Here is a 57166-nt window from a genome sequence, read left to right as displayed (position 1 = left end):
TCCGCCGCTCGACAGCGACCACGATGCAGACGACCTGGTCCTCAGGCTGCGCGGCCACCTCTTAGAGCTGGGCCATACGGCTCCCGACTCGCCCTGTCCGGCGGTCGAGAAGGCGCTCGCTGCGGCTCGGCACGTCGCGGACGTCGATGGGCCGGCGGACTACGTGGGGGCCCGTGTACATCTGCGGCGACTGGCCGAAGCGGTGGCCGTGGTGATCAGTGAACTGGCCGGTGCCGGCCTGGTGTGCGGCCACCGTCCCGAGTGCCCCTCCTCCGACGCCGGCGACTACGAAGCCGCCCGCGTTCGGGTGCGCCGTCCCGAGATCGGGTGCAGCGAGCTGTGCAACGGCGTACTCGTCTTCGACGACACGGGATGCCTCCTGCCGTCCGGTGTCGTCGTCGCCCCACGGCGGGTTCTGCCTCGGAACGGAACCGATTCGAAGGCGGTGGCCTCGTGATCTCCCCCTGCCCGAGTCCCGTCGGTCCGGCCCTGGGAGTCCGGATCCTCGCTCCGGAGGAGGCGTGCGACTACGAGTACGTGGCCGCACGGCTCGTCCGGATCGAGCTGATGCTCGGCGCGGTGGCGGTGGCGCTGCATCGGCTGGCCTTCCTCGCGGTCCCAGCCGGCCCGGGGCGGCGCGGCGGCCGGATGGACATGCTCGATCCGGTCTTCGCGGAACTCACCGCGGGGGCACTTCGCGGTCGTCCCGGCTTCCACGGTGTCACCACCAGCGGAACGCACGTGGTCTGGGGCGACCCGGTACCGGCAGACATGGATGCCGACGCTCGGTGCCAGTTCTTCGGCCTGCGCGGGTTGACCGGAGATCGGCGGCTGCACGCGTACCACCGGGAGGTGCTGTATGCCTAAGCCGCTCTCAGCGAAGCCGTCCTGGAGCCGGCGCCCGAGCGTCGGCGTGGTCCGCGTCGTGGTCTTCGTCCTCGCGATGGCCACCGTGATCTACGCCGGTTCCGGACCGAGACCGTGGTGACCCCCACCGGCCTGGTCATCACCGTACTGATGGTGACCGCGATGGGCCTGCTCGTCCTGTTCGGGGCGCGCCCGCGCCGACTGGGGCCGTCTCATCGCTCGACGGACTCGGGCGACGGCGGCCACGCCGCTGCCCTCTGCCGTGCGCACTCGACTCCCCTGTGTGAGGACTTCCCATGCTCGATCCACACGTGACCGTGACCGCCCTGCTCGGCGCGGGATTCGTCGCCGCCTTGGCAGGTCTCATAGCGCAGACCCGCGGGAAGCGGGCCATGGCTGCACAGGCCGCGTCGGCGGAAATGGAGCGCGATGCCGCCTCCGCGCACGCCGGCGCGTTGGAGAGAGAGGTGTGGCACTTCGCGGAGGTGACGATGCCGGCCCTGGTGGACGTCCTCGCCCGGGGGCACCGCGGTGTGCAGGTCCCCGGTCTCAGCCAGGAGCAGCTCGCCGGCACCACCGTCGACCATGCGAACCAGACCGTGCGGCGACTGCTGCAGGAGGCTCTGACCGTCACGCGCGAGCAGATCGGGCGCACGGCCCGGTCCTCGGTGCGCGACGTCATCGACGAGGCGCAGACGCGTCTGCACCGGTGTCAGATGACCGTCGTCGAGGAGATGGAGCGCTACCTCGACGGCACCGCCTACCACCAGAGCCTGATGAATCTCGATCACCTGGTCACCCAGGCTCTGCACACCCTCCAGCGCACGCGCATCCTGACCGGGTCGTGGCCCGGTCTGCAGCGCGCGGACTGCACCGTTCGGGAGGTTGTGGAATCGGCCCGGGGACGGATCAGCGACTTCCTGCGCGTGACCTACACCTACGAGCCGGGCACCGGGGAGACCTGGCTGGAGGGACGCATCGTGGAGCCCGTCACCGTCGCGCTCACGGAACTGCTGTCCAACGCGGCCGCGTACTGCGACGGCAAGGTCTTCGTCGAGGTGCAGGCGGTCCAGAGCGGGTACTGCATCATCGTCGACGACGGCGGCCTGGGCATGAACCGCTTCCAGCGCGAGGAGGCCGCTCGGCAGCTGGCGCAGCACGAGGTGCTGGACGTCACCACCCTCCGGGACGCCGGCCGGCTCGGGTTCGCGGTCATCGGGCGTCTCGCCGGCGAGTACGGCTTCGACGCCGACGTCAGCAGCACCTCGCCGTACGGCGGTGTGCGGGCTGTGCTGCGCGTCCCGCGGGAGCTGTTCGGGCACGGCCCGACCGCCGACGAAGTGGAGGCCGCACGGCAAGCGGCCATGGCTCTGACGACCGAGGCTGCCTTCACCGGCGGCTCTCCCGCACACGACGGGGACGGGCACACCCCGCCCGCCGCGCGGACAGGCACCGGAGGACTGCCGCAGCGCCGTCGGCGAACGCCCCGCCCAGCGGCGCGCGTCCGTGACAGCGCGCCGGTGCCGGCGGACGACCCCGATGCATTCGCCGCCGGCCTTGCCCGCCTGGGGCAGGCCATCCACGACACCGAGACGCACTCCACCGAAAGAGACCAGCCCCGTGCTTGAGCAGCAGCCGACCGCCGACACCCACGACATGACCTGGGTCCTCAACCGCCTCACCAAGGAAAAGGGTGTCCTGCACGCCGTCCTGTTCACCACCGACGGCCTCGTGCTGGCCCGTTCCGAGGGCCTGCCCCGTGACGTGGCCGACCGCACCGCCGCCAGTTCCTCGGGCCTGTTCTCGCTGGGCCGCGGGCTCGCCGAGTTCGCCCAGGTGTCCCAGGGCGAGACCCCCCGCAAGATCATCATCGACCTGCCCGACGCGTGCACCCTCGTCTTCGGCGCCGGGCACAACGCCGTACTCGCCGTCTCGGTCAGCGCGGAGATGACCGAACCCGAGGTGGCGGTCGCGTCCGCGGAAACCATCAAGGCCATCAAGGGCCTTGAACCCGTACTGTCCGCGCGCGCGAGGGCCAGGACCTCGTGACACCCCGCGGACGTCGGCGTGCCGGGATGGTGCGGCCCTACACCCCCACCGGGGGCAGGGCCGCACCCACCCGCCGCACCCTGGACCTGGCCACGCTCCTGATCGCCGACCCGGACAAGCCCCTGGCCGGGTTGGATGCCCACTCGCACCGGCTGATGCAGCACTGCCTGCCCGGCGTGCTGTCACTGGCCGAAGTCAGTGCCGATCTGCAGCTTCCGGCCGCCGTGACCAAGGTCCTGGTCGCCTCCCTCGTCGACAGTGGCCACATCCTCAGCCGCAGCCCCGTCCCCGTCGCTCAGCAGCACGACAGACATCTGCTGGAGAGGATGCTCGATGCGCTCCACAAACTTTGAGGGCCACTACCTGGCGCCTGGGGTCGACCAGTCCGTGAAGGTCGTCATTCTCGGACCGTTCGCCGTCGGCAAGACCACGCTCGTCGGTGCCGTGTCCGAGATCAGGCCGGCCTCGACCGAGGAGCGCATGACGAAGGCCGGCGAGGCGGTCGACACCCTGCGGGGCCTCTCGGACAAGACCACCACCACGGTCGCCCTCGACTTCGGCCGCCTCACCCTGACCGACGACATCGTGCTCTACCTGTTCGGCGGCCCCGGCCAGCCCCGGTTCAGCTACGTGATCGAGCAGCTGATGCAGGGCGCACTGGGTGGCGTGGTCCTGGTCGACACCGCACGGGTCACCGAGTCCTGGGATGCCATGGGGCGCATGGAGGAAGCCGGCCTGCCCTACGTGGTCGCTGTCAACACTTTCGCGGACTCCCCCGGTTACACCGAAGCCGAACTGCGCCAGGCCCTGGACCTCCACCCGTCCACACCCCTGGTCGAGTGCGATGTCCGGCTCAAGGAGTCGGCCAAGAGACCGCTGATCGCGCTCGTCTCCCACCTGCTGTCGTGCCCCCGCCTGGAGCCCGCCTCATGACCACGCCGCCCCCGCTCTCCGCCCGCGGCTGCCCCATGCTGCACGGCGCCGCGTTCGCCGCCCGCCCGACCGCCGTCTACGAGCAACTGCGCGCCCAGGGCCCCGTCGGCTGGGCTGAGATCGCCCCTCACGTGCATGCCTTGGTCGTCACGCAGCACCGGGCCGCCGTCACCGTCCTCAACGACACGGACACCTTCTCCAAGGACTCGCGCCTGTGGGCCGCCTTGGCAGGCGGCCAGGTTCCTCAGGACAGCCCGGTGCTCGGCATGATGGCCTGGCGCCCTTCCGTCCTCTACACCGACGGCGAGGAGCACGCCCGCCTGCGGTGGGCTATGGACGACTGCATCGCCCGGATCGACGCTCACCAGCTCCGGGAGATCACTCGGCGCAGCGCGCTGACGCTCGTCGCACGCGTCATTGGCCACGGCCAGGCCGACCTGATGAGCGACTTCGCCGACGTCGTGCCCATGCTCGTCTTCGCCGAACTCCTAGGCTGCCCTCCCGACATGACCAGCCGGATGGTGCGCGCCTGCCAGGACCTCATCAGCGCCGGCCCCCAAGCTGCCCAAGGCGCCGCGGACTTCGCGGGGCTGCTGTTCGAACTCATCCAGCTGCGCCGCGAACGGCCCGGCCAGGACCTGACCTCCTGGATGATCAACCATGCGGCGGCGCTGAGCGACGAGGAGGCACTCAACCAGCTCTTCTGCGCCGTCGGCGCCGGTGTCATCCCCGCCGCAGCTTGCATCGCCTGGACCTTGCACCTGCTCCTGCGTGACGACGAGTACGCCGGCAGCCTCGCCGCCGGCACCCTCACCGTTCGGCGGGCCATGGAGAAGGCGCTGTGGGAGCGGCCTCCGATGGCGAACTTCTCCGTCCACTTCGCCCGCTACGACACCTACCTCCACGGCGTCCTTGTACCGGCCCGTGTCCCGATTCTGATTTCCCACGCGGCCGCGAACACTGACCCGTTGCTTCCGCGTGGCCTCGGCTACGACAGCCGGGCCCACCTCGCCTGGTCGGCCGGCCCGCACCGCTGCCCCGCGATCTCCCAGGCCACCACGATCGTGCAGACGGCTGTCGAGACGATCCTCGACCAGCTCTGGGACATGACGCTGACCGACGAAAGCCCCGAACCCCTCCTGCGGCACGGCCCCTTCCACCAGTGCCCGCAGACGATGCCCGTCACCTTCCACCCCAAGTCCCACGACCGTCTTCCCGCCACAGCCCTCGCAGGAGGTACCTCGTGATCAGCAGCTCCACCTCCACCCCGGCCGTCACCCTCGACAGCAACGGCGGCCGCCGCCTGTTCGCCCAGGCTGACGAACTCCGCGCAACCGGCCCGGCCGTCAAGGTCCGCATGCCGGAGGACGTCATCGCCTGGGCCGTCACCCGCGGAGACGTCGCCAGGCGGCTCCTCATCGACCCGCACGTCTCCAAGGACGCCCGCACGTCGTGGCCGTCCCACACTCCCGGCTCCATACCGTGGCTGTTCCCGTGGGTGGACGTCGTGAGCATGTTCACCTCCGACGGCGAGGACCACCAGCGCCTACGCCGCTTGGTCGACCGCGCCTTCACCCCCGGTCGCGTCGAAGCGATGCGCCCCGCCATCCAGGCCATCGTCACCGACCTCCTCGACGGCCTGGAAGCGCAGGAACCCACGGTCCCGGTCGACCTGCGCGCGCACTTCTCCTACCCCATCCCCACCCGGGTGATCTGCGACCTCTTCGGTGTCCCCGTCGACCAGCGCCCCCAGATGCTGCGCGTCATCGACTCCGTCCTCACCACCGACGTCACCGCCTCCGAAGCCGAGAACATCCGTACCGCCCTCGCCGCGGCCATGCAGGCGCTGATCGACACCAAGCGCAGCAACCCGGGCGAGGACATGACCAGCCTGCTGCTGGCCGCCCACGAGGAGGACGGGGACCGGCTCAGCCACACCGAGCTCATCTCCACACTCATCCTCATGATCGGTGCCGGCAGCGAGACCGCCGTCGCCCTCATCAACGCCGCCGTCCGTGAACTCCTCACCCACCCCGACCAGCTGGCCACCGTGCTGGCCGACCCGGAGCGCTGGAGCGACGTCATCGAGGAAACCCTCCGCCTCCGCCCACCGATCATGTACCTGCCCCTGCGCTACGCCACGGCGGACATCGACCTGGGCGACGGCGTCGTCATCCGGGAAGGCGAAGCGATCATCATCGGCTTCGGCGCCCATGGCCGCGACCCCGGCGTCCACCAGGACCCCGACGTCTTCCGCATCGACCGGGACGACAAGCAGCACCTGGCCTTCGGCTACGGCATCCACTACTGCCTGGGCGCCCGACTGGCCAAGCTCGAAGCCGAGGTCGCGCTCCCGCCCCTGTTCCAGCGCTTCCCGCGGATCGCCCTGGCCTGCGGCATCGAGGACCTCGAGCCGCAGCGCTCCTTCATAGGCACCGACGTCACCACGCTGCCTGTCGTGCTGCAGGCCACGCCGTAGGAGCGCAGACGCTCACGCACCAACCCCGCTGAGGACTGCAGCCGCTCGGACCCCGCAGCAACTATCCACCGGGCCCTGCACGTCCGGCTCCGGCCTACCGGCGCCTGACCGACAACCGACCAGGACTCCTTGATGACCATCACCGAAACCACGCCCGTGAACTCGCTCCTCACCGATGCCCAGAAACGTGCTGTCGCTCCCCTCGTCTACGGCGCGACCAACCAGGCCATCGGTGCCCAGATACACCTTTCCCCGGACGGAGTGGCCAGCCATCTCAGGACGGCTCGCAGCAAGCTGGGCCGCCGGGGATGCTCCCGCCCTGTCCTGGTTCACGCCCTGCTTACCGCCCGCGAGGTGCCTCCGCCGGCGTGCCAGCGGCCCTGCCCGGACTTCACCGCGATGGAACGTCGCCTCCTTCAGGCGCTCGCCGAGCACGACTTGAACGAGGACATCGGGCGGGCCGTCGGTGTGCCGGCCTGGGACGTACGGACCGGAGTCGATGACCTTGTGACCAAGGCGTGCGCGGACAACGCCACGCACCTGGTGGGGCTCGCCCACGCCTGGGGCGTGCTCACCGTCGTTCCCGGCGTCGAGTCGTCGGCGGCAACCATGGAGCCGGCCCGATGAACACCATCAGCCGTACCTTTCCGCTCGATCCAGGCAAGAGCGCACGCCCCGTGTACGAGATGCGCCCGGTCGTGACGGGAGCTGACCACGCCGAGGCAGTCGCGCTTGCTGAGGACCGTGGCCGTTGGGCCGCGGCCCGCGGAATCGTGCTGGCCTCCCACTACGCCGACAGTCTCCGGGACCAGGAATCCGAGACCGTCGGCATGTACGAGGACGGGCTTCTGATTGGCTGCCTCGTCCTGGACTGGCGGCCGGACCTGCAGCACTGGGGCACGGACGGACGCGAACCCGGCCTGTTCGTCGACGCCACGCACTCGGCGCCTGGCCGGAATGACCAGGTGGGCATGCTGATCACGCTGTGGCTCGCCGACTACGCCGCCCGCTCCGGCGTGCCCCACGTGAGCTGCGAGATTCCGTGGTGGCCGGCCTGCGAGGAAGGGAGCCTCGCGCTGCTGTGCCACCTTCGCGACCTCGGCTGGCTGATCCTCGGCTCGGGAAGTGGCAAGGGCGGTACCCCCGTGTCTCGTCTGCGGCTCGGTGCCGAAGCCAGGGCCGGAATCACAGCGTTGATCGCCTGCCGCGTTCCTCTGGGCAGCCCGACCACCGCGGGGGTGATGAGCGGATGAGGCTCGTGACACACGCCCTCCCGATCCAGTCATGCCCCACTAGCAGAGCCCTCCTGTCCCGGCCTTGCGACCGCCACCCGGAACCGGCCGCATCCGTCCACCGTGGCCAGGCAGCGCAGGTTCTCGCCCCTCGGCGGGACGCCGTCAAACGGGCCGCCCCGCAAGACAACGGCGGCCTGTGGTGCTGTACGCCCTCAGCCTTCCCGGCCGGGAACCGCACCACGAACTCGCTGCCGGCCAGGGATACGCCGCGCAGCGCCTCGGCCCCCTCGACGGCTGGCTACCGCGCCCACCTAGGCCACCCCAGCGGGGCCTGGCAAGGAGAAACGACGGCATGACTGACAGCAGGCACATCGAACCCGGCTCTACGGCCCGGCCGGACAGCTCGGGCATCCAGATCGACCTCCTCACCGGCCTGCATGCCGGCGTGTGCGATGAGCTCGCCGCCCTCGCACAGCGATGCATCGCTGGGTACAGCGACGACCGCCCGGTCAGTGCCTCCCTGGTGCGCTCCAGGCTGACGAACGCGCTGACCGGCGAGCCTCCCGTGCTCGCGGTGGCCCGGGACGGGCGGGAGGTGACCGGCTGGTGCGCCGTGCGCCGCCCAGAGCGCGGTGAGGCGAGGGCGCGGCTGTGGGGGCCGGTCGTGGATCCGTCGGCTCGCCGGGCGGGGCTGGGGAGGATGCTGCTGCGGACGGTGGTGGACGCGGTCGAGTGGCCGCTGGTGACCACCGATGTGCCGGCCGACCGGGTCGGCGCCAGCGCCTTCTTCAGCGGATCTGGTTGGGAGGTGCTGGACACCGTCACGGTGCTACACGGCAGCCCGGCCGCCGACGCGTTCGCTGCCGTCACCGCCGTCGGGGTCCCGGGGCTGGAGGAGTACGTCGCCGCGGCCGCGCGACGGTTCGTCGGCTTGGATGCGTCGTTCGCCGAGTCGACGTTGCCGCGGTGGCGGGACGACGCGCGGTTTCGCCCGGAGAACCTGCTGCTCGATCCCCCAACGGGGTCGCTGCTGCTGGCCTTGGCCCAGCGAAACGACACGAGCAGCGAACTGCTGCTCGCGGAGGTGTGGGCCGCCGAGGCGGATGTCCGCAGGCGGCTGATCAGCCAGGCGCACATCCTGGCCGCCGACCGGCAGTTGGCGACCGTGCGCGCGGTGACCCGGCAGGATCCCGCCGACTTCGTCGCCTGCGGCATGCGTGTCACCGGCCGCTGCCACACCTTCACCCTTCCCGGCGAGCGCTGAGCCCCGGGCCTCCTAGATCCACCACCCCTGACAGGAGGGCGTCCATGCCCGCAACCGTGAAACCGCCGCTCGTCCACGCGGTCGACGTCGTCGCCAGCGAGGACGAGGCCCGCCGCCTGGCCGGTGAACTGGCCGACCGCCTCGCCGTCAGCCCCGACGTGCGGAGCATGGACTGGGAGGAGGCGACGGGGTCCTGGCTGTGCACACTCGCCGATGGTGGCCGCGGACGGCTGACTCTGGCCGCCCCGGCGGACCCGGCCGCGGCCGCCGAGCACACCCACCGGCTCGTCGCGACGTTCGAACGGGGCACGCCGGCCGAGGCTGAAGCCTTCATCGCGGCCGCACAGCACTTACCGTTCTCCGCCACCGAGATCGCCGCGGCGGTGTCCGAGCTGCCGCTGACGAGCCGGCTGGCCGACCGGTGGCCGGACAAGCCGCTGGCCGGAGTCGGCGTGCTGCTGACGATCCACCACATGCGGGACTTCCTCGTACTGGTCGACAGCCTGCTCGCCCTGGGGGTGGACCCGGCGCACATGACCGTGATCGACAAGGAGTACCCCTACGCGCACACCCGCCGCGTGGACGCTCACCTGGTGCAGCGGCACGGCATCGCGGTGTGGCGCTACCGGGACCTGCGCGAGGGGATCGAGGATCACATCGGGCGCGTCGCCGCGGCGGACAAGCGCAGCGTGGTCATGGACGACGGCGGCTACGTCCTGCCCGTGGTCCTGCGCGAGTTTCCCGAGCAGGCCGGGCACTTCATGGGGCTGGTGGAGCAGACCACCTCCGGCATCCGCAAGGTCGCCGGGCTCGAACTGCCGCTGCCGCTGTTCAGCGTGGCGGAGAGCGACATGAAGGCGATGATCGAGTCGTACGGCATCGCCGACGCCGCCGTCCGCAACACGCTGCGGCTGCTGCCGGACGAGAAGCTCGAGGGCCAGCCGGCCCTCGTACTCGGCTTCGGCCGGATCGGCCACGAGGTCGCCCGCGTCCTGGACAGCAGGCGCATGCGGGTCGCGGTGTTCGACTCCGACATCACCCGCCTGGTCGCCGCCCACGAGGAAGGGTTCCTCACCGGGCGGTCGCTGGAGGAGCTGGTGCGCACGCACCAGCCGCGACTGGTCATCGGCTGCGTCGGCAGCCGCAGCTTCGGCCTGCAGGAGGCCCGGCTCCTGCCGCCGCGATCGTTCATGGTCAGCACCACCAGCAGGAACTTCGAGTTCGCGCTGGACGAGCTGCGCGAGGGCAGCACCGTAGTGACGGATCGGGGCGTGCTCGGCACCAGCTACCAGCTGGCCGACGGCCCGGACATCCTCGTCCTTGGGCACGGCATGCCGATCAACTTCCACTACGCCGAGTCCCTGTCCAACCGCTACGTCGACCTGGTCCTGGCCGGGCTCGCGGTCGGCGCGGTGGCCCTGGCCGGCGCCGACGAGCGGCTGCGGCCGGGCCACAACGTGGCCGCGACCAACGCGATCCTTGCCGAAGCGGGCATCGTCGACGACTACTACCGCCTCTACGGCCCGACGGGAGTCGGACGTGGGTGAGCGGATCTTCACTCTCGACGACCTCACGGGCGTCCGGTCGGTGTGCGGATGCCTGACCTGCAAGCTCGGCGCCGTGTTCGCCCACCATCTCACCGCCCTGCGCACCGGCTACCCCGGTGCCGTCACCACGCTCGGCCACCGAGGCGCCGCGCCCGGGGCGACCGCCGTGCCGCACTTCCTCGCCGTGCGCCTGGGCGAGGCGCTCGTCGATGTCGTGGTGTGGGAGGAGATGCGCCCGGAGCAGCTGACGGCCTGGCTCCCGCCCGCTGACGCCCGCGCCCGGGTGCCGCAGCTGGCCGGCCGGATCCCGCGCCTGGTCCGCATCCGCCAGGCCATCCGCGCGGGCACTTTCACCCCCTCGGGAGCAGCGGGCACCGCTTTGTCCACCGGCGGCCGTTACCCCTCGTTCCGATTCCTCGTCGTGCACTGGCCCACCCTTGAGAAGGAGTTCACCCCGTGAGCACTGCATCCTCCGACTTCGCCGCCGTCGGCACCGGCTACGCCGCCTACTCCAGCGGCGGCCGCGGCCGGCTGCGGCACGACATCACCGCGCGCCGCGTCCTGGCCGAGCTCGGCGACCGGCCGGCCCGGATCCTGGACGTCGGCTGCGGCGACGGGGAGATGGTGCTGCGCCTGGCGGCCGCCGGACACGAGGTGACCGGCGTGGAGAAGTCCCCCGGCATGCTCAGCTCCGCGGCCGACCGGGTCGCCGCCGTCCCCGAGATCGCCGAGCGGGTAACACTGGCCGAGGGCGACATCTACAACCTGCCGTTCGACGACGCCTCGTTCGATGCGGTGGTCTGCCACGGCGTCGTGATGTACCTGCCCGACTCCGTCGCCCCCGTCGCCCACCTTGCCCGGCTCGTCGCCGGCGGAGGCATCCTCAGCGTCCTGACGAAGAATCAGCTCGCCGTCGGCGTGCGCGAGGCCCTGTCCGGCCAGTACGAGTCAGCCCGGGCGCAGATCGAGAGCGGGCAGGCCGCCAGCGTCGGCAACCTCGGCATCACCACCCGCGGCGACACCCCCGACCACCTGGACGACCTCGCCCGCGCCAACGGGCTCACGCCGCTGCCGTGGCAGGGCGTGCGGATCTTCCACGACCACCGCAACGACTGGATGCCCTCCGAAGAGGAGTACCAGGCGGCGCTCGAGACTGAGTGGGCAGCCTCCACCCGCAGCCCGTACCGCGAGTTGGGCCGCCTGGTGCACGCCGTGGCCCGCCGCGAGGCCACCGCATGAACACGATCACGGCCATCAGAGCGCTCACCATCGGCCACCTCGCCCGGGACCTCGCGGCCCGGGCGGGGCAGCCGATGACGGCCCTGCGCTGCTACGAGTCGCTGGCCGCCCTGTGGATCCGGTGCTGCGACACCGGCCTGTCGGGAGCGCGGGCCCTGCAAGACATGACCTGCCGAGCGGCCCGGCGGCTCGCCGCCGGCGAGGACACCCTCATCGCGCCCGAGTACGACCGCATCCCCAACCGGCTGACGAGGGACGAGTCGTTCGTACGTCTGCCGGCGTCCCTGGCCGTCCAGGGGGTGGAGTGGCAGGACGCGATTGCCCTGGCACAGACGTGGCTGGACACCCGGGACTGGTCCGGCCCGGTCCTCGTGGCGGGTATACGCACGGGCGGTGCGTATCTGGCGCCCCTGGTCGCCGCCCATCTGGAGGCCGCGGGCATGGATGTGCGGGTGACGAGCCTCCGTCCCGGCGACAAGCCCGAGGTCGGGGAACGGCGGGTGCTGCTGGTCGACGACCCGCCGCTGACCGGCCGGACGCTGCTGTCGCTCGCTCGTCAGGCGCCCGGGCCGGCCGGGGCGGAGGTGCTGGTGCCGGTGTACGACGTCGACGACGTGCGCGGACTGCAGGAGGCGGGGATCGCGGTCACCGTACTGCCGCGTGAGCAGTGGCAGTCCACCCGCCGCCTGCAGCCCGGTGCCCTGTCCGCCTGCCTGACGACCGGCGCCCACTGGCTGGGCGCGGGCCGGCCGCCGGTCCTGGACGGTCTCGTGCCCGGGCGGGAGAACTCCGCCCTGACCGCGTGGCCGGGAGTGCGGCGCCGCTCCCCGGCCAAGGCCGCCGTACGGCTGCGCACGCCCGGAGGCATCCGGCACGCGGTCGCGGGGTGGGTGCCTCCGGGAATCTTCGGCGACGCCGCCCGCGCCGCGGCCACCGCACTGCGCAGTCCTCTTCTCCCAGCCACGCTCGCCGTGGCACCCGCACTCGTGATCAGCGAGGACCTCGCCCCCACGGCTCCGCTCGGACCGGAGCCGGCACCGCACCGGCTGGAGGCGGCGGTGGACTACGTCCTCGCCCGCGCCCGGCAGCTCCCGGTGGAGCCCGCCGGACGCGGGGGGCCGATGCCCGCGGTCCTTCGCACGGTGGCCCAGGCCCTGACCGGCGCGGACGATCCGGCGGCCGCCGCGCGGATGCACCATCTGCTGTCCGCCCTCCCCCCGGCGCTGCCCGACAACCGGTGCGAGGCGGAGAAGTGGTTCCTCGACGGCGCCGGACATCTACGCAAGACCGGGCACCTCGCCCACGCCTACCGCCGCGACAACGAGCTGCTCACCCCGCTGCTCGACCTGGCCGCGCTCGCCGTCGCGTTCGGCAGCGGTCTGGAAGCCGTCGCCGAGAGCCTCGCCCGGCGTCTGCCGGGCAGACAGTCCTGGCACGCGGCGCTCGCCGTCGCCCTGCTGTGCTACGGAACAGCCCGCGGCGGTCAGCTCCCGCGCACCTACAACTCCCAGCGTGCGGCCTCCACGGCCGTGGAGGCGTACCGGCTCCAGCGCGGCATGACCGAGGCGGCCCGGCTGGTCCAGCACGTCCTGAACGACAGTGTGGCCGACCAGGAGTTGGCCGGACCTCGTGTCGTGCGCCGGTGGACGCAGCCGCCTGGAGCGCTCGTGCAGCCCCGGCTGCCGTTCGGCGGCTCCCCCGCTCCCCCCACCGGGCCCGGCACGTCGGGTGAGGAGACAGAGATGACGCTGAAGGCCGTCGCGCAGTGGGCTGAGGGCCGATTCCACCCGGTGCGGGAGGAGCACATGCTGCTGCTCGCGCCGCTGGGCGCACCGTCGACGTGGCCGCAGGACCGGGACGCGCTTCAGGAGCTTGCCCTGCTGCTGCCGCGCCCCGGGCTGCTTGCCTGGTGCGGGGTGCCCGTCGTGTCCCTGAGCAAGGCGGGCTGATGCAGATGCTGGTCTTCGACTTCGACGGTGTCCTGCACGACTCCCGCGACCGGGCCTGGCGCTGCTACCAGGACGCCCGCAGGGAGATGGAGCTGTGGGCTCTGCCCGACCTGGCCGGCCCATGCGACCTGCCCGTCGTCTATCAGGGCGTGCTCAGCGCCTCGCTGACCAGGTGGATCGACTTCGAGACCGCCGAGCGGTTCTGGAAGCGGCACGCCGAACTGACAGCCCAGGCCGCCGCCGGCGAGCCGCACGGCGTCGTCCCGGAGCTGGTCGGCCCTCTGGCCGGACTGGCTGCCGGGCCGGGATATGCGGTAGTCACCGGAAGCCACAGCACCACCGTCCACGGCCTGCTCGCCCGTGACCTCCTCCCGGAGGCAATGCCCCGCGTACTGCTCTCCCGTGACGAGACAGGCAGCAAGACCGACAAGCTCCGCAGCCTGCGCACCCGGTACGGGGCGACCGCGTACGTCGGCGATACCGGCAGCGATGTCCACCACGCCCACGGTGCCGGCCTGACCGCGATCGCCGTCGCCTACGGCTACGCGAGCCGCGAGGACCTCACCGCCGCCCGGCCGGATCACCTGCTGGCCACCCCTGCCGACCTTGCCGCCTGGTGCCGGGTCCCGTCCGCCGGCGTCGCCCCCACCACCGAACCGGTGCCTTCCCGCACCACCTGACCGCTCCACGACCACGGCCAGCCCGCCCTCGGGGACTCCTGCACACCCCGGGGGACGGTCGGCCCTGCCCGGAAGGACTTCCGCATGGACGACACAAGCACCGCGGTGCTGGGCCGACTGGCCCGCGCCGTCACCACCGCACACCCCGGCGCCCGTCCGCTGGCCGAAACCGACCGGGCCGCCCTCGCGCCCCTGCTCATCACCCCCAACGACCTGCGGGCCCGGCTCGAGGCCCACTTGGACGGTGAGGCGGGGCGGGTGAGCGACACCGGCACCCCACGCGAAGCCGGTCTGTCCGACAACGCGGTCATGACGCTTCGGCTGCGCCTGCCAGCCCCGGAGGTGCGGTGATCCGCGGGTTGCGGATCGTGGTTGACGCCGAGCCACGTCAGGGGCCGCAGACCCGGGCACGCCCCGAACCCTACGCGTCCGATGACCGCTGGACGAACAGCCGCTCGAAGGTCGGCGTTTCGGCCAACTCCGCTTCAGCGATGCGCTCTTGCGCACCAAGGGTCGGTGCACCGCACACCTTCGCCGAACCGCTCAACCTCGGGGTCTGCGGCCCGCCCGCGACCCGTCCGAAAGACAGGTGTTCGAAATTCCGGCTGTGTCGTTGGACCCGACGACACAGCGACGACTTCCAGGAAGGGGCCACGTTGACATCGGCCGGACCACGAAGCGCTGAGACCCGGAACGTGAAGAAGACAGAGGCCACAGACGCGATCTCCCGCGCGGAGCGCGAGCTGTACGGCGGACGGCTCCGCTACGACCAGTCCTACGTCCGTCACGAAGGCCCGCTGACCCGGCTCGGCTTCGGACGGATGGCGGCCGCGCTGCCGCGCATGGTGGGCATGGTCCTGCGTACCGGATGGAAGGCGGACCGGCGGGCGCTGGTCGGGGTTGTGGCGGCCCAACTCGGGCAGGGCGTGACGGCCGGGTGGGGGCTGGTGGCGGTCAACAGCGTCCTCACGCAGTTGTTCGACGACGGCCCGACCGCAGACAAGCTCCGCGACGCGTTGCCGTCCCTGGCGGTGCTTGCGGTCGCGGCGGTGGCGACGGCCGTGCTGTCGGCGTGGTCGACGGCCATGGCCGGCCGTCTGGAGCCGCAGGTGGAGCGTGCGGTTGCCGCCCGGTACTACACGGCCGTCACCCACGTCGAGGTGGAGGCGACCGAACGGCCGGAAGTCCAGCGGGTCCTGGAGGCGGGAAGGTTCGGCACGGACTCCGCCCGCAACATGCTCCGGCTGTCGGTGGGCGTGGGCAATGTGGTGATCGGCATGGCGGCGGCCGCCATCGTACTGGCGTCGCTGCACTGGGCACTGCTGCCGATGCTGCTCGCGATCGCCCTGCCCAAGGGATGGGGAGCGGTCCGCTCGGCTCGCCGCGACTACCTCTCCCGCATGAACTGGGTCGACCATCGGCGGGCGATCGCGTCCCTGCTGGCCTACCTGACTCGCCCGCACGCCGCTGGAGAGATCCGCGTACATGCGGCCGGGACGAAGCTGTTGTCCAGCTACGAGGAGATGTCGAGGCAGTCGGAGGCGGAGCAGCGGCGCCTCGCCCGCGCGCAGGCCACCACGGACCTGGTCGCGGGCGGGTTCGCCGGTCTGGCGTCGCTGGCGTGCTACGGGGTGCTGTGGTGGCTGCTGGCCGGCGGCGGACTGCCGCTCGCCGTCGGCGGGACCGCGGTGATCGCCATCCGCACCTCGACCGCCCGGCTCACCTCCCTAGTCCAGCAGGTCAACCGGTTGTACGAGGAGTTGCTGTTCCTCACCGACACCGAGGACGCCATCGAGATCGCCGGCGAGAACGCCATCCCGCGCACTGGCACGCCGCTGCCCACGCCGACGCGGGAGGTACGGACGGAGGAGGTGTCGTTCACCTACCCCGGAGCCGACTTCCCTTCCCTGAAGGGGGTGAGCGTGCGGGTCCCCAGGGGGAAGGTGACGGCCTTGGTCGGTGCGAACGGCTCGGGGAAGACCACCTTGACCAAGGTGCTGGCCGGACTGCTTCTGCCCACCGAAGGGAACGTGTGGTGGGAGGGCGACTCGGGCGAGCGGGTCGACCTCCGCGAGGCGAACCGCACCCATGTGTTCGCCTCGGTCGGGGTGCTCGCTCAGGACTTCCCGCGCTGGGAGATGACCGCCGCCGCGAACGTCGCCATCGGCGCCGGCGACCACCCCAGGGACATGGATCGTGTCCGCAACGCGGCCCAGGACGCTGACGTGCTCGACTTGATCGAGGGCCTGCCGCACGGCTGGGACTCGATCGTCTTCAAGGGCTACGAGCGCGGCGTCCAGCTCTCGGGCGGACAGTGGCAGAAGCTCGGCACCGCTCGAACTCGGTACAGGCAGGCACCGTTCCTGCTAGTCGACGAGCCGACCTCGGCGCTCGATCCGCATGCGGAGATCGCCGCATTCGAGGGGCTCTGGTCCCTGGCCCAGGACGGGCACGCGGTCGTGCTCGTCACCCACCGGTTGGCCGCGACCATGAACGCCGACCACATCTACGTCCTCGATCAGGGGTGCGTCGTCGAAGACGGCACACACGAGGACCTGATGGCCCGCGAGGACGGCCTGTACCAGGGCATGTTCACCGCCCAGGCCGCCCAGTACGGGAGCGCGCCCGCAGCCGCCCCGGTTCCCCGCCCCCGCGGCACCCAGCCGTCCGGCCACGAGACGGCGAGCTGACGCACAAGCGCGACGTCCACAAGCCCGGCCCGCAGCACCGCCCCCCTTACTACGTCGAAGGCGAGACGACACCCATGCCACCCAGCTCCACCGCGATCCGCAGGACCATCGAGGCGTACCTCGGCCGACACCCTGACGAGCGTGGCGCCCTGGCCGGACTTCTCGCCGCCCTGGAGCGGCCCGTCGACGCGACCGACCGGACGACGCTGCCCGGGCACGTTACTTGCAGCGCCGTGGTGATCGACCGGCAAAGCCGGGTCCTGCACATCCGGCATCGGGCGACCGGTGGCCTCATGCTCACCCCCGGCGGCCACGTCGAGCCCGGGGACGGCACGCTGCTCGCCGCGGCGCTGCGCGAGGTGTCGGAGGAGGCCGGGATCGCGCCGGGCGCCCTGTGCCTGACTCGGCAGGTGCTCGGCTCTCCGATCGACATCGACGTCCACGACATCGACGCCAGCCCGTCCAAGGGCGAACCAGCCCACCGCCACTACGACTTCCGCTACGTCTTCTACCTCTCCAGCGAGGAGCCGCCGACGATCGCGCTGCAGAACGAGGAGGTCTCCGGCGCCCAATGGCTCCCGCAGCCGGAAGTCACCTCGCCAACACTGCGCGCGAAACTCCTCGCGGCGCGTCTGGACGGCAGGCCGGAGCCGGTGAACGCTTCCGCGCTGATCCACGACGGGACCGGCAGGTACCTGCTCCATCTTCGCGATCACAAGCCCGGCGCCATCTGGCAGTCGGGGGCGTTCGCCCTTCTCGGCGGCGGCCGCACACACGACGACCAGAGCCTTGAGGGCACCCTGCTGCGGGAGCTGTCCGAGGAGGTGCCCGACCTCCGCCTCGAGGACTTGAAGCCCTACGCCGTGGAGGCTGTCACCAGCATCGACGGCCTCAGCGTCCCGGTCCGGGTCTTCGCCGGCCGGTGGCGCGGCAACCCCGACCGCCTCGCGCTGCACGAGGGAGTGCTGCTGCGCTGGTTCGCGCCCGACGAACTGGACCGGCTGCGCCTGAGCCCCGCCACCCGGGACCTGATTCACCGGCACGCGGCAGAGAACCCCCCGGACAAGGAGCCAGCCGCGGCTCCCCCCGTGTGGGATGGGGGCAGCCGGACCGTACTGAACGGCATCGGAGTCCACCTCCACCTCGAAGACGCCGAAGGCCGGGTCCTACTCGGCCTGCGTCACCCCGACTCGAAGTACGCGGGCGACACCTGGCACTACCTCGCCGGACGGTGCGAGCAGGAGTCCGCCCTCTCCTGCCTGGTCCGCGAGGCGCGGGAGGAAGCAGGGCTGGTCATCGACCCCGCCGACGTGGAGCTCGCGCACGTCGTCCACGTCGTCGACACCCCGGGCGGCCTGCCCCTGATGCAGCTCGTCTTCCGGGCTCGCCGGTGGGAGGGCACCCCCGAGGTTCGCGAGCCCGACAAGTGTCTGACCTGGCAGTGGTGGCCGCGGCACGAGCTCCCGGACCGGATCGTCTCCTACACCCGCACGGCCATCACCGCAATCTCCGAAGGCCGCCCCTATTCCCAGCTGGGCTGGTGAGCAGGGTGAGCGCACCCACCGGTAGCGGACCCGGCCGGCGGGCCCGGGCCGAGCCCACATACGTGCTGCGGGAGCGCCTGGCGGGGCCGAGGGAGGTACTCCGTGCCGCCCTGCGCTGAGACCCCCTCCGCCGCCGGAACCTCGCTATGGCGGCACCGGGACTTCCGCCGGTACCTGACCGGCCAGACCGCGAGCGTGGCCGGCAGCTCGATCACGCAGATGGCGCTGCCGGTGCTGGCCGTGCTCCACTTGGACGCGACAACCGCCCAGGTCGCCTGGCTGGCGTTCCTCGGACAGCTTCCTCCCGCGCTGCTCGCCCTTCATGCCGGCGCGCTCGCCGACCGGCACTCCAAGCGCCGGCAGATGATCACCGGCGACCTGGTCAGCGCGACGGTGCTCGCCACCGTGCCGGTGGCAGCCGCGCTGGGCACCCTGACCCTGACGCAGCTCATGGTCGTCGCCGTGGTGCAAGGGGCGGCGAGCGTGCTCCACGACGCGGCGGCCATCAGCCTGCTACCCAGCCTCGTCGAGCGGTCCTTGATCCAGCGGAGCAACAGCCGCGTCGGCGCGCTGTTCGCGGTCGCCGCGACCGCCGGAAGCCACCTCGGCGCCGCGCTGACCGCGCTGCTCGGCCCCGCCCGGGCGCTGCTCGGCGACGTCGCCTCCTATCTGATCAGCGCCGTGTGCACCGCCCGCATCCAGACCGCCGAACCCGCCCGCTCACGCCCGGAAACTGGCCGACTGCGCGGTGAGATCAGCGAGGGCCTGCGGTACGTGCGCGGCGATGACCGGCTGTGGACCCTGACCCTGGTCAACGCCACGACCTCATTCGCCCTGGGGCTGCTCAACACCCTGTGGGCCCTGTACCTACTGCGGTCCCTGGCGATGAGCGCGACCGCGTTCGGTGTGGTGCTGGGCCTCGGCGCGCTGGGCGCGGCCGCCGGAGCGCTCACCGCCCCGGCGTTGGCCCGCCGGTACGGGCCGGGGCCGATGATGCTGGCCGCGCTCGCGATCACCCCGCTGACCCAGCTCCCGCTGTTGCTCGCCTCCCCCGGCCTTGCCTGGCAGATCACGATCGGGGCGGCGCTGTTCCTACAGCTCGCCTGCGCCGGTGCCGCGGGCACCACCCAACGATCCATCCGTCAGATCATCACCACGGCTGGGATGCAGGCGCGGATGCAGGCGGTCAGCACCTGGCTGACGTCCGGCGCCCGCCCCGTGGCCGCGCTCCTCGCCGGCGGCCTGGGCACGTGGATCGGTGTCCGGCCCGCCCTGACCGCCGGAACCCTCCTGCTGCTGATCCCGCTCGTCGTCCTCGCCCGCTCCCCGATCCGCGCCCTATGGCAGATGCCAGACCCGCCCGCCGCCGCCCTGCCGTCGCCTCCCGCACTCCGGACGTCCCCTCCGTCCTTGCCCACTCCAGCGCGCACGGACGACGCGCGGCACGATCGCTCACTCGGAGGCGATGCCTCGTGAACCAGGTGCCGAACTCGGCGGCGACTCCCGTTGCCGCACCACCCGATCCCTTGGAGTGCACCGTGCTGACCGACGACACCGTGCCCGCCGCGCCCCTCCTTCCGGCGCAGTCCGCCGTCGACACCTCCGGGGCTGTGGCGGCCCGGGCGGCGATGGTCGCCCGGCTTGAGAAGAGCGGAGAGCTAGGCCCCGGACCCGTGCGTGAGGCCCTGCTCGCGCTGCCGCGTGAGGCGTTGATGCCCCAGGCGTACGTGCGTCGCAGCGCCCCGGACGAGACCCCGCCGTACTGGGATCTGCTCGACTTCTGCCGGCTCGACGACCGGGAGGAGCTGCTGGAGCGGCTGCACAGCGGGGACAGCGTCGCGATCCAGCACGGCGGCGAGCCGATCCTCGGCCGCGTTCCCGGGCCGCGCCGCGGAGGCGAGATGACCGCGATGTCGAGCACGATGGGCCTGACCGCCAGCCTGCTCCAGCAGCTGGACCTGCGGCCCGGTCAGCGGGTGCTGGACGTCGGGACCGGCGCGGGGGTGACCGCGGCGGTGGTGTGCTTCGTGTGCGGCGACGAGAGCGTGGTCACCCTCGACATCGACCCGCACGTCACCGCAGCCGCTCGCGAGCGGCTGTCCACCCTCGGCTACCGGCCGGCGGCGGTGACGGGGGACGGCACTGCCGGGTGGGCCGACGCGGGTCCGTACGACCGGATGTTCGTCTCCTTCGCCGTCCGCCGCGTACCGAACGCGCTGGTGGAACAGCTGGCGCCGGGTGGCCGCGCGCTCATGACGTTGGGGACGTCTTCGCCGTCGTGGCCGGGCCTGGCGGTGATCGAAAGAAGGCAGGACGGGGCCGTGGAGGCGGAGTTGCGCGCGGTCGAGTTCGGGCACCGCGCCGGCGCTGGCTTCGACCGGCTGTTCCTGTCCGCCACGTTCCGCGCAACGATCACCCCAGACGGAGGGCGCACGCAGCGCAGCCGACTCGCGCCGCCGCAGGACGCGGCCCGCGGCATGTGGCTGGCCCTGGACCACCTCCACCCGGGGCTGGTTCGCCACTTCGGCGCTGAGGATCTCACGGTCGGCGCACCCGAGTGCGGATCGTGGATGCGCGTGAAAGCGGCCGGCTACCGCCGGTGGGACGTGACGACGTGCGGCCCCCGTGACATCTGGGCGGAAATCCAGGAGGTCGCCGACCGATGGCGGGCGGCCGGTGAACCGGACGTCTACCGGCTCCACTTCGACGCCGACGGCATCCAGCGGGCCACGAGCCCGAACGGCACCCTGACCTGGCAGCTTTCCCCTACTGGAGATGCACGATGACCAGCCCCAATCAACCGGCCTCTACGGCAGTTTCGGACGAAGCCCTGTTCGGGCCCGAGGCCGCCGACTACGCCCGCTACCGTCCCGGCCTTCGGGACGCCGCAGTCCACCTCCTGGCCGCCACCCAGCACGGCGTACCCGACCCCGTCCTCCTGGACCTGGGAACCGGCACCGGCCAGGTGCCCCGCGCGCTACTGCCCGTCCTGCACCGCATGGCGCACATCGACCTGGTCGACGTGAACCAGGCCATGCTGGAGGCGGCCCGCGCCGCACTCGAACCGGTCCGCGGAACGTGCACGGTCGACCTATTCACCGGCGCCGCCCACACCTTCGCCCCCACCGCGCCCGACCGGGCCCCCACCCTGATCACCTGCTCCCGGTCCTTCCACTGGATGGCCCGCCCGGAGGTCCTGTCCATGGCCGACCGGGTGGCCGCACCGCACGCCGTCGTGGCGATCATGGGCGACGGCAGCCTCTGGACCCACCAGGCCGACTGGACAGCCGCCCTTCGCGGGCTGATCCAGAGCTACCTCGGCGAAGACCGGCGCGCGGGCACCCGCGGCACGTACGCCGGGCCGGGCCGCTCCTACGAGAACGACCTGGCCGACTCCGCGTTCAGCGAGGTGACCGAGCACAGCTTCTCCGCCTCCCGCGTCTGGGCGCCCGAGGACGTGATCGGCTACCTGCGCACCACCAGCTTCGCCCGCCCCGCTCTGTTCTCCGGCCGCCACCACGAGTTCGAGGGCGCCGCTCTCCGGCTGCTCCAGGACCATGCCCGCGGCGGCGTCCTGAAGGAGGACGCGGTGTTCAACGTGCTGCTCGCGCGCCGCCCCGGCGGTGACGCGTGAGCGGCACCCAGCGGCACACCGAGCCGCTCGACGTCCACCTGATCGCCGTGCGCGACGGCAAGGAGGGGCCCGAGGTACTGCTGTCCCGGCGAGCCGGTGACGTGTACGCGCCGGGCTGCTGGCATCTCGTGTCCGGACACTTGGACGGCCCGTGGGAGGACATGGTCACCGCCCTGGTGCGCGAGACCCGGGAGGAGTCCGGCGTCGTGGTCGACCCGGCCGATGTCCGCGCGGCCGTCACCGTGCACCACCGCTCCCCCGCCGGCGGCGCCCGCATCGGGGTGTTTTTCGAGGTGAAGCGGTGGGAGGGCACCCCGGAAGTCATGGAGCACCATGTCTGCGACGCCATGGGGTGGTTCTCCTTCGATGCCTTGCCGGGGCCGATGGTGGCGTACTGCCGGGCCGGGCTGGACGCCTACCGGGCCGGCGCGCGGATGGCCGTGCACTTCCAGGAGCCCGGCGACCCGCTCGCCTACGACCAGTCCGTCGACCGGCTGGTCCTGGTCCCCGAACCCGCCGCGCGGGACGCGGTCCCGGAGCAGGCGGTGCACGCGTTCGCCGAGCAGGCGGTCGGCCAGATCGCCGCGTGGACGGACGTGTCCTGGGCGCGCGAGGAGAGCCGTGTGTGGCGGGCGGACGGCGTCGAGGAGGGCGAGTGGTACGTCAAGATCCACCAGAACGCCCGCTTCCACCGGCGTGAAGTGGCCGCGCTCCGCGGCTGGGTCCCCGCCCTTGGCGCGGCCGCGCCCCGGCTAGTGGCCGCCGACGCGGAGCTGCGGGCCGTGGTGCTCACCGCGGTGGGCGGCAGGTCTCTGCACGGTGCCGTCTACTCACCCGAGCAGCAGCGCCGGATCTTCCACCGCATCGGGCAACTCGCGGCGGCCATCCACCACAGCGCCCCGTCCCGGCCCGCCGCAGGCATCCTGCCGCTGGGGAAGTTGGAGCGACACCTGGCTGGAGCCCTGCCCCATCTCGCGCCTGGCGACGAGAAGTTCATCCGCGCCACCGCCGAGGGGGCCGTCAGCCTTGCCCCCTTGGAGACGGTGCCCACGCACGGTGATTTCCAGCTCCGCAATCTGCGGTGGGACGAGGCCGCCGACGCCCTCTACGTGATCGACTTCGAACGGTCGGAGGAAGGCCCGGCCGTGCGGGACTTCGTACGGCTCTCCGACGCATGGCACGGCCGGCCCGATCTCTTCAAAGCCGTGATGGACGGTTACGGCCGCCCCTTCACCCCGGAGGAACAGGCCCAACTCACGGTCCTGTCCGTCCTCGACGCCGTCTCAGGCATCTCCTACGGCGCCGCCCACGGCGATCCCGAGCTGGTGGAACGGGGCCGCCGCACCCTGGCGCGGCTCCGTGCCGGGCAACGCCCTTGACCGCCAACGCACCTACGCACGAGGAGCAGCACGTTGACGTACACCGCCCGTGACCAATGGGACAAGCACTACAGCGACGGCAAGAACTTCCGGCAGGTCGGTGAGCGCGAGCGGGAACTGCTCGCCGAGCACGCCCCCGGCGACGGTGGCCGGGCTCTCGACGTGGGCTGCGGAACTGGGGAGATGAGCGTCTACCTCGCCTCCCTCGGCTACACCGTGGACGCCGTCGACTTCGCCGACAGCGCGATCGACCGGGCCCGCAAGAAGCACGCCGACGTCGAGGGCGTGCGCTGGCTGCATCTGGACATCGAGCGCGACGACCCGGCCCCGCTGGACGAGGAGGGGTACGACCTGGTCGTCATGCGGCTGATGTATCCGTTCCTGAAGGACCGCGGTCGCGTCCTGCATGGGCTGGGTGAGCGGCTGCGCGACGGCGGCGCTCTCGTCGTCATCACACCGGTGGTGGAGACCACGCCTGAGGAGCGGTACGGAATCGCCCTGGACGAGGACGAGATCGCCCTGCTGACCGCCGACTGGGAGACGGTGGAGCGGCTGGACGCGGACGGCCTGGCCTTCCTGGTCCTGCGCGGCCCCTGCCACACCGGCAGCAGGGCCGTCGAGAAGAGGCCGACCACCGGCCATGCCCTGACCGGCGCTCTCGCCGTCGTCACCGACGATGCCGGCCGGGTGCTACTCGGCCGTTCCCGGCGCGGCATGCTCGAGCTGCCCGGCGGCAAGACCACCGGCCCGGAGGACTTCGCCGCCGCGGCGGTGCGCGAACTCGCAGAGGAGACGGGCCTGGTCGCCGAGCCGGGTGACGCGTACGTGGTGACGATGCTCGTCGACGACAGTCACGGCCTGCCCCGGCTCACGGCGGTCGTCCGCATCGCCGCCTGGACGGGAGTCCTGGCCAACCGTGAGCCGAAGCTGTTCGACCGATGGGAGTGGCATGATCTGCACGCCCTCGCCTGCGTCGGCGACATCTTCACTCCTGCCGCGCAGGCGCTGGACGCCGTCTGGCCCGGGGTCATTCCCGACCTACCGCAGGCGGCCTCCTATCCCATCGCCGTCGACCAGCCGGCCGTACCGGGTGAGCCGACCGAAGCCGTCCGGCTGCGCCACGCGATGGCTGGGACGGTCATCGACGGCGGCTGGGCCCGCTCCGAGCTGGTCCAGGACGCGCTGCGGACCGTGCCTCGCCACCGCTTCGCGCCGGAAGCGAACCTGACGGCCGCGTACGACGGTGGCGACCGGGCCGTCATCACCAGGCGCGACGAGGCCGGAGCGGCGATCAGCTCGGTGTCTGCGGCCTGGCTCCAGGCCGACATGATCGAAAACCTGTGCCTGACGCCGGGCGCGATCGTGTTCGAGGCGGGATCCGGCGGCTTCAACGCCGAACTCATCGCCCACGTCACCGGAACCGAGGGCCGCGTGGTCACTGTCGATATCGACCCCTGGGTCGTACGCCGCACCCGCCGCTTCACCACAGAAGCCGGCAGCGGACGCGTCACCACGGTCGAGGCCGACGCCGCCCTCGGCGCACCCGTACACCTCGTGCCCCGCGGCGGCTTCGACGGCAGCGTGATCACCTACAACTGCTGGGACGTCGCCCCGGCCTGGCGGAACCAGCTGGCCGAGGGCGGACGCCTGGTCCTGCCGCTGGAGATCGGTGGCTACACCCGGGCAATCGCCTTCGAGCGGCGCGGCGAGGTGCTGCACGCCCGCCACTTCACCTACTGCGGCTTCGTCCGGGACCAAGGACAGCAGGCCCGCACCATTCCCGTCACCGGTCTACTCGACGGTGAGCTGACGCTCCGCTTCGAGCACGGCACAGCCGCCGAGACGGCGGAACTGGAGGAGGCGCTGCGCGGGCCGCGGCACGAGATCGCCACCGGCGTGACCATGGGGGCGGGCGCCTACTTCGGCTCCCTGCAGCTCTACGCGGCCACCACCCTGCCCGCCTTCTGCCGCCTGCACGCCCACCAGGACACGGGCGTCACTGCCATCCCGAAGGACCGGGACGCACCAGCCATCATCGGCGACGCCTCGCTCGCCTACCTGAAGCACGTCCAAACCCGGCACGGCGAGCTCACCGAGGACAAGGAGTGGGAGTGGGTCGTCCACGCCTTCGGCGAGCAGGGCCCGCAGCTCGCCGAGCAGTTGGCGGCCACGGTGCGGGCCTGGGACCTCCACGTGCGCGCCGACGACAACAGCAACCACGCTGATCCCGTACTGACCGTCCACCCGGCCTGCACACCCGACGATCTGCTGCCCGCCGGGCACGTTCTGGACAAGGAGCACTGCCGCCTGGTGTTCCAGTGGCCGGGCCGTGACGGGCACTTGCCAGGTCCGGCTCGGCACCACCGGGCCCCCGCACCTGCACCGGTGCTGGAAGGCAGGTGACCAAGCCGCGCGACACCACCTGATCGACAGCGCTTCCCGACCGCAGCTAACGCCGCACCTCAGCGCGCACGCCTGACCAAACGGAGACCAGCACCCGTCATGACCGCCAACTCCTCCACCCGCTCCCTCCGGCTCGGCACCCGCCCGAGCCCGATGGCCATGGAGCAGACCGACCGGTTCGCCCACGCCTTCCGCACCCGGTACCCGCACATCCCCCTCGGCATCGTCACCATCACCTCCGAAGGGGACCAGCACCGCGGCCCGCTCGCCCAGATCGGCGGCAAGGGCGCCTTCACCCGGCGCGCCGACGAACACCTCCTCAACGGCAACTTCGAGGCCACCCTCGCCTGCGCGAAGGACCTGCCAGGCCCCCACGACCGCAAGCCGGGAATCTCGACCGGCGCGGTCCTGCCCCGGGAAGACGTCCGCGATGCCCTGGTGCTGCCCGCCGGGCACCCTCCGACCACGCTCGCCGCACTACCGCCCGGCACCCGCGTCGGCACCAGCGCTCCCCGCCGCGCCGCCCTCCTCAAAGCCCTCCACCCCAAGCTGGTCGCGGTGCCGATCCGAGGGAACGCCGACAGCCGCCTCCGCGACCTGGACTCCGGCACACTGGGCGCCGACGTGATGATCGCCGCCCTCGCAGGTCTGCGCCGCCTCAACCTCGCCGACCGCGCCGCCGAGATCCTCGACCCCACCGTGTGGCTACCCGCCTCCGGCGCCGGGATCGTCGTCATCGAGCACCGCACCGACGACCTCGCCACCGCCAACGTCCTCGCCCCGCTCACCCACGCCCCCACCCGGATCCTCCTCGACGCCGAACGCGCCACACTCGCCGCCCTCCACGGCAACTGCCTGACCGCCGCCTCCGCCCACGCCACCCTCAACCCGACAGCTGATCTCGTCACCGTGCACGCGGTCGTCCTCGACCCGGAAGGAGGCACCCCGATCCGCACGACCACCACCGGCCCCGCCGACCACCCCGCGGCCGTCGGCCAACAGGCCGCCCAGTACCTGCTCGACGCGGGAGCCACCCACCTCCTGGGAGCCCGGCCATGAACCGCAGCGCACCACCCACCGACCCGGCGGTGTTCACGCCGCCCAGCGAGAAGACCGACCGGGCACGGATGCGTACGGCACACCGAGCCGCGGCCCGGGCGTTCGCAGTGAGGGCGGACGGGCCGGAGGCATGGGGCTGGCAGGGCCGCACTCTCAGCCGCCGGGCTGGCCGCTGGTGGCTGCGCCTGGTCTGCGCGCCCGAGGACAAACGCGGGAGCCGGCTATGGGAGGGAAACGCCTCTGCCGACGCGTCCCTTCCCCGCACGGTGCCGCGGCCGCGCCTCCATCAGGTCAGCGAGTGGACCCGTGGCGGCCACGCCTACCGCGCCGAGCTGTCCGAGTACATCGCTCAACCGGCCCTCCAGACCGGCGGCCCCGTCCTCACTTCCGAGGCCAACCTGCCGAACTCATGGTGGGGTGATCTACGCACCGCCCTCGCCACCACCGCGACAGTGCCAACCGACCGCCAAGCCGTACGTCGGCAGTGGATCGACCGCAACTTCGCCCGCTTCCTTGGCATCCCCACACCCGCAGCCATCTCCTGGACCACCGGCCACGGCGACCTGCACTGGGCCAACCTCACCGGCCCACCGCTGGTCATCCTCGACTGGGAGGGATGGGGCCTGGTGCCCGTCGGCTTCGACGTCGGGCTCCTCCACGCCTACTCCCTCACCGTGCCTGCGACCGCGGCCCGGATCCGCGACGAGTTCGCCCACGTCCTGGACACGCCAACCGGACGGACCGGAGAACTCGTCGCGCTCGCCCAGCTCCTCCAGGTCGCCGGTCGCGGCGGCCACCCGGACCTCGCTCCCCACCTTGCCCGCCACGCCCAGCACCTCACCGGCACCCCCGTCCCCGTACCGTGACCGCCCCGGAGGTTCCCGTGCTGCCCAGCTTGCTTGCTGTCTTCGCACACCCGGACGATGAATCCCTCCTCGCCGGGGGCGTCCTCGCCCAGCATGCCGCGGCCGGGGCCCGCACGGCGGTCGTCACCGCCACCTGGGCACCGGACAGCCACCGAGCTCCCGAACTCGCCGACGCCCTGGCCGTCCTGGGCGCCGGCACCCCACGCCTGCTCGGCTACAACGACGCCCGCAACCACGAGGCGGCCCCCGGCCAGCCCCGGCTCCTCGACGCCTCCCTCGACGAAGCAGTCGGCCGCCTCGTCGCCCACATCCGCGACTTCAAGCCCGATGTGGTCATCGGCCACGACGCGGTCGGCCAGCTGACCGGCCACCCCGACCACGTACGCACGCACCAAATAACCCTGCTCGCCGTCGAAGCGGCGGGCCTCGCCCACCTGCATCCCGAAGCGGGCCCGCCCTGGCAGCCAGCCGCTCTGTACGCCGCCACGCACCCTGTGTCCGGCGTCGGCCTGCTCGGCCCGCTGCTGGAAGGGGTGGGCAAGGCCGTCTTCGCGGTGCCGGACTCGTACGTGACCACCAGCGTCGACGTCACCCCCTGGGCCGACGTGAAGTGGGCGGCGATCCTCGCGCACCGCGGCGAGGTCGCCCGCGAGCGGCCCCTGCCCGGCATCCTCGCCCGCCTTCCCGAAGCCGACCGCACCCAGATCATCCAGACCGAGCACTTCACCCGCCTCACCCCCGGCCCTACGAAGGGCAACCCAGCCCAGTTGAGCGTCTGACACCCCGCCCCCTCGTGCCAGCCCTCCCCTGCACAGCCAACGAGCAAGCACTCACTGATCGGAGAAAGATGACGACGACTTCTGCACCCGACGAACGTCCCAGCGTGACGATGAACGAGGCGGCGTACGGAGCGTTGCGCGCCTCGGCCGCCCTGTGGGCCGGAACCTCCGTGCTGATCACCAACCAGCGAGGGCAGGTCCTCCTCCAGCGCGTGACCTACCGGCCCACCCGCCTGCTGCCCGGCGGCGCCGTCGACAAGGGCGAGTCCCCAGCCCAAGGCGCCGCCCGCGAGCTGGAGGAGGAACTCGGCGTCACGGCGACCGTCACCCGCGGGCTGGCTGTCGACTGGGTTTCCCCCGCCGGCCGCACAACGCCCCCCGCCATGAAGTTCCCCGGCGAGCTCCTGCACGTCTTTGACGGCGGCGTCTGGGAGGAAGACCAGATCGCGGCGATCCGGCCCGCACCGGGCGAGATCGAGGACATCGAGATGGTCGAACCCGCCGACCTGCCCGCGCTGATGTCTCCGGGCGACGCCCGGCGCGCCCTGTCCGCGCTCCGCGCCCGCATCAACGGCGCCGGAGCCGCATTCCTTGAGGACGGGCTCCCGATCGCCCCCACCGTCCTCGACCGGGCCGGCGTCCTCCGCACCGCCCGAGCCCGTCACCACTTCCCCTTCCACCCCAGCCCCGTCCCCGAGGGCCTCACGGTCCGCCAGTCCTGGGTCTGGACAATCGCCCCAGACGGGCGGGTCCTCGTCCTCCTCGACCCCGACAGCGGCGCGGCCTGCCTACCCGGCGGCACTCCGGAACCCGCGGACCACGCAGACCCCGAGACCACGTTGATCCGTGAAGCCCGTGAGGAGGCCGCCGCCGACCTGACTGGCACCAGGTATCTCGGGTACCTGTCCGACGCCGACGAACCCTGTGCGCGCGTCCGCTACGCCGCCGCCCTCACGAGCCTCGGCCCAGCCCCTGCCGATCCGGCCACCGGTCGCACCTACGTCCGGATCCTGGCGACTCCGGAACAGGCCCTGGAACTCTTCGACTGGGGACCGTCCGCAGCCGATCAGCTCCAGGCAGTCCACCAGGGTCGCGCCCTTCTCGGCATTCCCCAGGCCGGTCGCCAGCCCGTCACCGAACTCAGCGCCCCTACCGCCTGGTAGCTCAGCACCGCCCGAAACGAATCCAGCCGAATCGAGGAACCCCATCCCCGACGCCGCGCGCTCCGCCAACCAGCCATCTGCGCACCGGAGCCCGCTCAGAAAGAGGCGATCCCATCGAGGCACCGTTCCCGGCCGGCGCGGCCCATAGCACCACCGCCCCGCCCGGCGAGGAGACACGCCCCACGAGCCGCGCGGGTCCGGGTCCGCGCCGAGCCCCGGCGCGGACCCCCGGCCAACACAGTCCGCCCGACTCACCAGAACGGAGTACGCATGCAACTGACCGTAGTCATACAGAACTTGGGAATGGGTGGCCTTCAGGACGGTGACGGCAACCCGCAGGACCGATGGCCCCAGCTGGCGCAGCGGATCAACGAGGCCGCGGAGCGCGTCGACGTCGTCCTGCTGTGCGAGGCGACGGGATGGGACTGCTACGGCCACAAGCAGCTCGCCCGCGCCATGGCCGACCTGGACCTCGACGCGACCCCGCTGCCCCCGTCACGAAGCGGCATCGGCACCGCGCTGCTATACCGCAGCGAGGTGCTTGGCCGGTGGGTCCGCCACAACGCCGACTTCGGCCTCGAAGTCCTGCACGGCGTCGCCGTGACCAGCTTCAGCATCTCCGGCCTGCCAGCGCCCTTGAGTTTCATGCCGGTCCACTTCACGCCCATGTCCGCCGAGCAGGCACTCATCGAGGCCAACTACGCCGCCACCCGCTGCTACAAGTACGGGCCGTTCGCGGTCCTCGGTGGGGACGTCAACTACGCGCCGGCCTCTTCCAGGCACCCACTGCCGGACTTCTCCGAGATGAGGCCGTACAACCTGGGGTCGCGCACCCTCCTGCCCGACGGCGACTTCGACCCGGCCGCCGCGCCCGCACCCGACCGCCGCGTCGCGCGCAAACTCGCCCAGAACGGATACGTCGACGTCGCCTGGCACCTATTCGAGAAGTCGCGGGGGAAGGACTCGGCACTGCTCGCACCGACCGGAACGGACGACCGGATCGACCAGGCATGGGTGTCCGCCCCGCTGGCAGAAGCTGTCTCCGACTACCGTTTGCTCGACGCCCCGGAGGGTGCCAGCGACCACCACGGTCTCGTCTTCCGCATCGACACCAACGCCGTCGACACGACCAGCCCCTGGGCATACCGCTGAGGGATCCCCCGTAAGCGATCTTGATGAGAGATGGCACCTCAGCTCTTGTCGGTGGCCTCGGAGGGCCGCCCGCTGTCAGAACGTGGCGGTAGAGCGGGCAGGACAGGCTCGGCTCAGGGCCGTCGTGGGCGAACGGGTCGATGCCGTCCAGCAGGAGGGCAGCGTGGTGACGGCAAGACGCTCCGCTTCTACGAGCAGGCGGGGCTGCTCGGACACGAGGCAACGGGGCCGTCTGCACCTAGGAGGTCAACGTTTGCTGGAGCTCTAGCGCATCGATAGGTTACTCGTCACTGAGCCCTGGGGGAGGAGCCCACGTGATGATGCGCGGCGGTAGGCACTTACGACCGGCACTTCTGTTGATCACGGTGCTGGCCGTCTCCGTCGCTCTCGGATTCCTACTCCTGCAATGGATTCCGCATCAGCTTGCTGATCCGGAGGCGCAGCAGTTGAAGCCAGCCGAACGCCTCACGCATCTCAACACGGTTCGCGGCACGGTGCTTCAGACCGCCGCTGGGCTCGCCGTTCTCGGTGGGCTCGTCTACACGGGTCGGGGATACGTACTGTCGCGCCAGAGCCAGGTCACGGATCGATACGCGGGTGCGGTCAGCCAGCTGAGCAGCGACAACCTGGATGCACGCCTTGGCGGCGTGTTCGCCTTGCAGAGACTTGCCCGGGATTCTCGGCACGACGTCGCCTCGATTTCGCGAGTTCTCTCGTCGTTTGTCGTACGTCGCTGTCCGATAGCCGAGCCGGCACCGGGCGGGCAGGTTTGGGGCTCCGAGAGACCGAGTCGGACCCCGCAACCGCCGAGATCGGAGCCTGACGTGCACGCGGCGTTGACCGTGCTCGGCTCGCTCGGCCGCAGAACTCGCGTCGAACTGTCGGAGTCTGACCTTAGAGGCGCTGAGCTAGACGGCCTGGCATTCGAAGGCGGAGAGATCAGTCGATCGCTCTTGCGAGGCGCTGACCTGCGCCGATCCATTCTGCGGGAAGCTGAACTCGACGACACAGATTTGCGCGGCGCTCGCCTTGAACGTGCCGATCTGACCGCGGCCCGCCTCCCACGCGCTGACTTGCGTGGGGCCGAGATGAAGGGCGCAGCGTTCAATAACTGCTTGTTGTCTTCGGCACGGCTCGAGGAAGCCTGGGCATCGTCCGTCTCCCTTCGCGGGGCTGATCTCTTCGCCGCCCGGCTTGACGGAGCGCATCTGGATGGGGCGGATCTGCGGAACGCGACGTTGATCAACGCGCGCCTTGGACGAGCCGACCTCACGGGAGCAGACCTGTCGGGAGCAGACCTGTACGGTGCCGATCTGTCGGGCACCATCCTCGTTGCCGCAGACCTGAGGCTTGCCCGTTCACTCACCCCCGAGCAGTTGCGCTCCGCGGTACTGGGCCAGAGAACACGTTTGCCAGCGGGTCTCGCGCATCTTCTAGACAACCTCGGCCCGACCAACGGTGCTGGCAACGCCATCGTGATCACATGACGGAGAATTGATTGAGCATCGCAACTACGGATCCTGACCCGGATCCCTCCAGCACTTCCTCTGGAGCCCCGTCGCCGACTCGAGCCTTCGTCCGTCAGCCCCGGCTCCTTCCCGCACCCGTCCCTACCGATCCCGTGCCACTCCGACCGCCACCCGTCCACACGGACCGCACTTGGCGCCAGAGGTGGATGTCATCGGCCCTCTTAACTTCCCCAGGCATAGCATCCTCCGCCCTCCTGCTCCTCTTCGTGGACAGCAGCATGGGAACGGTAGTTGGGTTTGTGACCCTAGTGATGGGTATTGCTGTCACCTGCTTTGCTTCGGTACGCGGCTCGGCCGGGGAGGTGACCCATGCGACTCAACAACGGCGGGCCTATCTCCGCTACCTCACCGACGTACGTCGCCAGCTGCACCGAACGGCCTCGAAGCAACGAGAAGCCCAGCTGTGGTTGCACCCAGAGCCATCGGAGTTGCGATCCGTCGTGTCTCGCCGCGGTCAGTTGTGGGAGAGAACTGCCGATGACATCGACTTCCTACAAGTACGAGTGGGATCCGGATCGCAGCGGCTCGCCACGGTACTGGAGTCTCCAACTATTCCAGCCGGGGCCGATGCTGTGTGCTCTGACGGTCTGGCCTCACTCGTTCACGAGTACGGAACCATGGCGGAGCTGCCTATGGCCGTCAGCCTTAAGGCGTTTTGCCACATCCACGTGTGCGGAACTGACGAGCAAAGTATTCGGAACCTCGTGCGAAGCATGGTTGGGCAGGCGGTGACACTTCACGGGCCAGACGACCTCCGATTGATGATCTACGGGCCCGTGCAGCAGTCCCACGAATGGGAATGGATCGACTACCTGCCGCACGCGCAGCGTCTTCCGGACCAACAGATCCCATCACCCACAACCGCCTTTGCCGACGACGCGGCTAGCTTCACTCAGCTTGTAACCGCAGTAGGTGACCGACCGCCATTTAGCAGAGACGGTTCACAGCGGCTTCCACACGTTCTGATCGTGTGTGACACTCTGCCGCTGCCCGACGAGCTGGATTGGCTCACGACCGAAGGGCGGCAAGGTGTCACTCTGGTCAGGCTTGTCCCTGATCCTAGGGAGGAGGGGGTAAATATCGGCCTGGAGATGGCCGTCACCGACGACGAACTCACCCTGGGCACAGCGAACCTTAGTTACACCGGCAAGCCCGACTCGCTAACCATCGGTCAAGCCATCCGACTTGCCCGCGACCTATCTCGTTTCCGCCTTGCAGAGAGCGAGAACGGTGCCTCGTCCACTGGCGGCCACGATCGTTGAACGCGCCCCGGGATTCGGCAATAGGTGGCCGCCGACCCCCGCTCGGTTCCGCCGGGCCAGGCTGCAGTCTGATCGCGAGGCCGTCGAGCTCCTGGCCCGCGCCGGCTTCGTCGACCCGAGCACCTCCGCCGGGAACGAGGACGTGCCGACGGCGGCGTTCGCCGACGGAGACGTCCCCCGCCGCCAGGACCTCATTCTCGCGAGCCCGGCTCTCGCCCCCGCGGTGACGGGCTACCAGGGCACATGGAGCCGGTCGACAAGGATCTGTCCGACCACGCTGCCGTCAGCGTCGACCTCGACCTGAACCGGATCGACCAGCCCTAGACCGGATCAGCCACCGGCCGAGGCGGCATCGAGGTGATGGTGGGTCAGTGAATGCGCGGCCCACCGCGTGGCCGCGCCCATCAAGGTGCCGCCCGGCCATTGGTCCATGGAGGGCAGCTCCATGCCTCCCGCCGAGTAGGCGATCGGCTCCCGGTACTCGATGAGCCAACGCACCAAGGTGCTGAGCTGAGAATCGTCGTCGAGGTCGTGCCGGCGGTCGGTCAGCCCGCGCCGGATCACGTCCTCGAGCGCGGGCTCGCGCGTCGTGAGCGCCTCGACGATCCGCTCCACGGGGAAGTCACGGGGTTCGTCGTCGGTGGGCCGCGTGTACAACAGCAGCGCCACCGTGGGCAACGCGTAGGTGAACGGCCCGCCGCTGTACTCCTTCGGCCAGCCCGGTTCGAGCAGCGTCGCCGAACGACGCAGAGACTTGTGCCATCGAGCGTTCATCCAGTCCGTCGACGACACGTCGTAGGCCAGTCGTCCTGCCGCCCACCACAGATCACGTATATCTGGCATGCCCGTCAATCTACGGCCCGCCGTGCTCCCCGTCCGACGAACGCGTGCTCTCGGCCTCTCCGGGTGACACTGAGGCCGTCAAGCTGACGCGCACCGGCCCCCGGGCAACGGATCGACATCTGGACCGCGGGCCCACGCCTGCGCGGACCTGGCCCGCGTCCGTCCGCCATCGCGCCGTCGGGGTCAGCGTGCGGGGCCTTGGGGGCGGAGGAACTCCCGGGCTCCGCGAAGGCGGGTGGCCAGGTGATGCTGGGTGACGCGGCTGTCGAGGCGGACACGGAGTCCGCCGGGGAGGCCGCTGTCGGCGCGGCGGCCGGTCGGCAAAAGGGATGCATCGAGGCCGTCCCGCTGCGCAATGAGCGTGCCGAGTTCGTGGCGGGTGACGGCGTCCGGGCCGGCGAGGTGGAAGACACCAGCCGCTTCGGACCGGGTGAGTTCCCATAGTGAGGCGGCCAGGTCGCCGACGTGGACTGGGCAGCGGACGTCGTCAGTGAACAGGACCCCGTGCCGCGTACCGGCGGCCAGGGCGTGCACCATCCGCTCGTGCTCCGACCGGCCGGCGCCGATGATCAGCGAGGTCCGTGCGACGACGGCGCCCGCGCACAGGAGCCGCACGGCGGTCTCGGCCGCCGCCTTCGCCGCCCCGTACGGCGTGACTGGGTCGGGCAGGCACGTCTCGTCGTACAGGTCGTGGCGGCCGGAGAATACGGCGTCACTTGAGACGTGGACCAGCCGAAAGCCTCGCTGCGCCGCGGCCTGGGCCAGGCGCATACCGCCCTCCGCCGTGACCTCCCAAGCAGCGTCGCCACTGCTCGCGTTGACGACCGCACTTGGGTCCACGGCGTCCAGGACCTCCCGCAGACTCGAAGAGTTGCGTAGGTTGAGGCGGTGCCACGACACACCGGCGGTCTCGCCGGGGCTCGAGTGGAAGGTGGCGGCCGTCTCCCAGCCCGCTAAACGTCCCTGGCGGGCCAGCTCGGCGCCCAAGAACCCGCTGCCGCCGACAATCAGTACCGTCATGCCGTCCCACGCTAGGGCAGCAAGCTCCGCCGAGGGGCCGAAACCGAACCACTTCGTCCATGCGCACCGTGAGGTCTTCTACCGGGCACCGGCCTCATCCTGCCGTGGCTCAGGGACGGTGGCCGGGGCTTGCGGACTCTCGGCAGCGCGGCTGGCGCGTGCAGCGTGGTTGACGCCCAGCCGGTCAGCCCGGCATCTCCTTGTGGGCTCAGGTCGGAGGCTGGTTCGCAAGGAGTCGCTCGACGACACGGTTCTCGCGCAGGTGCGCCTCGAACTGCTGGGCGAGCAGTGCGACGCCAAGATCGGAGAGGTGGACGCCGTCGCTCCACAGCGTCGGCGCTTCCGCGTGCTGGTGCTGGGCGAGCGCGTGAGCGGTCTCGGTGAACGGGGTCCAGACATCGATGAAGGGGACGCCGACGGTGGCCGCGCGCTGGGCGGCGGCCTGGTTGTAGCGATCGAGGTCACCGTTCATCGCGGCGACGGTCTCGCGATCCGCGACAGGCCCGACCGGGGTCTCGGAGACGCATACGACGTGGCGCGCCCGCGCAGCCAGGATGGTGAGGGTGGCCGTGTAGTGCTTTGCGTACTCATCGATGGGCACGGCCTCGGCCTCACGCCCCTGGTACGCACGCCAGACGTCGTTGATGCCGCATCCGAAGACAGCGAGGTCGAGCCGGGCATCGGCGGGCAGAGCGCCCGCGGCGCGGGCGAGGTCGCGGGATGTGGCACCGCCCTGCCCACGGTTTTCGCAGGCGAAGGCGACGTAGGGGTGGGCGAGTTGGAGCGAGAGGTGGACGTGGTGAGCATATCCGTGCGAGCGGTGCTCCTCGATTCGGACCGTCTCCCCGACCTGGGCAAGGTTCGCTGGGTCGGTCAGCCGCGGGCTGTGGGCCTGGCGGTGTTCCATGATCGAGGTGCCGAGCCACAAGATCTGCAAGGTGGCCTCCGGGGTCCTGTGCCCAGTGCTGCAGTCATACCTCATGGAGAGTTCTTCGGTGTCGGCTCTGATGCGAGGCGTACGCGAATGCGGGGGCTGAGCAGGTCCTCTGGGAGCCGGCTTTGACCGGCTTGCAGGTGGACGGATGCGCCACCGCGGATGAAGGTCCTCGTGAACTGACGCCCGGCCGTGCGGCTGAGTGGCCGGAGCTCGGTGATGTCGAGGTGGTCGGGAGGACTCGGCCAGAGGCGTACCGCGAGCCCCGCGCTCTCGAAGGGGTGGTCGATGTCCATCTTGGGGTGGCTGAGCAGTTGAAGCTGGGCGACTCGCCCGTTCGGAAGACCGAATCCGAGGTGGATCGCCTGGCCAGGGCCGCCGCCTCCGTCGGGGTGGTGGATCCGTGGGAGGAGGAGTTGGTCGTCCGGGACGGCTTCACCGTCTCCATCCGGCATGTCGGGGTCAGCGATGCTCAGCCAGAGGGAGAGCTCGGTAGGCAGTTCGCCAGTGCTCCGCAGAGCCGGCAGCCAGCCCTCGGGGAACTCCCACGGCTGCCGGTCGCGTCGGGGAGGTTCCGAGTACACGGCTTCGGGATGCGCGGCCAGCAGCAGCGTCTTGACCGCCCAGCGGGCGAACACGTACACGCCGGGCCCGGACAGCGGGCGCAGTTCGTCGAGGAGAGCGCGCACCGGCGTCTTCGCGGGCTGTTCGAAGGTGGTGTTGAGCCAGTCATTGCACTTCAGGCCGCCCGACGTCTCTTGCCCGCAGGCGGGGAGCATGAGCCGGGTGAGCTGGGGGCGCTCCACGACTCCGTTGGCATACGGGACCGGCTTGCCGTTGACGTGGACCGTGAAGGGTCCCTGCCCGTTGAAGCGCTTGAGGAACCAGGTCGGCAGGACGTGTTCGCGGGGCGTGCGCACGGGAACTCCGCAGAACAGGCAGTGGAGGGCGCTCATGGCACGGAAGCGTAAGCCGGAGCGCTCCTCGGACGCTGGGAGTTGCCAACGGAACCTTCGTCGAGGGTGCTCCATCCTGACGTGCCGAACCGGCCGATCCTCACGAGGGTGTGTGGCTGGCGGGGGAGGACGTCGGGGCCTTCCGAGGGGTCTCGTATGGGTGCCGCGCTGCTCGGATGCGGGCAGAGCGGCACCCAGGGGGTGGGCCTGAGGTCAGGCTGTGTGGTTGGCCTCGGCGGACACGATCAGGCGACGGAGGCCGTCGTGGAAGACGTCGTGGTCGACGACGGCTTCGAGGATGGTGTTCATCTTGCCGGTGAGGACGGGGAAGTCGTCCGGCGGAAGCGCGGCGAGCGCGGTGCGGGTGCGCTGGACGGCGCCGGCGGGGTCGAGGTGGTCGACGAAGGCGGCGCTGCCGAGGGTGAAGAGGTACATCTGCCGGTAGGCGACGATCATGTCGCGGTCGCTCATGCCTGCGGCAAGGTTGGCGGCGAGCTGGGGTTCGACGAGCCGGGCGAGGATCCGGTGGCCGAGCCAGGGGCGGCCTCCGCGCAGGGCGACGAGGCCGGGGTGCTCGGTCATGATCGTGTAGAGAGCGCGGAAGCGGGCCTCGGTGGCTTCGGCCCAGGTGGCGGCGGGGTCGATGTCGGGGAGCCTCGCGGCGAGGTGGTCGACGCACAGGTCCAGGAGCCGCTCGACGCTGTTGTCGCAATGGCGGTGGACGGTGGTCTGGCTGACTCCGAGGGCGTCGCCGAGGCGGCGGAAGGTCAGGGCCTCGGGCCCGTGGAAGTCGACGAGTTCGATGGCGGCCTGGGCGATCTGGTCAACTGTCAGGCCATTGGCGCGCGTTGCTTGCTCAGACATGCGTTACAGCGTAACTTACTGCGTAACGACTTGGAAGCTCTCCGTAGCAGGGAGGCTCGGATGTCTACCGCCTGCGTACCGGCCGATACCTCGTTCACCACCTGTGACCTGCCTGAACTCACCCGCGAAGACCTGAGCAACCTGTTCGACGGATCCGCCGCAGCTTCGCGGGTGCCGCGCTTCTTGACGCCCGCCGACTGCGTAGCAACGACCGCGTCCATGGGCCGGCTGCCCCTGAGCATCTACAACCCTGAGCACGTCCCCACCCGCATCTGCCGATTCGGGCCTGCCGTCAACGACTACCGCTGCGGCGGTCGACTCCGTTACGCGTACTGGGCGGCTGCCGATCGGGCCCGCGTCGCCTGGGCCACCGCCGGGCCCCGACCGGACCCCGTGCGCACCGCGCTGGAGAAGGTCGGCACGGCCTGGGGCAGCCCTGTAGGCACGGCCTCGGTCAACGGCCGGCCCCTGTTCACCGGCGCCCTGCGCGAGATGCGGCAGGGGACCCTGGTCCACTTCGACGACATCTCCCGCGAGCTGCCCGGCCTGCTCGATCAGCGTGTGGTCGCGCAGCTGGCGTTCAACACGTGGGTCAGCAGGCCGCTGTCCGGCGGACAGACCACGATATGGCGCCGGCACCTGCGGCCCGCCGACGAGGTGCAGCGCATCGCGTACGGCTTCCACCCGAGCGTGGTCGACGGCTGCGACAGCACGACCTACTTGCCGCGCGTCGGCGACGCCGCCCTGTTCAACTCGGCGCGCCTGCACGCCGTTTCCCCATGCACCGGCCGGCGAATATCCATCGGGTTCTTCCTCGGCCTCACACCAGACGGCCACTTGATCGCGTGGTCGTGACCACCCCGTTGGGAGCTCCTCTCGTGACCATCACGTACGCCGACGTCAAAGCGGCATCCGACCGGGTCTCGGGCCACGTCCGGCCCGTCACCCTCAGCCCCGTCGACCCTGGCACCTTCGGCGGCGCCGATGTCCGCCTGGCGCTGGAGTTCATGCAGCACACCGGATCGTTCAAGGCGCGCGGGGCGCTCAACTTCACTGCCAGCCACGTCGAGGCGGGCACCATGCCCGCCTCCGGAGTCGTCATCGCCTCGGGCGGAAACGCGGGCCTGGCCTGCGCATGGGCGGCCGCCCGCCACGATGTGCCCGCCACCGTGTTCGTCCCGGAGACCGCCCCGCCGGTGAAGGTCGACAAGCTGAAGAAGCTCGGCGCGGACGTCTGGCAGGTGGGCAGCGAATACGCCGAGGCTCTCCTCGCCTCCCAGCAGCACGCCGCCGCGACCGGAGCCTTGCAGTCGCACGCCTACGACCACCCGCTCATCGCCGCCGGCGCGGGCACCCTCATGGAGGAGATCCACCAGGCCCTGCCCGACCTGGACACCGTCGTCGTCGCCGTAGGCGGCGGTGGCCTGTTCACCGGCGTCACCGCGGCCGCACAAGAGCACGGCGTCCGCGTCGTCGCCGTCGAACCGAGGCACTGCCGGGCGCTGAACGCCGCGATCCAGGCCGGCCGCGTCATGGATGTGACCGTCGACTCCATCGCCGCCGACTCTCTCGGCGCGCGCCGCACCTCCGAGATGGCCCTCCACTGGGCCAAGGCCGCGAACGCCACCTCACTGCTCGTGGCGGACGAAGCGATCCAGACCGCTCGCCGCGCCCTGTGGAACCACCGGAAGATCGCGGTCGAGCACGGGGCCGCCACGGCCCTCGCCGCCCTGCTGTCCGGTGTCTACCTGCCCGCCGACGGCGAACAGGTCGCCGTGATCCTGTGCGGCGCGAACACCGACCCCTCCGATCTGGTCCACTGACCGAGACCGCGTCGACCACCCGTCCCGTGTGCGCGCACGGCTGCGGACGTACTCCAGGCCGAGGCGGCGCGTACGGCTGCCGGGATTCTGACCGCTGGACCGGCCGAGGGCAGGGCACGTCCTTGGCGGAGTACAGCGGGACCACAGTCACAGCCGACCGCACGGACGAGGGCCCGGATGGTCAAGAACCCGTACGGGCCTTCTTAAGGCGCTTCTCGGCCTTGTCTCGGGTCTTGCTGTAGGAGGGGGACAGCATGCCGCGGCGGCTCATCCACCCGTAGCCGCCGGGGGTCACGTAGGTCCATCCGGGCACGGGATGGAGTGCGTGGTCGTCCAGGCACGGCATGACTTGGTCGGCTTCGGGTTCGCCAGCCGTGTGGATCTTCAGTTCGATCCGGTGCAGGGCTTTCGGCCGTCGGGCGAGTGCGTGGCGGAGCATGACCTGTCCGGCGTTGAGGACGAGGAGCACGAGGATCAATGCCCCGAGCGCGAGCAGGATCAGGGCGCCGTACACGACCAGCGCCAATATCAGGCTGCCCACCACGGCGGAGAGCACCATATAGCCGAGGCCGTCCTTGGAGGAGTTGCTACTCACCGGTCCCCGCCGTCCTCGTAGCGATCGCGTATTTCTTCGAGTTCGCTGAGGCGTTGGTCTCCGTTGCGCCGCTGCGGCTCATTGTCATGGCCATCAACATACGTTTGGCGCTGGTATCTGTTCAGAAGCGTCCAGGATCCAGACAAGGCCCGGAAGGGCGAAGGGTCTTCCCTGAGGAACCAAGACGGCAGAACACCACGTGGTGGAGGTGCCCATGGCAGGTGAGCGTCTGCACGTCTGCGAGGGCAATGGTGTTTGGTGTCAGAGCCACTCTTCCGCATCCGTACCGTCTTCCTCGACGAGGCCGGGGACGTGCAAGCGCCCCGTCGGCCACGCACAGGTCTCGTGGGCAGGGTGCCTGCGTGGGTCAGGGACTACGTGACGTCTGGTTCCACCTGGCCTCCGGCTCGGTGTGGTCGGTCAAGAGGGCTGCGAGATGGTCAATCGTGGTGAAGGCGGCCGGGTGATGCGGCCGACGAGCTCGTGCCACTGCTCGATGGCCACTACGAGGGTCTGCTTGCGGTGCGAGGACATGCGCAGAACATGTGGACGCTGTGTTCGACCGCCGCGCCGACGACACTGTCCGCGTCGTCGAATCCCACACTGAATCGGCGGCGTGTGGAGAGCCTCAGTTGGGCCCGCCACACGGCCGCGAGGATCTGCTCGTCCCGCGTCCTCGTCCACCGCATCCGCACGCCAGCGCCCTTTGCTGCTCCGCTGATCGACGCCGCCAGTCTGCCACCCGGCGAAGACCCCCTGCCCGGGCAGAAGTCGGTACGGTGCCCACCTCGGCGCCGTCGTCAACGGCATCGGGCGCCCCAACCAGGCCGCCGGAGGATCCCCGGGCCCGCCCAGGGAGCAGCGCATCACGATGTCACCCGACGGCCTCTCACGGCCGCCGTTGGGCGCATGAGCGGCACACGGCGGCTCAGGGGCGCATGCGCGGGGAGCGCGCCCCTGCTCTTTCCCGCCAACTTCCCTCCAACGGAGAGATGGTCGCGGCCTGGCCCTTCTCATCACGGTGCGCCCACACCTCGCCGCTTGGCCAGAGGAATGGCCAGGGCTTCACCGCTCCCAGCTGGCCATTCACCGCATTCTCACTCCGAATTGGGCCAGCTGCCGGGTAGTGGCCGGTTTGAGGTGGCCGCCGTGGCGGTTCCCCGGGTTGCTGTCGGTGGCCGCTGCTACATCCATGTCAGAAGGGCCGCGCCGGTGCGGCTCCACTTCGGGAGGGGACAGTTCATGACGCCTGAGGGCTACGTCCGAGTTCGCAGCCACCTTCGCCGGAAGCCGTCCGGGCGCTCCGCGAAGAAGATGAGCCCGTGGCTCATCGGCGGTCTCATCGCCGTCTTCGTGCTATGGGGGCAGATCTTCGGGTTCGAGGGCTCCGCGCCAGCGCAGCCGACCACGCCTGGGGTGACGGCTACCCCGACGGCGGTCCGCTGATGGGCAGGCGGCGGCGCTTACGGCTCCGTAGTCCCCGCGGTCGCATCGAGATCGGGGCCGCGGTCCTGATCGCCCTGGCGGGGATCAGCTTGGTGGTACGCGTGCTTCGGTGGGTGGGTGAGCAGCTGGTGCGCGGCTGGCCTGTCGTGGCCGCGGTGTCTGTGCTCGGTGTCGGAGTCGCTGTGTGGCGCGCCGTGCTCGCCGCCCGGGAGCGCACTGCTCGTTCTGAGCGCCTGGCCGTCTTGCGATACAGCGTGGAGGCGCTGGACGCGATGGACGACCGGCAGTTCGAGTTCGCGCTTCGGGACCTGCTGATCCGCGACGGGTGGTCAGCTCAGCAGGTGGGGCAGCAGGGGGACCAGGCGGCCGATGTCATCGGGGACCATCCGCAGTTCGGGCGGCTGGTGGTGCAAGCGAAGCACACCAAGGTGGCGGCGAGGGTCGGTTCGCAGGTGATGTATCAGGTGAAGGGCACCGCCGGCCCGGCACACGGGGCGAACGCTGCCACGGTCGTGACGAACGGCGGGTTCACGCGCGACGCCATGGCGTGGGGGGAGCGCCACGAGGTCGGCTGGGTCGATCGCGAACGCCTGCGAGAGTGGGCCGAGCGTGGGGTCCCGCTTCACCGGCTCCTGCGGCTTCCCGCTCTCGCCCGGCGGCGGCTTCTTCTGCCCCGGGGACCCCGGTCCGCGGCGCTTCTTGGGCCTTCGGCCCCGGAGGGGAGGGTGAGGGGTGTTCGATGAGGACGGCTCTCTCGACCCGCTTTTGAAGTTCCTGCTCTACACCGTCCTGTTCCTGGCCGCAGCCAAGATGTTGTGGGAGTGGCTGACGGGGACGGTCATCGACTGGATCACGGTGGACCTGTGGGGCGCGGTCGCCGCCCACCCCTGGTGGACCGCCCTCATCGTCCTCGGGGCAGTCGCCACCCTGATCTTCATTGGCTGGCTCGTCGGAACGCTCCTCGACCTGCTGACGCCGGCGAGCGCCGTCCATGTCGAGCAGCCCTACGAGCCGACGCTGCTCACGTACAAGATGCGGCAACTCGAAGCAATGAGCCCGACCGGCTTCGAGCACGCGTGCGCGGAGCTTCTGGCCAGGGACGGGTTCATCGCTCCTCGGCGGGTCGGCGGCGCCGGGGATCTCGGTGCCGACGTCATCACCACCGACCCGGACGGACTGACCGTCGTCGTCCAATGCAAGCAGCTCAGCCGGCCCGTCGCCTCCCCGGCTGTTCAGCAGTTCAACGGCACCGCCCGCCCGGAGCACGGAGCCCACCACGCCGTCATCATCGGGCTCAACGGCTTCACCAAGCCCGCGCGCGACTTCGCCGCGAAGCACAACCTCATCGCTCTCGGCCGCGAGGACCTGAAGCGGTGGGCTCACGGTACCCACCTGTACGACATCATCCGGGCAGGCGCCCCCTCACCGTGACGGTGGAAGCGTCCTGACGGCCGTCACGCGGCGACGAGTGCCAGCAGCCCTCGACCCCTTCTGCTGTGCGTACGCGTTCGAAATCGGGGACGAGGTCCTGCACAAGCCGCTCGCAGCGCGGCGCGCCGATACGTCGGGCGAGCCTCAGAGCCTCACCCGCGGCGTGGGCGGCGAGCTCGGGTTCCTTCGACTTGAGGTGGCTGGCGGCCGGGTAGGCGAGGAAGGCCCCTCGGGTCTTGTCGCGGGCGGCGGGCAGCAGTTCTCGGCCTTCGGTGATCAGCTTGTGGGCGCGGGCGGTGTCGCCGAGGTCGAGGAGTCACTGTCCGGAGCCGACGGCCAGGGTCTGCCTCGGACATCCACGAGCACCAGGCCGGCAGGGGCTTGGTGGTCGAGGCCCCCAGAAGGTGCTCGGCTGCGGCGAGGGCACGTGGAGGAGACCTGGTCGGGCGGCATGACGCACCGCTACTGGCGCCAGCCCCTCCAGGCGTGGATCGACGACTTCACCGCCGCCGGCCTCGCCCTCGAACGGCTCGTCGAGCACCAGCCGGCACTCCCCCATGGCCCGGGAACACCCGTCGATGTACGGCAAACTGACCCGCGAGCCCGGCTTCATCGCCTACCAGCTCGCCCCCTCGCCTCCCTCCAGCCCGTAGCCGCCGACCACCTTCGCGAAGGACCCGCCGTGCCCAACCGACCCACACTCCTGGTCATCAGCGGCCCACCCGGTGCCGGGAAGAGCACCCTCGCCCGCGTACTGGCAGACCACCTCGGCTGCCCAGCGGTCATCCGTGACGAGATCAAGCAGGGCATGGTCCTCAACGTCGATCCTTCACTGGACGGGACCGACCACCTCAACTTCCCCGTCCGCGACGCGTTCTTCGACACGATCACCGTGCTCCTGAAGGCCGGCGTGACCGTCGTCGCCGAAGCGGCTTTCCAGGACCGCCTGTGGCGCCCGGGCCTGGAACCCCTCTCCGAGATCGCCTCGATCCGGGTCATCCGCTGCACGACGCCCACCGGAACCATCGTCCAGCGCATCACCCAGCGCACAGAGGACGACGCTCACCGCACTGCGCACGCCGACCACAGACTCCTGGAGGAGATCGCCGCCGGCTCCTACGTCCCCGACAGCTTCGTCGACATCTCCCTCGACCTGCCCACCCTCCTCGTCGACACCTCCGACGGCTACACCCCTGGCATCAAGGAGATCATCGACTTCACTGAGGCCCCAAGCCGCACTAGCCGCGAACGTGGCTGACGACGTCGATGGGCTCCCAGCCCATGGCCGGGATGCTCATCCGGCTTGGGCATACTGCCCGCGTGGTATCGCCCAGGATCGGCGACATGGTCGAAGCGCGCGTCGCCCGTTACTTCCGCGAGCGGGGCTACATCTTGGAGGTGGAGCCCGAGATCGGCGCCGGCCGCCACCCCTGCTAGCTGATCACCGCAGGTGACTGAGGACTCCGCAACCGGCCGCCGCGTCGGCCTGCACGCCGACACGAGTTCTAGGGATTACCGAACGCAATGCCGGCTGGCCCATCCAGGCCAGCTTTAGGGCCGACCCCGGGGGCCTGCAGAACGGCGCGCACCCGTGACAGGGCTGCCCGGGTGGAAGGTCCGCCGCCACCCCCGGAGTGTCCGGCTCCGCGCCAACGCCGAGCACACGCGTTGGGCACTGAGCCGGACGCGCTACTCATCAGATCTCGTCGACCGGGTGCCAGGTGTAGGGGATGTTCTGCGGGTCGGCTTCGTGCTCGTCCCGGTGGATCTCTTCCAGCACCTCTACGCGGCGGCGCAGTTGTGCGACGAGGGTCTGGATGCGCTCAACGGCGTCGCTGGAGTCTGCGGGGAGGATGGCTCGGACGAGGACCTTGTACTCAGCCGAGGCTGCCTCGACGTGGATGGCCTGGGGCATTCGGACGATGAGCGTGTAGGGCTCGACTTCGGCGATGCCCCAGTGGCCGTCGTCCTGCTGGGTCGCCCAGACGACCGTGCGTGTCGAGGGGGAGTAGGCCAGGCGGCACTCCGGGCTCACGACCCTGCTGAGGATGGGCAGTTCGATGCGGTCTTCTCCAGCCAGGGCCATGGCGTCGTCGAGGGAGGCGACAGAGACCTGGCGGGAGAGGCGTCGGGCGATGCGGGTTCGGATCTCGCGGTCTGCTTGGGTGCCGGCGGGCAGGGGTGCGAGCGGGTGGCCGGCGTCGCTGCCGTAGGTCTCGGCGCCGTCTTCTCCGCGCGTCCAAGTGATGACTGTGAGGCGGCAGTCGGGCAGGCTCGCCGGATACAGCACATGGCTGACGACCTCAGCCGTCTCCCATCCGAGAGCCGGCAGCGTCATACGGAAGATGTGTCCGTCGCGGTTCTCGGCGATCTCAGTGCTGGCGTCCCAGATCGCCCGGACGTCCGGATCGCCGCGCAGCTCGGTGATGAGCTGGCCGAGCTCCTTGTTGTCCGGGTGCCGCGGGATGGCGAACTTGATCAGCTTGATGTACTCGGCAGCGTGCCGAGCCCAGTCGTGGAATTGGGTACGGGCCTCGCGGGAGAGCAGGGCCCAGCGCATGAGGTTGGGCTTTTCCTCCAGGACCCAGGGCCACCACTCGGCCATCGCGGCGTTGTATCCGATGACGTTCCAGGTGGCGTCGGTCAGATAGGTCGGAGAGGGCATCTGCTTGTCGATCAGGAGTTGCAGCGCTCGCCTCGTAGGCGTGTCGCCGGCCGGGGTGGGACCGGAGATGCCGCCACCGTGGCCGTAGAGGACCAGGGCGTGGAGTTCGTCGCGACCGAGCATGAGGACCTGGGCGATGCCCTCGCAGAGCTGCCGATCCAGGCGGACGGTGGCGCCGTTCTCCAGGTCGCGATACCAGCGGGTGGAGCGCTTGACGGCGTCGGCGACGTCCTTCTGCGTGATCGTTCGGCCGAGCTTCTCGCTTGCCACGGCGCGCCATGCTCGCAGGAGACCGGCCAGCCCCATGAGCTGGCCGGGGTTGAGGGGCAGCGTCTCCTCGGCCCGCCCGGACGCCGTCTCGCGGCCAGGCAACGATTCTTCGCCGCCGCGCTCGGGTCCGCCGTCGACGATGCCCACGCCCATCGAAATCCCGCCTGTCTTTCCATCCGTGCCTGAGCACTCACGCCCTGTATCCGGACATGAAAAAGGGAGGTGGCGGCACCAACCGCCCCTCCCCTGGCTCCTTACCTACGCCGACTCTACGCAATATCGGCCCGATCGCCGAACCAAGAATGATCAACTGGAGCCTCCTGTGCGCTAAGCCACAGCAGAGGTCTGGGTTTCAATCAATTTGACGCCACACCGATAGGGACAAGCCCCACCCGACAGCCACGATCCGGACATTACCGGCGGAAATTTATTTCCCCTTGTGCCGAGGGGAAATAAATTGCCGCTCCCCTTTTCGACATGACTCCGGCAGGCATCACTGCGCTTATCGCCGGAACCCCACCCGCGACACCGGGGCGAGCAAATCTCGTTTACATAAGGCGGGTTGAGGCCGCCAACAGAAGCCGAACCATCACATCGAACTCCAAGGTCTACGCGCGTCGACCATCCATCTCATCGCGTTGACGGAAGTTAATCAGGCGGGCTTAAATCGTCCCGATCAGCCAGTTCAGCGAAACGTCGCAGCGAGCGAAGGAGGTAGGAGTGAGGACCGTCACAATGCGCGATCCGGCCCACCTGCCGCTGCCCCAGGGCGAGGGCCCTGCCACAAGGCCCCGGCCGCGACTAGTGGAGAGTTCTTTAACTAAGTCTGGATCTTGACGCGGGACCTGCGTATGTTCGTCGTCCCTCGCCGGGCATCCAGCCCAGCGGCGACACGATCGGAGCGATATGCGATACGCACGATCCAGCCGGGCCAGGTAGGCCCGGGAAACAGCGACGGCGTCCGAGAGGTGCAACTCCCGGACGCCGAACGCTCAATGGCACAAACCGCCCCGGCAAGGGCGGAGATTGCCCACTACCACCACGCTGATCCCTTTCCACGGGCACATCAGCGTGGCAACACTGCAAAGGGGATTCTTGCATGCCACCTGCCCTGTGCAAAAGGCCCAACCGCCTGGCCAGCGCGGCAGCCACCTCTGCCTCGGCGCCTTCCCGCCCCGGGCCGGAGCGCACCACCACGGCCTCGTTGAGCAACCGGTCCCACCTCGTGGGTGGGAGCGGCCGATGAGCCGCGACGCCCGCGAGTGGGTGTGGGAGCACAGCTCAAGCCGGGGAACCGCGCGCCTGGTCCTGCTGTCGATCGCCGACCGGGTGGCCGACGAGCAGTGCATTGCCTGGGCCTCTCTGGCGAGCCTGGCGGAGCGCACGAACGCCTCCAGGTCCACCGTGCGCGAGGCCCTCGACCGGCTGCTCGCCAGCGGTGAGCTGGAGCAGCTCGATGACCTTCAGGGCCCCCAGCGCAGCACGGTCTACCGCCTGCCCCACGCCGCAGAGACCGCCGCGGAAGCCATGAGGCAGCAGTCCGCCGACGGCGGTGCCGCATCGGCGGACGACGCCGGTGCAGGTGTCCCGCTCCGCATCTCGGCCCTGCGACGGTACGGAATCCGCCCCCGTGAGGTACCGGAATCCCCCACCACGGTCCGGAATCCGGCAGGTCCGGAATCCGGTCCCTCCCGCCGGAAACCGGTACGTCGCCGTACCGGAAACCGGCACCTCGATGTACCGGGATCCGGCCCCCAGAACCGTAGTGAACCGAAGGTGAACCGTAGGTACAGCAGCAGTAGTGGTGCTGCCGTGACCTCGGCCTGCGAGTGGCAGGTCGACCCAGCCACTCACGCCTGGGCACGGCAGCAGGGACACCTCGACCGCCTGGGCGAGGACGGACTGCGCGCCGCCGACGCGAAGTGGCGTGTCCACCGCTCCGGCTTCAAGCCCCGGCCAGCGGGAGCCTGGGCTGCCGACTGGCGGTCCTGGATCGCCCGAGAGCACGCCCCTGGCCGACCGAACCTCTACGCCCTGCCCGGCAACGGCGGCCCCGCGTCCGCAGGTGGCATGACCCGTGCTGAGGCCCACACCGCCGCCCTCCTCGCCGCCCTCGACGAGCCGACCGGAACGGAGTAGCCATGGACCGCCGCGAAGTCGCCGCCCTGCTCGCCTACGTCGGCCGACTCGACCCCCGCACCATCCGCACCGACCAGGGCGAGGCCCGCGACCAGCTCGCCCAGTGGCACGAACTCCTCGGCGACGTGCCCCTCGCCACACCGCACGGCTGGGACGCCCGGGTCGCCGCCCGGCAGCACATCCGGGTCTCGCCGTATCAGATCCTGCCTGCGGACATCGCCCGCCCGTGGGAGACCTACCGGCGCGACCGCCTCCAGCGGCACAGCGACCCCACTCCGTCCGTCGACCCGGACGACCAGGCGGCCTGGACCGCCGAGCTGGTCGGGATGCGACGCGCCGTCGCTGCCGGCACCGCGCAGCCCACGCAGTACCGGCAGCTCGCCAGCCGACGGATTGACCCGAGGCTGGAAGCGCGGCTGCGCGAGGTCGGCTCCTGCATCCCACCCGAGGCTCGAGCCGCTCTCGCGCCGTACCGACCCGCCCGCGCGGCCCGGGAAGCGGCCATCGCCCAGGGGCAGCCCGACGCCCTCTCGGTCCGGTGCGACTGGTGCCAGGCCAACGTCGGCGAGCCGTGTCGGCGACGGCGGATCGGCCCCGACGGCGCGGCACGCGGCAACGCCCTGCGTGCCAACCCGCACCCGGGCCGCTTCGACCTCGCTGCAGCCCAGCACACCCAGCGGGCCGAGCCCGCGATGGCCTAACCCGCCCATGCCGGTCCACTCATCGGGTGCACCGCCCACACATCACCGTCCCACCCCAGCCGCAGCGTCCGTCCCGCGCCGCTGTTGGCACCCCACGCCGCGTCCGCCTACCGCCGGACCCCGACCGGCCGACGCGGCAGCACATCGGAGACTCCCTTGCGCCACATCACCACGCACGACGCGCCGGCCACCGGTCTGCGCGGCATCGGCGACACCAGCTGGCACACGCGGGGCGTATGCCACGGCATGGACCCCGAGGAAGCCGACGCTGTCTTCTTCCCGCTGCCACGGGACCACGAGGCCATCGCTGACGCCAAGGAGCTGTGCGGCCTGTGCCCGGTCCGCCACGACTGCCTCAACTTCGCTCTGGAGAACGTCCTGAAGGAAGGCATCTGGGGTGGGCTGACCGAGGCCGAGCGACGCCCCTGGCACGACGGACTGCCCCACCGTTTGGACTACAGCCGCGTGATCGCCTTCTTCAACGGACGCGACGTGCACCTGACGGAGGCCGAGCGGCAGGTCGTCATCGACCACGCCTACGTACGGGGCTGGCGTCCCGACCGGCTGGCCGGCGCCCTGCAGATCAGCCATAAGCATGCCCGTGACCTGCTGCGGCAGGCCGCGAACAAGGTCTTCGACAGAGACCGCACGTTCGGCGTGCCGAGGCAGAAGAAGAAGGCGAATCAGGCGCCCCGGGCAACGGGCCGGCCGACAACGGCCAAACCCGGCACGGAACCGCCGGTGTCCCTTCCCGTGAAGCCGACCCCCGCGTACGTCCCTCTCGGAAAGGCCGCATGACCCGCCCCGTCCTCTCCCTCGGTGCCGCCCCCGACTTCTCCCTCCTCCTCGTCACCGGCGTCCCGGTCACGGTCCTGGCCCTGGCTCTGACCGGCTGGGCGATCCGCCGCCGTGAAGCGCGTCTGCGGAAGCGTCTTGGCAACCCGGCGGTCAAGGTCGCGGCGCTCGCCGCGCTCGGCTGCACCGCCTACAGCGCGGACACGAGCTGGCGATTCGCCGCTGACTACCTCGACATGGCGGGCACCGCCGAACGCGCCGGCATGTTCGCCGCTGCCGAACTGGCGCTCTTCGCGACGGCTCTGATGGCCCGGCAGAACCTCGCTACCCAGGGGGCGCCGGGGCTGCCGGGCACCCTGATCTGGGTCATCACCGGCGTGCAGGTCATCCCCGCCTACGCCGAGAGCGGCCCCGTCGGCGGCACCGTCCGCGCCTTCGTCGGCCCGATCATGGCGGCGATGCTCTGGCACCTGGCCATGGGCATCGAACTGCGCCTGCACACCCCGGGCGCCGCCTCCCACGGCCTGATCGCCACCCTCGGGCGGGAGGCGCGCGAGCGGCTGCTGTCCCGCCTCGGCATCGCCGCGCGGGACCGCGACGCCGCGCAGATCACTCGCGACCGCGCCACGGGCCGCGCGGTCGCCCTCGCCTCCCGCCTCGCCGAGCGCAACCCCGAGCAGCGAACGAATCGGCGCGGCCGTCGGCTCACACGCAGGCTGTCGAAGGCGATCGGCCGGGCCTCGGTCGGCACGGACCCTCTCCAGCGGGCCGAACTGCTCGGCCAGCTCGCCGCGCGAAGGCACGCGCTCGCGCTCGCCACCATCCCCCTGCCCTCTCCCTGGTCCCCGCACCACGACCGGCGGACGGTCCCCGCACCGAACCGTCAGAGCACCGCGGTCCCCATCGACGGTCCCCGTGCTGACGCCGAAACGATCGGGGACCGAGGACCGCACACGGGGAGGGCACCGGTCCCCAGGACCGGGGACCGTGACGCGGGGACCGGGGACCGTCACGCGGGGACCGAAGCGCCTAAGCCGGAGGCCGATGAGTGCCTCGACGACTGCGAGGGGACCGGCTGCCCTCCGGGCGAAGTGCCTGCTCAGGACCCCAATCCGCGACAGGGACCGGGCGATGTCGAGTCGGGGACCGACCCCACCGGGGACCGGGGACCGGACGACGCCGACACGGGGACCGACCCCACCGGGGACCGGGGACCGGACGACGCCGACACGGGGACCGACCCCACCGGGGACCGGGGACACAAGGTCCCCCTCCGGCGGAAGCCGACCAAGAGCAAGCGGGGGGTTCGGTCACGACGCCCTCCGGTGCAGCGTCCGTCGCGCGAGCTGCAGGAGGCCGTAGACCACCTCGTCGCGCAGGTTCGCCCTCACGTCCCTGCCCTGCTCGCACGGGACGGCAATGAGGCCGTCACTCGGGTCCAGCTGCGGGAGATCCTGCGGCGCGAGGGTCTCCAGGGCGGCCGGAACGACCGACTGAGCCTCGTCCTCCAGCAACTGCGGAGCGAGGACAGCACCACGAAGACGAGGAGCACTGCCCGATGAAGACCTGCCGCCGCTTCGCGACGATCCGGGACCAATACGAGCGGGAGATCCAGTTCCTGAGCGCCCACTCCGCCCGGCACTCCGGTCGGCCGTCGGCGAAGTCGAGCGCGAAGCACGCAGTATCCACGAAGGCGCGAATGGCCCGGGCTCTCAGCGGCCATGTCGGCCGCTGCCCCGAGTGCGGATAGACCGCAAAGTATCCGGTCAAAGCCCCTGTTCTTGGGCGGTGGCCCGGCATTGTGCCGAGCCGCCGCCCCCTGCCCAAACGGAATCACCATGGCGCATGCAGCCGTGCCCAGCCAGACCGAGCAGCTCCTGGTCTGGGCCTTCCTCCACACCTTCCTCCAGTACGGCCTGCTCCACTCGGCAGTAGAGGGCCCCGACGGACAGTGGTTCGTCCAGATCGGCCCCGACGAGCAGATCCATCACCTGACCGACGTGGACGATGCCTTCGACTTCATCCTCGACGTCCTGGAGATCATCCACGACGCTCAGGGCGGTAGGCAGTGACGGCCCCCAACGCATGGCCCGCCCCCACCCCGGGCGAGCGGACCTCCAACTCGGTCTCAGGGCGAGCAAGTTATCCGCCAAGACCGTCTTCCCCGTTGGGGAAGACGGCCTCGGCACACCCCGCCCCCAAGGTGGCGGGCTCGGACCAGCACCGGGGGGCGCAGGTCCGGGAGGCAGCGACCGAGGGCGGATCGCAGCAGGAGGAGCAGCCGTCGCGACGCAATCGCCGCGACGCCAAGAAGACCGTGCGCAAGCGCTCGCCGAAGTCCGGCGCCGAAAAGCGCGTGCACGTGATCTACGTCCGTCTCAATGCCACCGAGAAGACCGCACTCACCGCTGCCGTCACCGAGACCCGAACAAGCCTGCCCGCGTTCCTCGCCCGCAGTGGCCTCGCGGCCGCGCACGACCTCGACAACACCGCTGCCGCCGTCGCCGGCCATCGCGAGCTGGTCGCCGAGTTGTTCGCGGCCCGCCGGCATCTCGGGCAGGTCGGCAACAACCTCAACCAGGTAGCCCGCGCGATCAACTCCGGCGGCCAGCCAGCGGAGATCGACGCGGTCGTCGCCGCGGTCCACCGTGCCGTGTCGCGCGTGCAGACGGCCACCGACCGCCTGCTTGAGCAGCGGTGATCGCGCCGCTCACGCCGACCACGAGGCGCTGCCGGCCAGCAGGGCGCGGGCGTCGCGCCGCACGACCTCCTGGAACCGGTCGCGCAGTGCTCCGACCTCTTCCTTCATAGCGTGCAGGCCATGAGTGTCCCCCGGCTCTCCGGTGGCCACGTAGTCGCGCGCACGCCGCAGACGGCGAAAGACACCGTCGGCAGCCTGGACCACCTCCGTCGAGGCCAGTACGTGGATCCGCTGCCGGGTGCCGCCGAGGTTGAAGCCCGTGATAGCCGCTTCGGCGGCACCTGCCCGGTCTTCGGCTGCCGTGGTTCTCAGCACGCGCAGGAGGTCCCGACCTCTCTCCTCCATCGCGACCAGGTACTCGGCGTACAGCGCCGTACGCAGCTCCAGCAGGCGCGCGACCGACTCCCGACGCCACCGCCGGCGATCAGCCAGCGCAGGTCGCGCCTGCCCCGAGCAGAACTCCCACCAGCGCAACGAGCGGCGATATCCAGTTCATCCGTGACGAATGCCCACCACGACGACCTGGAACGGCCCCTTCCCGCTGACCACCCATTTGATCAATCGGTCTAGGACAGCAGCATGATCCCCAGGATCCAGAAGCGCGGGCAGCGCACCCTCGGCCTCCTCTACTACCTATACGGGCCGGGCAAATACGAGGAGCACACCGACCCGCACCTCGTCGCGTCCTGGGACAACAACGCTCCCGACCCCGGCCGCGACGAGACCGCCGCCCTCAAGCAGCTCCAGCAGCTCCTCGACCAGCCCGTCGAGAACATCGACGCCTCGGCGCGGCCGAAGAAGCACGTCTGGCACCTGTCCGTCCGCAACGCCGCCGAGGACCGCATCCTGGCGGACGAGGAATGGGGTGACATCGCCCGCCGCATGGTCGCCGCCGCCGGCATCGACGATCCCGAGCAGGGTGCGGGCTGCCGGTGGGCGGCCGTACGCCACGCCGACGACCACATCCACATCGTCGCCACCCTCGTCCGCGAGGACGGCTACAAGCCCGACCTCGACCACGACGCCGCCCGCGTCCAGGCTCAAGCCCGCGCCCTCGAGGCAGAGCTGGGCCTGCGCCGCCTCAACAAGGGCGACGGCACCGCCGCGCAACGGCCCACCAGCGCCGAACGCCACAAGGCCCAGCGCCAGGGCCGCGAGCGCACCGCACGGGAGGAACTGCGCGAGACCGTACGCCGCGCGGTCGCCGGCGCGATGCACGAGGAAGAGTTCTTCGACCGGCTGGCCGCCGCCGGCCTGCTGATCCGCAAGCGCGTCGCCCCGTCCGGCGACCTGCTCGGCTACAAGGTCGCCCTGCCCGACGACCGCAACAAGGACGACGAGCCCGTGTTCTACCCCGGCGCCCGCCTCGCACCGGACCTGTCCCTGCCCCGGATCCGGGAGCGCTGGTCCGCCAACACCCACGGCCAGGACGCCGCACCCGGCGAAGCCATCCGTACGGCGCCGAGCGGCCCGGCTGCCGCCCGCCGCCGAACAGCCTCAGCCGCATGGACGGCCGTGGTGATGATCGAGCACGGCAGCGACGCTGCCGCCGCCGCGTACATCGCGGCCGCGGGCGAGGTCCTGGACGCCCTCGCGAAGACCTCCGCCGCCCACACCCGCCACGAACTGCGAGAGGCGGCCTTCGCGTTCGAGCGTGCCTCCCGCTCTCACGTCCGCGCCGAGCGCGGACACGACTGGGCGCTGCGCCAGGCGGCACGCGACCTCGTCCACAGTGGCCCCGCCCTCGGCCGCGGTGAGGACGGAGCCACCACCGCGATGGCGATCGACATGCTGTTCTTCCTCATCACCGCCGCCGCCCACTGGCACGCGAAGAAGAACCACGCCCAGCAGGCCGAAGCCGCCCGCCAGGCCGCCGAGCACCTGCGCGCCGCCTACAAGGCCGCCGCCGCCCAACCTCTCGGCGTCCTCTACCAGCGCGGCCGGCGCCTCAACCAGCCACTGCGACGGCGGCAGGCGGCAGCCCTGCGCGAGGCGCTGCCGGAGCTAGCGGAGCAGATCCTCGCCGAACCCGGCTGGTACGCACTCGCCGCCACCCTCGCCGACGCCGAGGCCGCCGGCCACAACCCGGCCGCGCTCCTCGCCGACGCCGCGGAGCGACGAGAACTCGACACTGCCGAGTCCGTCAGCGACGTCCTGGTATGGCGACTGCGCCGGACCGCGGAGCTGCCGGCCGACACCAGCGACGCGGCGAGCGGCGCTCCCGTAGCAGCACCGTCCGCACGACGTACGGGTCAGCAGACACCACGACGCTCTGGGCCCCGGCGGGGAGGGGCGTGACTGTGGACTTTGTGAATTGAAGCAGGTCGGGGGCTTGAGGCACGATCACGACGCGAGCAGGACGGGACGAAGGAGGACGCCAGGGTGTTTCACCGGATACGCCGCCGCCGAGATGCGGAGATCAGCGAGATGCGCCGCCTACACGACAAGATGTGGGCGGAGACGGAGGGCAACGCGCCGCCGGAAGCAGAACGGACGCGGGCCGCAACGCAGCCCGCCGAGCCGGCGCCCGTGGTCGATGACTTCCTGCCGCCAGAACTGCGCGTGCCGAGCCACGACCAGCTCGACGGCCGGATGATGCCCTGGACGCAGCCGATGGTCCTCGACGGCGAGCTCGTCGCCTGCGCCGGCTGCGGCGCGTACCGGGACTGGCTCATCCTGTCCACGCGCGATCAGATCTGGTTGCGGTGTCGCGAGGGGCATCAGCAGCAGGAGACGCGTCTCGACACCGCCTGGTACAACCGGAACGCCGGCCCGGCGGACGCGACGCACGCCACGTTCGAGGACTGCCTGCGGCACCTCGGTCACTGACCCCACCCCAACGACCCCACCGGGCCCACGGCCCGCACTGACCAACCGTCGCCTAGCACCAAGGGGTCAGTTCCACCATGCGCGTTCGCGTCGCCACCGCTGCTGTCGGCCTCACCGCCGTCACCGTCTTCGCCCTGCCCGCCTGCTCCACGGACACCACCGAGACGAAGCCCGCCTCCACGCCCGCCGCGCGCAGCGAGAAGCCTGCCGCTGCCGGCCGGAATGATGCTCCCCTGTCCTCGGCCGCCCTGGAGACGCGCCTGCTCGACGAGAGCGACCTCGGCGCCAGCTACACCCGCAAGCCCGAGCGTCCCGCCCAGCACGACGACGTCACCGTCCTCGGCTGTCCGGCCCTGAACGACCTCGGTGGCGACGCGGCCGCCGGGGGTTCGCTCGACTTCCCCCGCAAGGCGAAGGTGTCCTTCAGCTACACCGACGGCAGCAACTCGGAGGTCACCGAGGAGCTGTACAGCGACACGGTCACCAGGCTGTCCGAGGGCACCGGCCGGATCTTCGAGGCCATGACCGGCTGCCCGGAGTACCAGGTCCTCGTCGGCGGCACCGCCATCGACATGGCCACTCAAGAGGTGGCCGCACCCCAGCTCGGGGATGAGCAGTGGAGCCAGCTGCTGACGTTCTCCGTCGGCGGGCGGGACACCGTGGTGAAGCAGACCGCGATCCGGGACGGAAACGCGCTGCTGATCGTCTCCGGGTCGCCGGCCCTCGTCGACCTGCACCTCGGCAAGGCCCACGCCAAGGCGACAGCAGCCCGTTGACGTCCCGCCACATCACGACACCGGCGCCCCCAACCGCAGTGGTCGGGGGCGCTGGCGCACTCGCTATGCTGGACGGCTCCCAGCTCGCGGGTGTTACGGGTGCGCGGGATCGGGAGCGAGGGTGATGGCCATCCACGGCACGGCGCGCTGGTCGAAGCTGTGTCCCACGGGCTCCAGGCCGCCGTGCTGCTCGGTGAGGCTGAACGTCGTCACCATGACCATGTCCGATCCGTCGGCCACGGAAACGAGATGGGTGCCGCAGCGCCCGCAGAAACCGCGGTGCAGGGTCGGCCAGGTCGAGTACCAGGTCGGCTCACCACCCCGGCCGGTCCAGGCCAGCGTCTCCCGACGGAACCCGACCCAGGACATCGCCGGCGAGCCGGACAACAGCGTGCAGTGCTCACAGGAACACAGATGCGGATCGTCCGGAGTGCCTGTCACTTCGTACGCGATATCGCCGCACTGGCAGCGGCCCGTCCGCAGGTCGGGTGCGACGGTCGATTCGGTCACTTCGGCATCTCCTTGGCCGCGATGTGCAGTTGCGGTGCCAGTGTGCGGCTCACACATCGGCCCGCGCTGGTGTTCGGGGTTCCACGCACCGCACGGACAGCCACGTTCACCCCTCGCGGTGAACCGTGGTCCAGTACGCACGAAGCTCGGCCACCCCGATTCGGGG

At 70.8% G+C, this 57166-nt stretch carries 57 protein-coding genes (1 of these 57 cut by a window edge); 48 read left to right on the top strand and 9 right to left on the bottom strand.

Annotation, left to right across the window (positions count from 1 at the left end; translation table 11 throughout):
• From ACFV9D_RS23125 to ACFV9D_RS22970, 32 genes are all read left to right on the top strand, one after another.
• On the top strand, positions 1–457 hold the 3' portion of the coding sequence (locus tag ACFV9D_RS23125; protein WP_385149272.1) for a DUF5999 family protein. It extends 119 nt beyond the left edge of the window; only the last 457 of its 576 coding nucleotides appear in the window; its start codon lies off the left edge, out of view; the stop codon is at positions 455–457.
• The gene (locus ACFV9D_RS23120) at positions 454–867 is read left to right on the top strand and encodes a DUF6302 family protein (protein WP_385149269.1); all 414 of its coding nucleotides are present in this window, start codon (positions 454–456) and stop codon (positions 865–867) included. Before ACFV9D_RS23125 ends, ACFV9D_RS23120 begins: the two co-directional genes overlap by 4 nt.
• Entirely contained in the window at positions 860–988 is a 129-nt protein-coding gene (locus ACFV9D_RS23115; RefSeq protein ID WP_385149266.1) for a hypothetical protein, read from the top strand. The genes ACFV9D_RS23120 and ACFV9D_RS23115 overlap by 8 nt, the downstream gene beginning before the upstream one ends.
• A gap of 175 nt (positions 989–1163) precedes the next feature.
• Positions 1164–2495 (top strand): histidine kinase, encoded by a 1332-nt coding sequence (locus tag ACFV9D_RS23110; protein WP_385149263.1) that lies wholly within the window; start codon positions 1164–1166, stop codon positions 2493–2495.
• On the top strand, positions 2488–2916 hold the full coding sequence (locus tag ACFV9D_RS23105) for a roadblock/LC7 domain-containing protein (RefSeq protein WP_385149260.1): 429 nt from the start codon (positions 2488–2490) through the stop codon (positions 2914–2916). The genes ACFV9D_RS23110 and ACFV9D_RS23105 overlap by 8 nt, the downstream gene beginning before the upstream one ends.
• A gap of 26 nt (positions 2917–2942) precedes the next feature.
• Positions 2943–3269, top strand: a complete 327-nt coding sequence (locus ACFV9D_RS23100; protein WP_385149257.1) for a DUF742 domain-containing protein — start codon at positions 2943–2945, stop codon at positions 3267–3269.
• Positions 3250–3849: an ATP/GTP-binding protein gene (locus ACFV9D_RS23095; protein ID WP_385149254.1), complete on the top strand. Its 600-nt coding sequence runs from the start codon at positions 3250–3252 to the stop codon at positions 3847–3849. The genes ACFV9D_RS23100 and ACFV9D_RS23095 overlap by 20 nt, the downstream gene beginning before the upstream one ends.
• A complete protein-coding gene (locus ACFV9D_RS23090) occupies positions 3846–5096 on the top strand; it encodes a cytochrome P450 (protein WP_385149251.1) in 1251 nt (416 codons plus the stop codon). Before ACFV9D_RS23095 ends, ACFV9D_RS23090 begins: the two co-directional genes overlap by 4 nt.
• Positions 5096–6328 (top strand): cytochrome P450, encoded by a 1233-nt coding sequence (locus ACFV9D_RS23085; RefSeq protein WP_385149521.1) that lies wholly within the window; start codon positions 5096–5098, stop codon positions 6326–6328. The genes ACFV9D_RS23090 and ACFV9D_RS23085 overlap by 1 nt, the downstream gene beginning before the upstream one ends.
• A 132-nt stretch (positions 6329–6460) precedes the next feature.
• Complete coding sequence (locus tag ACFV9D_RS23080) at positions 6461–6955, top strand: sigma-70 family RNA polymerase sigma factor (RefSeq protein WP_385149248.1); 495 nt, start codon at positions 6461–6463, stop codon at positions 6953–6955.
• Complete coding sequence (locus tag ACFV9D_RS23075) at positions 6952–7581, top strand: hypothetical protein (protein WP_385149245.1); 630 nt, start codon at positions 6952–6954, stop codon at positions 7579–7581. Before ACFV9D_RS23080 ends, ACFV9D_RS23075 begins: the two co-directional genes overlap by 4 nt.
• 334 nt (positions 7582–7915) lie before the next feature.
• Positions 7916–8827, top strand: coding sequence for a GNAT family N-acetyltransferase (locus tag ACFV9D_RS23070; protein WP_385149241.1), 912 nt, complete (start codon positions 7916–7918; stop codon positions 8825–8827).
• A gap of 44 nt (positions 8828–8871) precedes the next feature.
• A complete protein-coding gene (locus ACFV9D_RS23065; RefSeq protein WP_385149238.1) occupies positions 8872–10374 on the top strand; it encodes an NAD(P)-dependent oxidoreductase in 1503 nt (500 codons plus the stop codon).
• Positions 10367–10834, top strand: a complete 468-nt coding sequence (locus ACFV9D_RS23060) for a hypothetical protein (protein WP_385149236.1) — start codon at positions 10367–10369, stop codon at positions 10832–10834. The genes ACFV9D_RS23065 and ACFV9D_RS23060 overlap by 8 nt, the downstream gene beginning before the upstream one ends.
• Positions 10831–11613, top strand: a complete 783-nt coding sequence (locus ACFV9D_RS23055; protein WP_385149233.1) for a class I SAM-dependent methyltransferase — start codon at positions 10831–10833, stop codon at positions 11611–11613. Before ACFV9D_RS23060 ends, ACFV9D_RS23055 begins: the two co-directional genes overlap by 4 nt.
• On the top strand, positions 11610–13562 hold the full coding sequence (locus ACFV9D_RS23050) for a hypothetical protein (protein ID WP_385149230.1): 1953 nt from the start codon (positions 11610–11612) through the stop codon (positions 13560–13562). The genes ACFV9D_RS23055 and ACFV9D_RS23050 overlap by 4 nt, the downstream gene beginning before the upstream one ends.
• Entirely contained in the window at positions 13562–14242 is a 681-nt protein-coding gene (locus ACFV9D_RS23045) for an HAD family hydrolase (RefSeq protein WP_385149227.1), read from the top strand. The genes ACFV9D_RS23050 and ACFV9D_RS23045 overlap by 1 nt, the downstream gene beginning before the upstream one ends.
• An 84-nt stretch (positions 14243–14326) precedes the next feature.
• Positions 14327–14593: a hypothetical protein gene (locus ACFV9D_RS23040; protein WP_385149225.1), complete on the top strand. Its 267-nt coding sequence runs from the start codon at positions 14327–14329 to the stop codon at positions 14591–14593.
• Positions 14594–14937: 344 nt separating this feature from the next.
• A complete protein-coding gene (locus ACFV9D_RS23035) occupies positions 14938–16932 on the top strand; it encodes an ABC transporter ATP-binding protein (protein WP_385149222.1) in 1995 nt (664 codons plus the stop codon).
• A 74-nt stretch (positions 16933–17006) separates the two neighbouring features.
• Positions 17007–18476: an NUDIX domain-containing protein gene (locus ACFV9D_RS23030; RefSeq protein ID WP_385149220.1), complete on the top strand. Its 1470-nt coding sequence runs from the start codon at positions 17007–17009 to the stop codon at positions 18474–18476.
• Between the two features lie 102 nt (positions 18477–18578).
• Positions 18579–19952: an MFS transporter gene (locus ACFV9D_RS23025; RefSeq protein ID WP_385149217.1), complete on the top strand. Its 1374-nt coding sequence runs from the start codon at positions 18579–18581 to the stop codon at positions 19950–19952.
• Positions 19953–20014: 62 nt separating this feature from the next.
• Positions 20015–21262 (top strand): methyltransferase domain-containing protein, encoded by a 1248-nt coding sequence (locus tag ACFV9D_RS23020; RefSeq protein ID WP_385149214.1) that lies wholly within the window; start codon positions 20015–20017, stop codon positions 21260–21262.
• Entirely contained in the window at positions 21259–22110 is an 852-nt protein-coding gene (locus tag ACFV9D_RS23015) for a class I SAM-dependent methyltransferase (RefSeq protein WP_385149211.1), read from the top strand. The genes ACFV9D_RS23020 and ACFV9D_RS23015 overlap by 4 nt, the downstream gene beginning before the upstream one ends.
• Positions 22107–23489 carry a phosphotransferase gene (locus ACFV9D_RS23010; protein WP_385149208.1) on the top strand — a complete coding sequence of 461 codons (1383 nt, stop codon included), beginning with the start codon at positions 22107–22109 and terminating at the stop codon, positions 23487–23489. The genes ACFV9D_RS23015 and ACFV9D_RS23010 overlap by 4 nt, the downstream gene beginning before the upstream one ends.
• A 33-nt stretch (positions 23490–23522) precedes the next feature.
• Positions 23523–25892 (top strand): methyltransferase, FxLD system, encoded by a 2370-nt coding sequence (gene fxlM, locus ACFV9D_RS23005; protein ID WP_385149205.1) that lies wholly within the window; start codon positions 23523–23525, stop codon positions 25890–25892.
• Positions 25893–25991: 99 nt separating this feature from the next.
• The gene (gene hemC / locus ACFV9D_RS23000) at positions 25992–26951 is read left to right on the top strand and encodes a hydroxymethylbilane synthase (RefSeq protein ID WP_385149202.1); all 960 of its coding nucleotides are present in this window, start codon (positions 25992–25994) and stop codon (positions 26949–26951) included.
• Positions 26948–27817, top strand: coding sequence for a hypothetical protein (locus ACFV9D_RS22995; RefSeq protein WP_385149199.1), 870 nt, complete (start codon positions 26948–26950; stop codon positions 27815–27817). The genes hemC and ACFV9D_RS22995 overlap by 4 nt, the downstream gene beginning before the upstream one ends.
• A 17-nt stretch (positions 27818–27834) precedes the next feature.
• On the top strand, positions 27835–28596 hold the full coding sequence (locus tag ACFV9D_RS22990) for a PIG-L deacetylase family protein (protein WP_385149196.1): 762 nt from the start codon (positions 27835–27837) through the stop codon (positions 28594–28596).
• Positions 28597–28706: 110 nt separating this feature from the next.
• Positions 28707–29759, top strand: a complete 1053-nt coding sequence (locus ACFV9D_RS22985; protein WP_385149520.1) for an NUDIX domain-containing protein — start codon at positions 28707–28709, stop codon at positions 29757–29759.
• Positions 29760–30062: 303 nt separating this feature from the next.
• On the top strand, positions 30063–30911 hold the full coding sequence (locus ACFV9D_RS22980) for an endonuclease/exonuclease/phosphatase family protein (RefSeq protein WP_385149193.1): 849 nt from the start codon (positions 30063–30065) through the stop codon (positions 30909–30911).
• A gap of 317 nt (positions 30912–31228) precedes the next feature.
• Complete coding sequence (locus ACFV9D_RS22975; protein WP_385149517.1) at positions 31229–32398, top strand: pentapeptide repeat-containing protein; 1170 nt, start codon at positions 31229–31231, stop codon at positions 32396–32398.
• Positions 32399–33072: 674 nt separating this feature from the next.
• The gene (locus tag ACFV9D_RS22970; RefSeq protein ID WP_385149190.1) at positions 33073–33702 is read left to right on the top strand and encodes a hypothetical protein; all 630 of its coding nucleotides are present in this window, start codon (positions 33073–33075) and stop codon (positions 33700–33702) included.
• A gap of 330 nt (positions 33703–34032) precedes the next feature.
• On the opposite strand, the gene ACFV9D_RS22965 is transcribed toward ACFV9D_RS22970, so the two are convergent.
• The 5 genes from ACFV9D_RS22965 to ACFV9D_RS22945 form a co-directional block, all read right to left on the bottom strand.
• On the bottom strand, positions 34033–34545 hold the full coding sequence (locus tag ACFV9D_RS22965) for a hypothetical protein (RefSeq protein ID WP_385149187.1): 513 nt from the start codon (positions 34543–34545) through the stop codon (positions 34033–34035).
• A 183-nt stretch (positions 34546–34728) separates the two neighbouring features.
• Entirely contained in the window at positions 34729–35565 is an 837-nt protein-coding gene (locus ACFV9D_RS22960) for an SDR family oxidoreductase (protein ID WP_385149184.1), read from the bottom strand.
• Between the two features lie 208 nt (positions 35566–35773).
• Positions 35774–36502: an SGNH/GDSL hydrolase family protein gene (locus ACFV9D_RS22955; protein ID WP_385149181.1), complete on the bottom strand. Its 729-nt coding sequence runs from the start codon at positions 36500–36502 to the stop codon at positions 35774–35776.
• Positions 36503–36543: 41 nt separating this feature from the next.
• A complete protein-coding gene (locus ACFV9D_RS22950; RefSeq protein ID WP_385149178.1) occupies positions 36544–37455 on the bottom strand; it encodes a hypothetical protein in 912 nt (303 codons plus the stop codon).
• A gap of 213 nt (positions 37456–37668) precedes the next feature.
• The gene (locus ACFV9D_RS22945; protein ID WP_385149175.1) at positions 37669–38319 is read right to left on the bottom strand and encodes a TetR/AcrR family transcriptional regulator; all 651 of its coding nucleotides are present in this window, start codon (positions 38317–38319) and stop codon (positions 37669–37671) included.
• A gap of 60 nt (positions 38320–38379) precedes the next feature.
• On the opposite strand from ACFV9D_RS22945, the gene ACFV9D_RS22940 reads away from it, so the two are divergent.
• Together ACFV9D_RS22940 and ACFV9D_RS22935 are read left to right on the top strand one after the other, a co-directional pair.
• Complete coding sequence (locus ACFV9D_RS22940; protein WP_385149172.1) at positions 38380–39174, top strand: proline hydroxylase; 795 nt, start codon at positions 38380–38382, stop codon at positions 39172–39174.
• A gap of 23 nt (positions 39175–39197) precedes the next feature.
• A complete protein-coding gene (locus ACFV9D_RS22935) occupies positions 39198–40142 on the top strand; it encodes a threonine/serine dehydratase (RefSeq protein WP_385149169.1) in 945 nt (314 codons plus the stop codon).
• A gap of 181 nt (positions 40143–40323) precedes the next feature.
• On the opposite strand, the gene ACFV9D_RS22930 is transcribed toward ACFV9D_RS22935, so the two are convergent.
• Positions 40324–40737 carry a hypothetical protein gene (locus tag ACFV9D_RS22930; RefSeq protein WP_385149166.1) on the bottom strand — a complete coding sequence of 138 codons (414 nt, stop codon included), beginning with the start codon at positions 40735–40737 and terminating at the stop codon, positions 40324–40326.
• Positions 40738–41979: 1242 nt separating this feature from the next.
• Between ACFV9D_RS22930 and ACFV9D_RS22925 the strand changes: the two genes are divergently transcribed.
• From ACFV9D_RS22925 to ACFV9D_RS22910, 4 genes are all read left to right on the top strand, one after another.
• A complete protein-coding gene (locus tag ACFV9D_RS22925) occupies positions 41980–42183 on the top strand; it encodes a hypothetical protein (protein ID WP_385149163.1) in 204 nt (67 codons plus the stop codon).
• On the top strand, positions 42183–42926 hold the full coding sequence (locus tag ACFV9D_RS22920; protein ID WP_385149160.1) for a restriction endonuclease: 744 nt from the start codon (positions 42183–42185) through the stop codon (positions 42924–42926). The genes ACFV9D_RS22925 and ACFV9D_RS22920 overlap by 1 nt, the downstream gene beginning before the upstream one ends.
• On the top strand, positions 42916–43614 hold the full coding sequence (locus ACFV9D_RS22915) for a restriction endonuclease (protein ID WP_385149157.1): 699 nt from the start codon (positions 42916–42918) through the stop codon (positions 43612–43614). The genes ACFV9D_RS22920 and ACFV9D_RS22915 overlap by 11 nt, the downstream gene beginning before the upstream one ends.
• 682 nt (positions 43615–44296) lie before the next feature.
• Positions 44297–44872, top strand: coding sequence for an AAA family ATPase (locus ACFV9D_RS22910; RefSeq protein WP_385149154.1), 576 nt, complete (start codon positions 44297–44299; stop codon positions 44870–44872).
• 438 nt (positions 44873–45310) lie between these two features.
• On the opposite strand, the gene ACFV9D_RS22905 is transcribed toward ACFV9D_RS22910, so the two are convergent.
• Entirely contained in the window at positions 45311–46702 is a 1392-nt protein-coding gene (locus tag ACFV9D_RS22905; protein ID WP_385149151.1) for a helix-turn-helix transcriptional regulator, read from the bottom strand.
• A gap of 1089 nt (positions 46703–47791) precedes the next feature.
• On the opposite strand from ACFV9D_RS22905, the gene ACFV9D_RS22900 reads away from it, so the two are divergent.
• From ACFV9D_RS22900 to mobC, 7 genes are all read left to right on the top strand, one after another.
• On the top strand, positions 47792–48688 hold the full coding sequence (locus tag ACFV9D_RS22900; RefSeq protein WP_385149148.1) for a helix-turn-helix domain-containing protein: 897 nt from the start codon (positions 47792–47794) through the stop codon (positions 48686–48688).
• A 2-nt stretch (positions 48689–48690) separates the two neighbouring features.
• Positions 48691–49389 (top strand): hypothetical protein, encoded by a 699-nt coding sequence (locus ACFV9D_RS22895; protein ID WP_385149145.1) that lies wholly within the window; start codon positions 48691–48693, stop codon positions 49387–49389.
• A gap of 156 nt (positions 49390–49545) precedes the next feature.
• The gene (locus tag ACFV9D_RS22890) at positions 49546–50187 is read left to right on the top strand and encodes a WhiB family transcriptional regulator (protein ID WP_385149142.1); all 642 of its coding nucleotides are present in this window, start codon (positions 49546–49548) and stop codon (positions 50185–50187) included.
• Entirely contained in the window at positions 50184–51746 is a 1563-nt protein-coding gene (locus ACFV9D_RS22885; protein ID WP_385149139.1) for a hypothetical protein, read from the top strand. Before ACFV9D_RS22890 ends, ACFV9D_RS22885 begins: the two co-directional genes overlap by 4 nt.
• Positions 51743–51934 (top strand): hypothetical protein, encoded by a 192-nt coding sequence (locus tag ACFV9D_RS22880; protein ID WP_385149137.1) that lies wholly within the window; start codon positions 51743–51745, stop codon positions 51932–51934. Before ACFV9D_RS22885 ends, ACFV9D_RS22880 begins: the two co-directional genes overlap by 4 nt.
• Before the next feature lie 88 nt (positions 51935–52022).
• Positions 52023–52256, top strand: a complete 234-nt coding sequence (locus ACFV9D_RS22875) for a hypothetical protein (RefSeq protein ID WP_385149134.1) — start codon at positions 52023–52025, stop codon at positions 52254–52256.
• Between the two features lie 95 nt (positions 52257–52351).
• On the top strand, positions 52352–52885 hold the full coding sequence (mobC, locus tag ACFV9D_RS22870) for a plasmid mobilization relaxosome protein MobC (protein WP_385149131.1): 534 nt from the start codon (positions 52352–52354) through the stop codon (positions 52883–52885).
• Between the two features lie 9 nt (positions 52886–52894).
• On the opposite strand, the gene ACFV9D_RS22865 is transcribed toward mobC, so the two are convergent.
• Complete coding sequence (locus tag ACFV9D_RS22865; protein ID WP_385149128.1) at positions 52895–53359, bottom strand: hypothetical protein; 465 nt, start codon at positions 53357–53359, stop codon at positions 52895–52897.
• 105 nt (positions 53360–53464) lie between these two features.
• Between ACFV9D_RS22865 and ACFV9D_RS22860 the strand changes: the two genes are divergently transcribed.
• The 3 genes from ACFV9D_RS22860 (at position 53465) to ACFV9D_RS22850 (ending at position 56490) form a co-directional block, all read left to right on the top strand.
• Positions 53465–55183 (top strand): relaxase/mobilization nuclease domain-containing protein, encoded by a 1719-nt coding sequence (locus ACFV9D_RS22860; RefSeq protein ID WP_385149126.1) that lies wholly within the window; start codon positions 53465–53467, stop codon positions 55181–55183.
• 150 nt (positions 55184–55333) lie between these two features.
• A complete protein-coding gene (locus ACFV9D_RS22855; protein WP_385149514.1) occupies positions 55334–55714 on the top strand; it encodes a hypothetical protein in 381 nt (126 codons plus the stop codon).
• A 77-nt stretch (positions 55715–55791) separates the two neighbouring features.
• Positions 55792–56490: a hypothetical protein gene (locus ACFV9D_RS22850; RefSeq protein WP_385149123.1), complete on the top strand. Its 699-nt coding sequence runs from the start codon at positions 55792–55794 to the stop codon at positions 56488–56490.
• 93 nt (positions 56491–56583) lie between these two features.
• Here the strand turns inward: ACFV9D_RS22850 and ACFV9D_RS22845 are convergent, their stop codons facing one another.
• A complete protein-coding gene (locus ACFV9D_RS22845; protein WP_385149120.1) occupies positions 56584–57000 on the bottom strand; it encodes a GFA family protein in 417 nt (138 codons plus the stop codon).
• Between the last annotated feature and the right edge of the window lie 166 nt (positions 57001–57166).

Source organism: Streptomyces sp. NPDC059875 (assembly GCF_042731085.1).
In the GTDB taxonomy this organism is placed as follows: Bacteria; Actinomycetota; Actinomycetes; order Streptomycetales; family Streptomycetaceae; genus Streptomyces.
The sequence above is the reverse complement of the archived record's forward strand: the minus strand, read 5'-3'. Positions and strand labels throughout refer to the sequence as shown.

Bases quoted from the DNA above. Each gene is read 5' to 3' on its own strand.
- ACFV9D_RS23115 (WP_385149266.1), top strand. From the start codon at position 860: ATGCCTAAGCCGCTCTCAGCGAAGCCGTCCTGGAGCCGGCGCCCGAGC.
- ACFV9D_RS23110 (WP_385149263.1), top strand. From the start codon at position 1,164: ATGCTCGATCCACACGTGACCGTGACCGCCCTGCTCGGCGCGGGATTC.
- ACFV9D_RS23100 (WP_385149257.1), top strand. From the start codon at position 2,943: ATGGTGCGGCCCTACACCCCCACCGGGGGCAGGGCCGCACCCACCCGC.
- ACFV9D_RS23095 (WP_385149254.1), top strand. From the start codon at position 3,250: ATGCGCTCCACAAACTTTGAGGGCCACTACCTGGCGCCTGGGGTCGAC.
- ACFV9D_RS23090 (WP_385149251.1), top strand. From the start codon at position 3,846: ATGACCACGCCGCCCCCGCTCTCCGCCCGCGGCTGCCCCATGCTGCAC.
- ACFV9D_RS23080 (WP_385149248.1), top strand. From the start codon at position 6,461: ATGACCATCACCGAAACCACGCCCGTGAACTCGCTCCTCACCGATGCC.
- ACFV9D_RS23075 (WP_385149245.1), top strand. From the start codon at position 6,952: ATGAACACCATCAGCCGTACCTTTCCGCTCGATCCAGGCAAGAGCGCA.
- ACFV9D_RS23070 (WP_385149241.1), top strand. From the start codon at position 7,916: ATGACTGACAGCAGGCACATCGAACCCGGCTCTACGGCCCGGCCGGAC.
- ACFV9D_RS23065 (WP_385149238.1), top strand. From the start codon at position 8,872: ATGCCCGCAACCGTGAAACCGCCGCTCGTCCACGCGGTCGACGTCGTC.
- ACFV9D_RS23050 (WP_385149230.1), top strand. From the start codon at position 11,610: ATGAACACGATCACGGCCATCAGAGCGCTCACCATCGGCCACCTCGCC.
- ACFV9D_RS23045 (WP_385149227.1), top strand. From the start codon at position 13,562: ATGCAGATGCTGGTCTTCGACTTCGACGGTGTCCTGCACGACTCCCGC.
- ACFV9D_RS23040 (WP_385149225.1), top strand. From the start codon at position 14,327: ATGGACGACACAAGCACCGCGGTGCTGGGCCGACTGGCCCGCGCCGTC.
- ACFV9D_RS23030 (WP_385149220.1), top strand. From the start codon at position 17,007: ATGCCACCCAGCTCCACCGCGATCCGCAGGACCATCGAGGCGTACCTC.
- ACFV9D_RS23015 (WP_385149211.1), top strand. From the start codon at position 21,259: ATGACCAGCCCCAATCAACCGGCCTCTACGGCAGTTTCGGACGAAGCC.
- hemC (WP_385149202.1), top strand. From the start codon at position 25,992: ATGACCGCCAACTCCTCCACCCGCTCCCTCCGGCTCGGCACCCGCCCG.
- ACFV9D_RS22995 (WP_385149199.1), top strand. From the start codon at position 26,948: ATGAACCGCAGCGCACCACCCACCGACCCGGCGGTGTTCACGCCGCCC.
- ACFV9D_RS22985 (WP_385149520.1), top strand. From the start codon at position 28,707: ATGAACGAGGCGGCGTACGGAGCGTTGCGCGCCTCGGCCGCCCTGTGG.
- ACFV9D_RS22980 (WP_385149193.1), top strand. From the start codon at position 30,063: ATGGGTGGCCTTCAGGACGGTGACGGCAACCCGCAGGACCGATGGCCC.
- ACFV9D_RS22975 (WP_385149517.1), top strand. From the start codon at position 31,229: ATGATGCGCGGCGGTAGGCACTTACGACCGGCACTTCTGTTGATCACG.
- ACFV9D_RS22970 (WP_385149190.1), top strand. From the start codon at position 33,073: ATGGCCGTCAGCCTTAAGGCGTTTTGCCACATCCACGTGTGCGGAACT.
- ACFV9D_RS22965 (WP_385149187.1), bottom strand. From the start codon at position 34,545: ATGCCAGATATACGTGATCTGTGGTGGGCGGCAGGACGACTGGCCTAC.
- ACFV9D_RS22960 (WP_385149184.1), bottom strand. From the start codon at position 35,565: ATGACGGTACTGATTGTCGGCGGCAGCGGGTTCTTGGGCGCCGAGCTG.
- ACFV9D_RS22950 (WP_385149178.1), bottom strand. From the start codon at position 37,455: ATGAGCGCCCTCCACTGCCTGTTCTGCGGAGTTCCCGTGCGCACGCCC.
- ACFV9D_RS22945 (WP_385149175.1), bottom strand. From the start codon at position 38,319: ATGTCTGAGCAAGCAACGCGCGCCAATGGCCTGACAGTTGACCAGATC.
- ACFV9D_RS22940 (WP_385149172.1), top strand. From the start codon at position 38,380: ATGTCTACCGCCTGCGTACCGGCCGATACCTCGTTCACCACCTGTGAC.
- ACFV9D_RS22925 (WP_385149163.1), top strand. From the start codon at position 41,980: ATGACGCCTGAGGGCTACGTCCGAGTTCGCAGCCACCTTCGCCGGAAG.
- ACFV9D_RS22920 (WP_385149160.1), top strand. From the start codon at position 42,183: ATGGGCAGGCGGCGGCGCTTACGGCTCCGTAGTCCCCGCGGTCGCATC.
- ACFV9D_RS22905 (WP_385149151.1), bottom strand. From the start codon at position 46,702: ATGGGCGTGGGCATCGTCGACGGCGGACCCGAGCGCGGCGGCGAAGAA.
- ACFV9D_RS22900 (WP_385149148.1), top strand. From the start codon at position 47,792: ATGAGCCGCGACGCCCGCGAGTGGGTGTGGGAGCACAGCTCAAGCCGG.
- ACFV9D_RS22895 (WP_385149145.1), top strand. From the start codon at position 48,691: ATGGACCGCCGCGAAGTCGCCGCCCTGCTCGCCTACGTCGGCCGACTC.
- ACFV9D_RS22885 (WP_385149139.1), top strand. From the start codon at position 50,184: ATGACCCGCCCCGTCCTCTCCCTCGGTGCCGCCCCCGACTTCTCCCTC.
- ACFV9D_RS22880 (WP_385149137.1), top strand. From the start codon at position 51,743: ATGAAGACCTGCCGCCGCTTCGCGACGATCCGGGACCAATACGAGCGG.
- ACFV9D_RS22875 (WP_385149134.1), top strand. From the start codon at position 52,023: ATGGCGCATGCAGCCGTGCCCAGCCAGACCGAGCAGCTCCTGGTCTGG.
- ACFV9D_RS22860 (WP_385149126.1), top strand. From the start codon at position 53,465: ATGATCCCCAGGATCCAGAAGCGCGGGCAGCGCACCCTCGGCCTCCTC.
- ACFV9D_RS22855 (WP_385149514.1), top strand. From the start codon at position 55,334: ATGTGGGCGGAGACGGAGGGCAACGCGCCGCCGGAAGCAGAACGGACG.
- ACFV9D_RS22850 (WP_385149123.1), top strand. From the start codon at position 55,792: ATGCGCGTTCGCGTCGCCACCGCTGCTGTCGGCCTCACCGCCGTCACC.